The sequence below is a fragment of the Paenibacillus anaericanus genome, from assembly GCF_003994475.1.
GTDB classification, from domain to species: domain Bacteria; phylum Bacillota; class Bacilli; order Paenibacillales; family Paenibacillaceae; genus Fontibacillus; species Fontibacillus anaericanus.
On record NZ_RZNY01000035.1, the window covers coordinates 1 to 48,219 of the forward strand.

Below are 48,219 nucleotides of genomic sequence, written 5' to 3' on the forward strand. Positions count from 1 at the left end.
TTCTTAATTTTTGGACCTATGCTTTAACTTAATGACATTGCCCTACCAGGGCCCCATTATCGAACATTCTATCTTTAGATTAACAAGCCATTTTATGAGAAAAAGTTAGGAAGATATTTCTTGTGTGCTTCCAGCATTTCGTCTAAGATTACTTTCGCTGTGGAAACAGATGGGATGAGCGGATGATGTGCTAATGCCTGAAGTGCTAATCCCCGATCGCCACTTACCGCTGCGTCGATAGCAGTGCTTTCGTAAGTTTTAACAGCTTGTAATAGACCTATAATATGTGCAGGAATATGCTGAGGAACTAAAGGAATAGGTCCCAATGCAGTCACAACACAGTTTACCTCGATGCTAGCATCCGCAGGTAAGAAGTCAAACACTCCTCCGTTAGGAACATTCAGCGTCTGGATATCATTACGTCCAAGATATAACGACTGCATCAAGTTTACCGCGGCCTCAGAATAATAAGCTCCACCACGTTGTTCCAATTGTTTCGGTTTGTCCTCAAGGGTTTCGTCTTTGTACAGTTCGAATAGTTCTTTTTCAACCCGGCTTACGATATCAGCCCGAGTTCCATCTTCTTCTAACGATTTCTTCATCTCTTCGAACATCTCTGTCATCATATAGAAGTATCTGAGGTAATAAGTAGGTACAGCGCCTAATGATTCTAGGAATCCAGGTTCCCAACCAAGTGTAGGGACGTTTTTAGCCGAATACTCTGCTTTACCACCCAACAGTTCTGGTAGTTTTTCCTGTCCATCAACCAAAGCCGACGTTACCCAGTGCAAGTGATTGATACCGACAAATTCTGGTAAAACTTGTTTCTCATCAACACCATAAGCTTCAGCCAAAAACTTCTTAAAATTAACTGGTGAATTACAAAGTCCAACGGTTTTGACACGGGAATATTTGGTTACCGCTTCAGTAATCATCCCTGCTGGATTCGTAAAGTTAAGCATCCAAGCATCTGGCGCTAGTTCCTCGATATCACGGCAAATATCCAAAATGACCGGAATTGTTCTTAAAGCCTTGAACATGCCCCCTGGACCTGTTGTCTCTTGTCCAATGACACCATGGGAAATCGGAATATGCTCATCCAGTTTCCGTGCTTCTAGTAGACCTACACGCATTTGTGTTGTTACAAAATCCGCTCCCTTGATTGCAGTGCGGCGATCCAATGTAAGATGAACTTCCATTGGCAATCCAGATTTACGAACCATACGCTTCGCTAGATTTCCGACGATCTCTAGTTTATGTTTTCCTTCTTCGATGTCGACCAGCCACAGCTCGGAAATTGGCATGTCCTGATAACCTTTGATTAGTCCTTCTACCAATTCAGGTGTGTAAGATGAGCCTCCGCCAATAACCGTCACTTTAATTGCTTTTTTTTCACTCATTGTTCGATATCCCCTTTCAATTCAGAAAATGAAATTTCTCTTAAATTGTTCATGACATCAGGACTCGCCTCATAATTAGCACAATCCATTGCACTTAATACCGCTCCAGCTACCGGTTCCATTGTAATCCGCGTTACCTTCACTTTAGGGGCCGTACGTTTTACTGTTTCCTCAAGTGCGTCAACCATTGTCGTGTTCTGACTTTTGGCGAGTATACTTCCGCCCAGAACTACCTCAAAATCATCATCTTGCATACCGAGTCTCTTAATCAGCGCCGCTACAGCGTTACCATGTTCGGAACCTTGCTCGGTAAGAATATCAATAGCGACTTCATCGCCCATATCCGCCGCCTCAAATATCAACTTGGCGAGATCAAGCGGAGGACGATAATTGTCGTCCAATGCGGCATCTAGCATCTGTGGTACACTTTCGAATCCAGCTGCCTTTGGCACGATTTCACTCAGTACGGTTTTCGCTCCGCGCCCGTCCCATGCTCGAATAGCCGAACGGAAGGCAAAATTGGCCATATCTCTTCCAGAGCCTTGTCCATCTCCAAATAAAAATCCGAATCCACCATATAATAGTTCTTCCCCAGCCCGATTACGTGCTGCTGCGTTAAAACCGGTACCGCTTATGACGACAGCTCCAAATGGGCTTTTTGTTCCAGCACGCATGGCGATCATTGTATCGCATGCAATAGAATATCTGGGGAACCCTAGTTTGGCTATCATAGGTCGCAGCACTTTATAATCCGGCTCACGATCTGCCCCTGCTAGCCCAAAATACGTATAAGTTAAATCTTCAGGCGAAACACCTGCCTCATCAAGTGCTTGTTTACAGGCTGATGCTATATTCTTCTCCGCCTGTAGCGGATCAATTTGGTGATTTCCATTGCCACTGGCTCCGCGGCCAAGTGCCTCACCCTTTTCATTTACTAGCAAACTATAAGTCTTACTGCCTCCTGCATCTACTCCAAGAAAAAGATTCACTTACGCATCACTCCTTCTACTTAAGAATACAAAAAAAAGACCTTGCTTTCTTCTGCAATAGTCCTCTCTTCTGATACTATCTTACTAATTTTTAATTCCCGCGAATTTTCCGCAACAGACCCGTTGGAGATACTCCCACATGTTGTAGGAATAAACGATTAAAATTAGATAAATTACGGAAACCACTGGATTCGGCAATGTTAAGAATACTCTGTTCACCTTGCGTAAGTAGCTCAACCGCGTATTCCAACCTAAGTTGAACTAAATAATTCATTGGGGAAGTACCCACAATCCGACTAAATAGAGCACTAAACCGAGACGGACTCAAATGGATCCGGTCGGCCAACTCCTTTAAAGTCCATGGATATGACAGTTCCGCCTCCATGACCCCGATCACATTTCGTATCTGCTCCAAATGCTTGGTATTGGCTCGTGACTTTTCCCCTTCTTCATGTAGGAAATAACGGTTAATCTCTGTGAGGAACAGCAATAACAAACCATGAAGTGCTGAACTATAGCCACGCTGAGTAGCCTCGTATTCCTTACGCATATCCGCAATATACTGAACCAACGCGCTACTTCGAGAATGCTGGTGAGAGATCTGATTAGAGAATTGTGGACCTGTTCCTCTGAATGGGAGTAGGATTTCATGATCATATCTTTGCTCGGATACAAGCAGAGAAGGTTCAAACATGACTATGACCATTTCTAAGTCTTTACCTTCATATGCCCGGTGCAAATCATCGGAATCAATTAAAAATAAATCTCCCTGCTCAAAAGGATATTCTCTGCCGTTTATAATATAAATTCCGCTTCCCCTCGTGATCCAATTAATCTCCAGCGCTCGGTGCCAATGCAATCGCTGAAATGAGGGAGATACTCCCTCTGTCATCGACACAGACATCGGAAACAAAGCAGGAAGTTCAATATGATCACGTTGTATGGATGAAGGAAATGATGATTTCATCAAAAGACCTCCCCTTGAATATGCCTGAGACGACCTAACATCGACTCACCCGTTGTATTTTTCACTCCTTTATTGAACCATATCGAGCGATCGTATTCTACCCTTACCAGCCTACTTGTGCAATCTGATCAAGGCCAGAAGGTCCTAATTACCTGTTCCTGCTCATCTAGGGTCAACTTACCGAGCGGTTCTCTGCAATATCCAGCGTTAATTCCTTGGCGTGTTAAAATAAATTTGATCGTCTTGATCGCTCCGATTTGGAATATTAGATTGATTTTTTCACTTATTTTCTTAAGTTCGATAGTCGCCTGATCCCTGTTCTGATCATCAAGCAACTTTATGATATGTCTTATTTCCTCCAACATAATGTTCCCCATGATGCTCGTGATACCTTCATAACCTTTTTCATAATAATCAATAATCGAAGCATCGAATCCGGAAAGAACTTTAAAGCCCTCCCCCAGCTGCTCTTTTGTAGACTTCACATGATCTGGGTTTCCAGCTTCTTTCAATGCTATGATTTGCGGGTAATCATGAGCTAACTTCAATAACATATCTACTTCTAAATTAAAGCCATTCCGGGGCGGATTATTATATAGCATAATAGGTAATGTTGTAGCCTCACATACCGCCTTAACATAGTTATAGGCCTCAGCTTGGGTAGGTCGTACATAAGGCGGAAAGCCCAGCATAATCGCATCAAGCTTTGCATGCTCCGCTTCACGCGCCAGAATAACCGCATCTTTAGTCACTGTGGCGGCAACTCCCCCGTATAAGAGCAAATTATCCTGAGCATGCCGTTTCGTTTCGTGATACAATTCCGCTCTTTCCTGGATCGTCATGGAGTGCTGTTCCCCCGTTGAACCACTTATCAACAAGGCTGGAGCCTGCTTGCTCACATAGTAATCAACCAGCTCTTGAATACTTCCCTTGTCCAAGTCACCATCTTCGTTAAACGGCGTAACCATTGCAATGCTATAAGATAAAAATGGATTATGTATCATTCCGCACTTCCTTTCCATATTAGTTAGAATATCAAATTATGTATCCCTTTTCATAGTTCAAAACCAAAATCAGTGGTTGACTTCGCTAAATTGAGTCGCTACGGGTTCGGAGGGTTCTTGCGATCGCTGTTAAAGCCCTATTTCTTGATTATAAAAGGATTATTGGTCGAAATAGTGCTTTAAAGGCGAACACTACCGTTTCTTCAGAATCCCTCCGACCCTTCGCTCTGTTCGCTCGTACAATCAACCACAGATTTCTAATTTGAACCCTTTTTATTGTAACAAAAAAATCACNACAATCAACCACAGATTTCTAATTTGAACCCTTTTTATTGTAACAAAAAAATCACCGCATTTGACTAGTGAGTCAAAATGCGGTGATCTTCTATTCCTCAGCTAATTAGATCTGCAGATCGTAGCGGAGAGGACGGAATTGTCCTGAAGAAGCGGAGCGGTCGCCTTTGCCTCCGAATTTATACTGCTCTAAGCAATATATTCAATAAAATTCGGAGGCAACAGCGATCGTAAGGATAATCCGTCCTCGCAGCGGCCTGTTGAGCCTAATTACACCATGATTTTGCAAATATCATTAGTAAACTCAACCGGATCCTGAAGTGGCAATCCTTCAATCAGAAGGGCTTGATTATATAGAAGAGCTGTATACAGACCCAGCTTTTCCTTATCCTTCTCGAACGAATCTTTTAAGGATTGGAACACAGCATGATTTACATTGATCTCTAATACCTTGCTAGCCTTCACATCTTGGCTGTTCGGCATAGCATTTAATATTTTCTCCATCTCGATCGTTACTTCACCTTCAGTCGAGAGGCATACCGGATGACTCTTTAAGCGTTTGGATGCTTTTACATTAGTGACTTTATCAGCCAATAAAGTTTTCATATAATCGAAAAGCTCTTTCGTTTCGTTCTCTTCGGACTCCGATTTATCAGCGCTCTCGTCCGCTTCAATTCCCAAATCGCCACTTGATACGGATTTAAACTCTTTATCTTTGTAATTCATAATCATTTTAATTGCGAACTCATCAATATCATCAGTGAAGTACAGAATTTCATAACCTTTTTCGGTTACAAGTTCAGTCTGTGGAAGCTTATCAATACGCTCCATCGATTCCCCTGTAGCATAGTAAATGTATTTCTGATCTTCCGGCATTCTAGATACATATTCATTTAAAGTGATCAACTTCTTCTCCTTCGAGGAGTTGAACATCAATAAATCCTGCAATTCTTCACGATGGCTTCCATAATCGCTATAAATTCCGTATTTCAATTGTCGGCCAAAGGATTTGTAGAACTGCTCGTACTTTTCTCTCTCATCCTTTAACATACTTTGCAATTGACTCTTAATTTTGCTCGAAATGTTCTTGGCGATCATCTTCAACTGCCGATCATGCTGCAACATTTCACGCGAAATATTCAGTGATAAACTTTCCGAATCGACCATCCCTTTTACAAAACTAAAGTAATCAGGGAGCAAGTCAGAACATTTATCCATGATGAGTACGCCACTTGAATACAATTCCAATCCCTTTTCAAATTCCTTGGAATAGTAATCGAACGGGATGCTTTCTGGAATATATAAGATGGCTTGGTATACTACCGCTCCATCGGCGTTAATGTGGATATGTTTGAGCGGTTTGTCATAACCGTAATGTTTCTCAGCATAGAATTTCTCATAATCCTCAGTCGTGAGTTCGTTTCTATTCTTTCTCCAAATCGGGATCATACTATTGACATGCTGTTCTTCCTGATACTCCTCGTATTCACTTTCACTACCTTCCTTCAAACGCTGTCCGGTAATGTCCATTTTAATCGGGTATCTGATGAAATCAGAGTATTTCTTAATAATGGACTTCAATCGATACTCGTCCAAATACTCATCATAAGATTCATCTTCGGTGTTCTCTTTAATCTTCAGTACAATTTCTGTACCCACCGAATCCTTTTCGCATGGTTCAATCGTATAGCCATCTGTACCTGTGGATTCCCACTTGTATGCGACATCGCTGCCCAGCGCTTTACTCGTCACTGTAACAACATCTGCTACCATAAATGCCGAGTAGAATCCTACACCAAATTGACCGATAATATCATGGCCGTCTTTCGATTCATTCTCCTTCTTGAAAGCTAAAGACCCGCTCTTAGCAATAACTCCAAGGTTATTCTCTAACTCTTCTTGGGTCATACCAATACCGGTATCACGAATGGTCAAAGTTCTGTTTTCTTTATCAGCACTTACCTTAATATAGTATCCATCACTGTCAAAAGCCAGATTCTCATCGGTTAAAGCTCTATAATAGATCTTGTCGATAGCATCACTGGCATTTGAAATCAGCTCTCTAAGAAATATCTCTTTTTGTGTATAAATGGAATTGATCATCATTTCTAATAATCGTTTGGATTCAGCTTGAAACTGTCTTTTTTCCAATTGGATCTCTCCCTACAAAAGTTTATTTATGCCATCTAATCCTGTTTATCTATTCCAGATTAGCACTCTTGTCCTCCGAGTGCCAACCTATATTTTTTATAACATTACTTAATTTCAAAGTCAACCTGAGTACACTGGATCCACCACGTGGTTGAATATAAGGATCTATATCGTTAGACTATTACATAGGATTGTTTATCTACAATAAGATGAACTACAGAACGTAGCACAAGTAAACCTGAGGGGAGAATTTACATGCCGAGCTTAATTTTAGAGGGTGGAACCCTACGTCCCATATTCAGTGCTGGTGTAATGGATGCACTGCTAGAGCAGGATTTGATGTTCCCCTATTGTATTGGTGTATCTGCAGGAATCAGCAACGGATTTTCCTATATTTCCAAACAAAAGCGTAGAAATTTAGAGATATTAGAGAAATACCGTCATGATAATCGTTACATAGGATACCAAAATTTTGTGCGTTGCCGGAGCTTATTTGGTTTGGAGTTTGTGTTCAAAGAGATCCCCGATAAACTCATTCCATTTGATATGGATGCATTTCGTAGCTACGATGGACGCCTTCTAGTTGGTGTGACCAATGCACGAACCGGATTACCTGAATATATGGATGGAATGGAGACAGAGGAGCATTGGAATATGCTTCGTGCCACCTGCGCACTTCCCGTATTCTTCCCTGTGATTGAAATGAAAGGGTCTGAATATTATGACGGGGGATTATGCGACCCGATTCCTATTCGCAAATCTATTGAAGACGGCAACGACAAGCATCTCATCATCTTGACCCAACCAAAGGGTTACACCAAGCAATTCAGCAAAAAAAATGCCCTGATCGGGAAGCTATTTAAACGTAAATATCCTCTGCTTGAAGAAATCTTGTTAACTCGTCACGAGCGATATAATGAAACGGTGAAATTTTGTGAACAGCTTGAGCAAGAAGGTAAAGCCATCATCCTTCGTCCTGAGCAACCTCTTGAGAGCTTTGAGAAGGATATTAACAAACTGCGCGACTCCTATCAGCATGGGTACGGCTTAGCCATGAACAATATGAACGAAATTCGCAAGTTATTTGTTTGATAGATACACGAATAATCTCGATCTACCAACTCTATGACGCTATAATTTGAAAAAATGAAAATATTTGTCTATCTGGCTTTGTGCACACCATTAGTGAACATGCTATAATTATGGTTGCATTTACTAGGAGTGAATACAACCGTATCTCACTTAAGGAAAAATAATAGTGGGATTTGAAAGGGGAGCCTGAGGATGTTTGCAAAGCGACTGAAGCAGTTGCGTAAACAGAGGAAATTAACCATGCAGGAAGTGGCTGATTACGTTGGGGTTGCAAAGAGCACTTATGCTGGGTATGAATCTGGATACCGTGAGCCCACATTGGAATCCATTCAAACGATATCTCGAAAACTACATACTTCTGCGGATTACCTTCTCGGGCTCACTGATTATCCTGAGCCATCAGCTGAACTTAATCATAATGCAAAAGAATATCTAAATTACGAACAGCTCCACTGGGACGGGGTTCCTTTGGAAAAAGACGATGTAGAATTAATTCGTATTTTACTTGAACGAGTGCTCCGTGACCGAAACTTTCCAAAGGACGAATGATTTACCCACCCATTATTTCCTTCAACTTCGCTTCTGACTCCTCCTGAAGTTTCACCCTTAGATCATTATAAGTTTGCTTCCATTGCTCAACAACACTAAGAGATACCTGATCATTTTCTGCGGTTTGAATAAGCTCTTGAAAAGTACCTTCACAGGTGGATTTTGCAGTTGCAAGCTCCGTGTCCAAATTATCTCTCCAAGCTAGTACAACACGGGGATCTTGCTTATCCATCTGCTGAGCATTACTTTCCGCTTTACTTAGAACCACCTTCGTATCCTTCGTACACTTCCCTTGAACATTTGTAAATTCTTCTTCGTATTTTTCGACTTTGGATACTACGGGAGACGTTTGAGCAGTACTTGATGAACCCATCTCTAAAGGTGCCGAGGAGTTTGACTCTGTTGGACTTTGGTCCTGTTCGTTAGGTTTCACCGAGACTAAGGTTTCTGACTTGGTTGAACCTGACTCGTTGTGTTTGGACGAACTATTTGTTTCCGGCTTCATTGAACTAGATGATGTATCTGGTTTCCTCGTATCTAGCGTATCCGAGTCGTTTATTTTCCCTATCTGAGGGACAGTTGTTTCCTTTTCCTGAGTTTGAGATGATGCTTCTTCTTTGACTACAGATACAGAGCCATCAGAGTCGTCAGCGACATCAGCATTTTCACCCCCCAAATCAGCTGCCTCTTCTATTGTTTGTAACGCGTCACCCGTCTCTTCATACGAATTATTATCAGCTAGAAGCGGCAGCCCTTCTTCCCCTTGTGAGATTTGCTGGCCCTGATCCTGTGCACTGGCATTCACCAATTGATTCTTATTTGAAGACTCCTTCCAATACAATCCTCCCCATACAAAAAGCAAAATTATTGTGATACACGTCAAGAGACTAACCGCAACATTCGGTTTATAAAATCGACGACGCCTTCTCTTTCGGATACGTTGTTTTCCCATGTGATATCGAAACCACCTTCCAAATATTTTTCTCTCTAATGTCCAGATTAAGCGCACTATAAGGACAAGAAATAAGCCAGCCCTTCTAACTCCAAAGAGCTAAGAGAGCTGGCTATGCATTTAAAACTTCATTAAATCCTTGAGAATTAAGTTTGTCATCTGAGTAACTTGATTCTTCACATCCTTAATCGCTTTATTCTTGATTGACTTCGATACATCGATTTCATTAATCTGATCATAACTATCATTTCCAGCTTGAACAACATCAAGAATCAACTGTACTCTTTCTGAGTCATTCGTTGCAGCTTGAAGTCTCACTTTGATATCGGCAAGCTCAACTTTAAGTGACTTGATGATATTATTAATCATCGCTTCAGGGTCTTCTACTCCATTAATAAGCGTAACCTCTTGCTCAAAGATTACCTTCGAACTTCCCCCTAAGTAGTTAACCAGCGAAGCTTGAATAACAGCGGTTCCTTGCTGTACCTTTTTCGAAATGGATACTTTGCCGTTCGAATCCACCTTAACATCCTTACTTCCGGAATCTTTCTTCCATTTCACGCTAGAGGATGGAATTTCTACGCCTAGAACCTTCAAAGTATATTGATGCTGACGTCCATTATCCGTAATCTTCACACTCGATTCCGTCTCGGTACGGATATATGCTGCACTCAAAGCTTTAATAGCCTGCTCATCATATTTGAGTTTGTTCTTAAATTTCTGTACCACGGAAGCTACATCAACTGGTTTAGCACCAAGATTATATAGCACCTCACTTAACACATAATTATCCTTATCAGCTAGCACTGCTGCCAAGGCGTTTGACTTCACCGTCTCCAACCCATTTTTATTACTTAATACCTTAGCTAACTCTTTGGAGCTCATATTCGCTATGGTGTCATGTACTCTTCCTTGGACTCCTTTATTGCTACCACCATCACCAAAGAGCAAGATCAGGAAATCATCTATCTTAAGATTAGAACCCCCACCCGCATCCGTTAGCGTATCCAGTGTTGCTTGAAATTCTGAATTAGACAAAATGCTCTCGAGTTGACTAGCCTCCACATCATATGGAACAGACCCAACTGCTTTGATAATATTAAACAACCCCATCTTCAGTTGATTCTTATCAACGGAAGCCGGAAGCTTGGCCGCGATAGGTTTCCAAATCGGATCAATTAATGTCTGGTCCTTGTTGAAATTAAGTCCGATAAGCTCATCTCGAAGCTTCTTAACATCTTTGACATCAGAAGTACCACCTTCAATAAGTGCGTTACGCAGCGTATTCATTTCCTCTAGGAATAACTCCACTGGGAATACATTTCCTTCTTCAGCAGCAGCCGTTAGCGTAACATCACGTTCGAAAATTACCTTCCCTGCTCCGCCGTAAGGATTAATGAGCTCCGCCTGAATAACGGCCGATGCACTTGCAACCCTTCTTGGGATTGTAACAGTACCATTTGGCAATACATTTACATCATCACTTCCGGAAACTTTGGACCATTGAAGTGCTATAGCAGGAATATCTACCCCTAGCACCTTCAGGCTGTAAATGTGCTGACGACCATCCTCACTTTCGTTTACAACCTCCGACGATTCCGAACGCATATAAGCGACTGTCATTGCATGAGTAGCTGGCTCTATATTCTGCAATCTAGCCTGGTAGTTCAATACTGTGGAGCCTAGCTCTAGTGACGTAATATCTAGTTTCGCTAGAATCGAACTAAACTTATAAGCTTCTGTTTCACTAAGCAATTGATTGGTAGCTTGTAGGACGATTGAGGTTATGGCTTGGTTATTTCCAAGCAAACCTATTAACTCAGAAGAAGTCATGCTCGCAAGTAAATCTCGAACAGTTCCTTCGATCCCTTTGTGAGAATCGCCATCGCCGAACATAAATAGTAGGAAATCATCCATTACGATATTAGCATCTCCGCCTGCTGCCGCAATTGCCTTCAACGTAGCACGGAATTCAGGGTTTGTCCGAATTGCCTCGAGTTCCGATGCATTTGGATCATATTGAAATGAGCCTACAGCGGTAAATATTTGGAACAAACTTGCTTTTAATGCATCTGGGTTTACATTCGCAGGTAGCCTTGATTCAACTTTCGCCCAAATTGGATCGATTAATGCCTGATCCAATGTTGGATCTAACCCTGCGATTTCATCTCGTAAATTCTGGACATCTTGAATATCCGCCTGATCTCCTGCTGCAAGCGCTGCATGCAGCTTATTCATCCGCTCTAGGAATTGCTCCGCCGGAAACACGGTTTCTTCCCCAGGAGTAGTGGCATCACCCAATGTCACTGCCTTCTCAAAAATGACGATGCCCTTTCCTCCATACGGATTTATTAGCTGCGCTTGAACAACAGCCGTACCACTTTCTATACCCTCGGGAATAGTAATAACTCCGTTTGATGCCACGGTAACACTTTCGTCTCCAGATATTTTGCTCCATTTCAGCACGAAGGAGGGTATATCTACTCCAAGTGCCTGCAAACTATAGATGTGTTTACGACCATCCTCACTTATCAGTACTGAGTCCTTAACCGATGCGCGAACATAAGCCATGGTCAACGCATTAATAGCTCGATCACTATTCTGGAGCCGACCTTGAAAATAATTCACTAGCATCCTGACATCAGCAGGAGAAATATCCAACTCATTCATAATCAAACTGAACTTATATGCATCTGGATCACTAAGAACCTTATCTGTTGCTTGTAACAATACCTCCGTAGTAGCTTGGCTATTCCCAATTAAACCAATTAATTGGACTAACTGCATGTTCTCCAATAAGCTACTTACCGTTCCTTCCAATCCCTTGAGGCTTCCCCCGTCACCCAACAGAAACACGAGAAAATCATCTACACCAATATCTTCATGCCCACTGGCTGATGCGACAGCCTTCAGCGCACTGATAAATTCAGGATCTGTTCGTAAATTTTCCAAATCCGATACGGTTTGAAGTGAACTCGCCGTCTTGATGAGTCGTATTAAATTCTCCTTTAGCTCCGCCCGATCAACAGATTCAGGAAGCCGAGCGCTGACTTTAGCCCAGAGCGGAGAAATCACGTTATAATCATCGGGGGTCAAACTGTACGCTCTTATTTCATCACGTAGATTAAAAACATCTTGTAACCCCCCCGGATCACTCGCAAGAGCCGCGTATAATTCGTTTAATCGATCAAAGAAAGGAGTACGTGATTGCTCGAATTCAGCAGCGTTCGCCGTTTGTGTCAAATTAAGCTTCGAAATCAAGCCTTGTTGGCTTAGTGGTAATGATCCAATTGAAGCTGCAAATAAGGAGAGTACAAGTGTGGATACGATTACTTTTTTTCTAAAAACCTTCATCTCGTTCACCTCAGGTCATAAATTTGAAATACATTTAGTTCGTGTTCAAAAGAATACTTATTGGGTACCCCTTATAGGACAGGTACTTTTTGTTTGACTCCTTGATTTAGGTTAGGACGACCAACCGAATAATAAATAAAATCAGTGTCAATTAAATCCTCTTCTTTAAACACATTACGTCCATCAATTAGAATGGGTTGTTTCAATACCTTTTGCAGTTCTAAGAGATCAACTGATGCAAACTCTTCCCATTCCGTCAATAAACAAAGGGCGTCAGCATCTTGCGCCGTTTCCAGTGCTTCATTGCACCAAATAACATCACCTATTCCGAATAGGGATTGAAAACTATGCAGGGCAACCGGATCATACGCTTTTACAATGACCCCGTGATCAACCAAATACTGAATGATTTCTAAGGCTGGTGAATCGCGAACGTCATCTGTATTCGGTTTGAATGCCAACCCCCATATTGCAACAACCTTTCCTTGCAGTTCGCCATCAAAAACAGTCTTAAGCTTCCGTATAACATTGAATCGTTGATCCTGATTCACTTCCACAACCGAGCGAAGCAGTTTAAATTCGTAATCTACATTTCCAGCAATTTGAATAAGTGCACTCGTATCCTTTGGAAAACAAGACCCACCATAACCAATTCCAGCTTTCAAAAAGGACGGACCTATTCTTTTGTCATAGCCCATACCATCTGCCACCTGGGTAACGTCCGCTCCAACCTTTTCACAAATGTTAGCTATTTCATTAATGAACGAAATCTTCGTTGCCAAAAACGCATTGGATGCGTATTTAATCATTTCCGCACTACGGATATCTGTTACGACAATATTCTCTGTAAGAGGTTTATGAAGCTCTACCATGATGGCTGCCGCACGTTGGCATTCCGCTCCGATGATAATTCTATCGGGTTTCAGCGTATCCTGAATCGCCGAACCTTCTCGCAAAAATTCAGGTAGTGAAATGCTATCGAAGGGCTTATTGGTGTGTAAACGTATTAATTGTGCTAGTCGCTCGTTTGTTCCAACGGGTACTGTGCTTTTCACGGTAATGATCTTATAGCTATTCATTGCTTCTGCGACTTCAATTGCCGCTTGATTGATATAGTCCAGATTTGCCTCACCGTTGGGCAACGGAGGTGTTCCAACGGCTAGTATAATAATGTCTGAATGGATTACCGCACTGGATAAATCAGCAGTAAACGCAAGTCTACCCTCTTCACGATTAGTCGCAGCCAATTCCTTCAATCCCGGCTCATAAATAGGAATTTCACCGTCATTTAACATGTCAATCTTGCGAGGATCATTATCTACGCAGATCACATGATTGCCTAACTCTGCATAACAAACACCCGATACAAGTCCGACATATCCCGTTCCGATCACCGCAATGTTCACTCTCAATCACTCCTTTTTTGAAATCCGCTCTTTAAACCGTGCACAGTTGCATAATCTCGTTCCAATCAAAAGCAAGCCTCACGATATCCTCTTCTATAAGTTCACTCCCGGTCTGCACTTCGATAATGTCCATTTCCGTCATAGCCCGAAGGCTATGTCTGCTATCTCTCGAAATGACTAAGACATCTCCAGATTTCACTGGAAAATGTCTGCCGTTTAGCACCATCTCTCCGTCACCAGCAACGACGGTCCATACTTCATCTCTTAGCAGATGATATTGATAGCTTAAGTTCTGTCCCGGTGTAACACAGATTCGCTTGGTTAGAACCTCGTTACCATCTGGATATTTTAAATAATCGAGAACTCGGTAACGGCCCCATCGCCGTTCCTCGTACATCGGTCGCTGATCTGAATATTTCATAACCTCTTTGATCATCGGGCTTGATGCCTTGTCCGATACTAGAATGCCATCTGGACTTGCTGCCACAACTACATTTGGCAAATTAAGCAATGTAATCGGGATATCAAGTTCATTGATTACATGCGTATTATGACAATCTCCACTCATGATTCCTTTTCCAATCAGCGAGGTTTCGATTTGCTCGGTCAACGTATTCCACGTTCCGAGATCCTTCCAATCACCATCAAAGGGAAGCGCAACAATATGATTCGCCTTCTCCACAACCTCGTAATCAAAACTGTTCTTTGGCAATCTGCCGTATTGCTTCGACATCTCATCGAACTGGATGGGAAAATCATTTGCAATCAAAATATCAATCAAAAAATTCAGCTTAAAAGCAAAAACACCGCAGTTCCAAAGTGCAGCCTGACGTATCATGGCTACCGCTTCTTCCTCGCGGGGTTTTTCTTTAAAACTATGAACGGTTACAAAAGGCTCATTCGCCTTAGTACCGAGACTCGGAACAATATATCCATATTTCTCCGATGGATACGTTGGCTTCACTCCCATGAGTGCCAAATCCGCACCCGATTCATTAAGAACCAATTCAAGCTCCTTCGTTTTGTGGAAGAATGCTTCATCCACGTATGGATCTACTGGCATGACAACGATGGTCTCATTCAGGCTTACGTCTTGCACCGAATATAAATAGGTAGCTGCCAGTGCGATAGCCGGGAAAGTATCCCTTCTCTCAGGTTCCACGATAACTTCAATCTCGCTTCCCAGTTGGCTATGAATCATTTCAACCTGCGCCTTGCTTGTCCCAATGTAAGCATGTTCGCGGAGGCCTGCGTTTTCAATTTGCCTCCAAACCCTCTGCACCATTGATTCCCGCTCACCCTTTTCATTTTCCAGCACCTTCAAAAACTGTTTGGAGCGCGATTCATTTGAGAGCGGCCACAGACGTTTTCCTGATCCTCCCGACAAAAGCACAATTTTCATGATATCCTCTCCTCAAAAGTTTTATGGAATAAAACTTACTTCGAAAGCATCAGCTTAGTTTTGTGAAGTAAAACTTACTTCGAAAGCACTTGCTTAGTTTTATGAGTTCCCCACAACTAACTGAGCGGATTCGATTCCACTGGTCCATGTATAATAGTAGTTGGAATTTTTACCGTATGAATTATCGAGCAAGGTGTTAGGCTTGTCCATCAGGCAGGATAAGATATGTCCATGTAACCTAGAGGTCTGCACATTGTGGTAGCCGCTAAAACGTTTAACAGCTTTGCCTACAAGATAATCCGTATACTTACCCCAAATTGCTTGCATTGGCAGCGGGTTACTACCTTTTCTCATCGCACTTACAATCATATTGATCGACTTTTTCTCGACTCGATTGTACAATGAGGTCCAATCTAAATAGTCACCCCGGCCAGACAACTCAAGCTGCTCTTGCTGTCTTGTCTTTTCAATATCTGTGCGGAAGAAATACAGTAAATCCTTACCTGGACTGCTTTTTGGCAAAATCGGCCATAATTGGTGAGCCATATCTGGTGATAAATAAACACTAATTTCATAAAATTTGTTCGATGCTATTTCATGGGACAAGGTGTCTCGGACATAAAGGTGGAGATCCTTATGCTTATTGAATATGTGAGCCGTTCGATCGAATTCTGATTCTTCTTTATAGAAGATCGTTTGTGGCAGAATAACAATCCGATGGTCAGGATAGTCCGCAACAATCTTCTCACGAAGCTTCTGGTGTGCGGGATACAGATCTCCGAAATTACCTCCACCATGAAGGACAATAATGTGATCCCTCGGTATGACCAGCTTATCGGGAAAATCTAGAACGCTATAACGGGCTTGAACCTTTATATCATAGTCCTTGAAGAATGCCTCCGTGCCTTTCATAATCAACAGATCACCTCCATTGCTATGAACAGGATAATCAATATAATAAATACTTGACCCTGGTGAAATCACGTTCAAAATGATGCGAAGTTGATCTTTCAAAACATCCATTGGATGAATGTTCGATTTCATGTGCATATCAGTGAGCTCCTTTTCTTTTTCTTAAGTCTTTAATACGCTCGAGCAAAAAGTGGAAATCTTCCTTATTAAATAGGATACTGCTCATCTTCATCTGAAAGACGATCCTCATCGATGCCATCGTCACCAACAATCGGATTATCGCGCCAATGAATAAAGCTAGTGCGATCCCGTTCAGTCCATATAGTGGGGTAAACACGAAAAATAACCCAATCGTTACTGCCAGCGCAATAAGCTGCCGAACTAGTACTAAACCGGGTCTTCCCATCGCATTAAAAGAAGAGGCCAAAATCCAAGACCCCCCACCAAGAATACATTCTATGGACAAGAGATAAAAAGCTCCACTCGCTTCTAGGAAAGGTGCGCCAAACAGTATTCCCATCAGATAGCGGCCGATGAACATACTCGGAACAACAATAATCATCATCAAGATCATAGATAGCCTGAACGCTCGACCAACCGTAACCATGATTGTATCCTTATCCATACCGGTTACCTTTGGGAAAATAACGTTTGTAATCGCTGTTTGCACAACATTAAACACACGGGATAGTGCGTAAACAACGGTATAGAGGCCCAAGTCTCGAGCGGTTAGCATCGACAAAATGATGAGTTTATCGAATTGGGCGTACAATGTCCCGAGTAACTCAACTCCAAATACTTTACTCCCATATCCGAATAGTGCCTTTGCCGCTGTTCGATTCCCCGAACCCTTGAACCAATCAATTTTCAACGCCTCTCTCATGCTATACAAGGCCCAAGATATAACAAATACACTGGTCAAAAGAAATACCAGTGAAGCATGGTGAATACTTAAGTTACCAACGGCCCAAAGCACCAACAATCCAATTAGATTGATCAAAGGAAAGTATAAACGTACACCGTTGTAGACGTTAAATTTACCTGTGCTTTGCGCAAGTGCTGAGATTAAATTTACTGCCAGTAATATAGGCAACATCAACACCGTATACCATCTTGCAATTTGAATAATTGCTTCAGGGTAATTTCCTAGCCATACCGGCAGCCAAATCCAAGCGATAACGCCAACGACCACACTAACAGGGAGTTGAAACAGAAAACCTGCCCTTACGAAATCTGCTTCATTACCTCTGTTTTGTTTGATGTTATATATTAATGAAGTAGGAAGACCAAACCCAACCAGACCGGCCAGCAAAGTTGGCCAAAATAGAATAGCTGAGAACTCACCTTTTCCAACGACTCCAAACATACGAGCTGTTACGATCGAGGTTAACGTGCTTACAACCATGACCAAGAAATTGGTTGCACTCGTACGAAGAATCGCTTGAAACAAACCGTTGCCACTCCACACTTTTTGAAAGGTGAGCTGTGTCATAATGTTGCCTCACCCCCTACTGTTATAGCGTAGGATGCCAACAAGAGATCCATTGCGGTAACAAATTTTAATGACCTGGCGGATAAATGTTTTAAAATGAAAGATAGACAGTAGCGCAGACGCAATGGCCTGCATCATACGTATCGAATGCTTCGTAATCGCTATAAGGCTAGTATCTTGACGTTTGACCGCATCACTTACTCCCTGCCAAAATATCCGTTTCAGGAACCATGACTTCGTCGTGCGCTCTTTTGCGATTTTGTGCTCTACCTGTGCGAACGGCGTATAGTACACCTTGTATCTTTCACGCAGTCTTGCAATCAATTCACTTTCTTCGCTCGATAGTAAATTAGTCCCTACCCGACCCAAATCTTCGCGAAAGGGCTTGATATCATTGAATACATCCCGCCTGAAGGCAACGTTAGCACCATAAGGAATGAATGGAGTCGGCATTTCCTGTACTTCATTTGAATAATTGAGAATTGTGAACACAGAACGATGTTCTTCTGGAATCCAATCCGGTTCCTGGGCTTCCCAGATCGGATCGATCCTACCACCGACACACCCGATCTCTGGATCACTTTCAAAAACGTCCACGATTTCATGAACCCAGTCTTGGGAGGCAATTGCATCGTCATCCAGAAATAAAATGTACTTGCCGTTCGCCTCTTTTATCGCCCGATTCCGGGCAACCGATAATCCAAGCTTATGCTCATAAATATAGCGTATCCTTGATCCAAAGCGTCGCCTTAAATCGTTCACCACTTCCGTGGTTTGATCAGTTGATCGATTATCTACAACAACTATTTCGATTGCTTCTTTTGCATAACTCTGTAACAAGACACTCTCAATGGCTTCGCCCGTATCCTTCGCCCGATTATGGGTACATATGGCTACCGTTACTACTATATCCATCGTTCATCCCCATCCTTGATAAACGTTTTTAACCTGCTGCGCAATGGCGCTCCACTCCAACTCTTTCAACACTTCTTCATATTTGGGTGTATTTTCTTCTCTCTTTACATTCAAAGCTGCTTTCATCGCATTTTGCAGTCCATTTCCATCCGCTGGTTCGTAGCTCACAACCATATCTTCCTTGAAATATTCATGAATGAAGTCATTGTCTGGCATGACGATCAACTTCTTAAAGGACAGTCCAAGTATAGCTGTACCGGAAGTCGTAATTTCTTTGTAAGGCATCACCATGACATCCACTGCACTAATTAGATCAGCTACTTCTTCATTCGGTATGAAGCGTAGATCCATCACTATATTCTGGTTATCCTTAACGCTCTTCAGGTATTCAAGCATCTCTTGATCTGCCTTACCCGCAATGATCAGATACGTTTGTCTAGTTTTCACTGCATTAAAAGCTTCGATTAAATCTTCAACACCTTTATATGCTTTAATAGCTCCCAGAAATAAATAGACATCGGCATCATCATTAATGTTATATAGTTCTCTGATATTCATGCCCTTCGGCTTGTACACACCTAAATAATGACCATGCTTCACCACGAACAATTTGCTTGCTGGAACACCAAATTCGCTCATAACTTTTGACTTGATAGAATCAGAGGCTACGATCAGTTTGCTGCAAAAGCGACAAATTAGCGACCGCATGAAGCGCTCCATGCCTATAAACATCATGTGATGTGGGTACAAATTATGAATGGTCCATATCAACTGAACACGTCTCAATTTTAAATACACCATACTGCAAATGAAGAAGAACGATTTCACGATAAACAATAGCAGATTCTCATTTTGATAGGCATGATGCATCCAATGAATGTGGACAACGTCTCCCGTTTTTACTCCGCCTAACTTAAGCATTAGTTTGCCATGTCTCAAATCCACAATATCCATACCTGCTCCACTTAGCGAATCGGATAGTAAATCATTATAGAAGTTCAATTGACTTGATTTCGGCCACATCCATACTTTCATGACATTACTCTCCCTAACTTTTCTCTCGAATCAATTCCACCGGACATCCCTTTTTATCACCTTTGCCGGTGTCCCCCCTACAAGCGTATATGGCTCCACATCTTTCGTCACAACAGAACCCGCAGCAACTATAGCTCCATTACCAATGCGAACTCCTTTTAAAATTATAGATTTACATCCGATCCAGACTTCATCACCAATCACAATAGGTTTAGTAGATGACATTGTTCCTTCCATCTGATGATAATCCGTGTCTGTGATGACTACGTCCCATGAGATCGCACAATCATTGCCGATCTTAACGGATGCCATAGACATGATCTCTGTCCGGCGGTTAATATACGTTCGATCACCAATTACAATCTCAGCTCCAGGTTTATCTAAATAGAAATTTACTTGGTCATAGAGCATCACCCTATCTCCAAAAATTAATTTCGAATGTGGACTCTTTGAAATGACATGTGAACCTGATACTTGTAGTCTCGAACCACTTTGAGTGGCTCTGAGTCTAAACAATCTACCTCGTAGCAAGCGATAGGCTTTTTTTAGAACATGCTTTATACGACTTATGTTCAAGCGAGGCCCCCTCTCTGTCACTTGCGAACCTTCAATTATGTCTACGTATCCAGTTCGGTGGGACTTGAATTTCGCGGATGACCTTGGCAGGAGAACCTCCGGCGAGCACATTGTCAGGAATATCGCGCGTTACAACACTTCCTGCAGCTATGACGGAATTCTGTCCAATAGTCACGCCCGGTAAGATCAGCACTCCACGCCCAATCCAGACATTATCCGAAATAACGATTTCTTTGCTATAGGATAGATCATTTACATCTACAGGGTGAAAGTTCGTATCCATCATATTGACCATGGGACCTATAATCGTATAACTGCCGATCCGAATCGATTTCGTACAGCCGATATCTAATCCATAATTAAAGAACACATGATCACCCACCCAGAGCTTAGCCTCCTTACTGACAGTAATTGAAGAAGGAAAAGGCTTGGCATGAAAGGAAACATTACCTCCAATGACGATTTTCCCTTTATTACTTACCCGCAGCTTCCCTGAAATCCGCCCTAGAAAGCCAACGGAATTGGCTTTGAATGGTAAGATACATGCTCCCTTAAGCACAGCCAATACCTTACCTAGACTAATTTGATTGAATGAAATACTCATGATATCAACCAACCATTTGTTGGATTCATCGGTTCTGTTAATAACGATTGGTAGGTGTCTTCTACCTTGCGAGCAATCGTGACCATATTAAAGTCCTTCATGACATTCATATACCCTTGGATAGATAGTTCTTGATAGTCAATGGTTTTGTCATATACACTATCAATTGTCTGATATAGCGCGTCGACATCCCCATCCTTCACGATAAAGCCTCCCTTAGTTTGATGAATGATTTCCGGGGCTCCACCAGAATCAGCAACAATAACAGGGGTTTGTACAAGTAGAGATTCAATAATCACTCTTCCAAACGGCTCATTTAGTGAGAAGTTAATTGTCAGATCGCATTCCTTCATAAGATCAAGGGGCTTCTTGCTGTATCCATAAAAGATAACGTGATGCTCCAGCCCATATTGCTTGACCTTCAGGACCATATCATTATAATAATCCTCCGAACCATCCACCGATGTATCTCCTACGATCAGCAATTTCCAGTTGTTCTTCTTATGATCAGCCAACTTCTTGACTGCTTCAATCACCAGATGATATCTCTTCCACTCTACGATCCGACCAAAGGTACCAATAACAAGAATATCATCCTCCATAAAGCTACGACTCCTCATCGTCAAAGCTAGTTCTGGATCGACTCCGTTATAAATAATCGTTTTATTCTTTCCTTCAATTGAGTTCGCAACAAAGTGTGAAATACAGATGATCTGATCAAAAAACCGAGGCAGTACACGATTGAACATCTTCAAATGCGTATAGTCCCGATGATGCCAAACTAGTTTGCAATTCGTTAGAAATTTGAGTGGTGCGGTATACCACGGTGCCCTCCAACCATTGGCATGAATAATATCAATGTGATTTTTCTTCGCGAATCTCCTGATTTGGAATACGGTTTCGAGGTAACCGAGCCCTAATCTCTTCTTAATACTGTTCAAGCGAAGTGGAAAATGAGTATAGTTCGTTCTAATCTCACTTAAGAAGTCAGCATCCCTCGGACTTAATAAGAAAATCCGATGTTTTGACGTATCCAAGTAATTGATTAGATGGATCAGACTTTGTTCGGCGCCACCCTTTTTATCTGCATGGGTAATAAATAGGACGTTAATTTTATCCTTATTCATCACAGCACCTGCTCCAATTGAACATGGGTATTCAATGAATTTATGTAGCTTTTCAGTACCTCTTTATGGTTGTAATGTGTACGAATATAATGTTGTGACGACTCTAGCAAGTCTTTGGCTAATATAGGATTATCAAACATCTGCTTCACTCTGAAATAAAACTCCTCTGGGCTATCCGCAACCATAATGTGTTCATTATGAACAAGTCCAGTGCCCTCATAACCAATAGAGGTTGAAATGACGGGCAAGCCGTTTTGAATCGCCTCGATCGTTTTTAATTTTACACCAGCACCATTTTGCATCGGATTCACGAACAGATACCCACTTTTATAAATATCGTCGAGACTCTCGGGCGTATCATGTACAACCACATTCGTCATATCAAAAGACTGTAGCCAATTTAAGCTTTGTTTCCTACTGTTTCCGGCCACAATAAATTTGTAATCTGGCTCCTGTAGCATCAATGGATGAACATGTTCAAGATACCACTCAATCGCTTCCCGGTTATTTGGCATGAACAGGGATCCGATAAATACAACATGCTTAGTTTGGAACGTACTTGCAAGGAAGGTTTCCTTCGTCACCGGTGGTGGTAAGAACAGGCTTTTGGCAGAAGGATGTCGTCTCTGAAATTCTTCAAACTCCTTATTAGAGATAAACAAATATTTATCTACTTTCTGCAGCATTTTTTTCTGCAATGTGCTGAACTTATAACTCTCCATGAGATAATACAGCTTATGAATTATATTCTTAGTGCTTCGAGCAAGCGCCTTGAAGTATATTGCCTCATCATTGTGAACCCGTAAAATGACGTTAGCATGTTTGATCAGTGGATTCTTTAGGATGGGATACACATAATCGCCTTCCAACAGTACATAATCATAATCCTCATCGATGTTCACGTGTTTCAGCTCTTTGCGCGACTGGGCTTGCATTGGGATGGAATGGAGCAGATCCGTAAGCTTGCTCCTCCTGTCACACAGCTTAATCTTCTCAACATAATGATATACTACCTCGATGTCTCCATGAGAGGGCAGTTGTTTACCGCAAACAACAAGATGTATCTTCCAGCCAAGCTCGGCTAACACCTTAATTCTTCCCCACGTATCAACCCGACCCCCGTGATCAGCGGGATATGGGAAGTCACTACACACAACAAGTATCTTCATCTCGTAACCCCCCAGGTGTTGTTATAATTTAGTTCTTTTTTTCCTAGAAAAAGACTAATAAATGCGAAAAGCAGCCATATCTCATATTTAATTTCAAGTGCCACAAAGAGCAACGAGAATAAGACGAATATAAGCGCTATGAATAAAATAATATTTCCCTTTACTTTAATAATCAGATCTTTAGCTAATAGATAGAAAAATACGACAGAGAAAATTCCGCCGAACATCACCCATTGGAAAAATCCCGATTTAACGCCCAAATTTTTATCCGAACCCGAATACTGCAACAATTCCCCTGTATTGATCTGGCTCATACCGAAAACATTGTAATAAAAACGGGACATCAGGTTGATCGCATCATCCATATATTGATCAAAGTACATTAAGTATGCTCCTGTACCAACCCCTAATGGATGGTGAAAAACGGTAGTGATAGCATCAATAATCGTGCCCATCCGTGTATAAGATGACGTGTAATTCTCGATATCATTGCTAAATGAACTGATTAGTCCTGCTGAGAAATAAGTGATAAACAAATACATCGCCAAGATAACCCCAAGCAGAAGAAAAAAGTTTCTTTTCTTCCTGAAATCGAGGAATTTGATCATGGTCACCACTAGAGTTAATAGACTCACAATTAAAAATCCCTTTGATCCCGTAACGAATAAATAAAACAGAAAGAAACTAGCTACATAAAGACAAGACAACGTCTTTGCGAAGCCATTTAAATATCGGGATAAATAAATCATAATCGCAGAGTACACGACGACTATCGAACCCGTTGTACTACTTTCCGAAGTAAGTAGCCTCACCCTCCAATAAGGATTACTCTTGGAGTGCATGAAGGGAAGTGCATTCGGCATACTTACCAATTCAATAATCATAATGCCTAACAAGAGGGTGAATACGGCACAAAAACAACCATAAAGCAGCTTAAAACTGTTTATTTTTGAGAAGACGAGCTGCATATGCCGAATATAGAGCAGGATGACCAGAAAGTAGATTAATACCTTCATTGCCTTACCAAGAAGGTTCTCTGTTCCGAAGCTGTAGCTACCCTGCATGAATTGAACCAGAATATAGATCATGCTGATAAAGCTTAGATAGATAATGAAAGCTAATATATACTTCTGTAGCTTGGACACCGTCATAATCTTCTTATATTTCGAGAGCATCGCAATCTCGCAAAATATAAATAGCGGAAACAGAACAATAATAGGTGATCGGCCTATTTCACCGATACTATTCACCAGTGGGAAATCCTGATAGAGTGTCAGTATCAGCAAGAAACTGAGGTAAAGTCCCAAAAACATCTGCCCTTTGCCTGGTTGACTCTGAACTACTTCTTCATTTGTCGTAGGATTGTTCTGTAAGCTCATATTCATCATCTTTCATCCCCGTGAATCTAGACATATTTGCCCACGGCCCCAGAGTACTGGTTTCTGCGGTTGCTCAAGGCAGTTTCGTACAATAACTCGATTTGTTGATTCATCTTATCCGCATGGAATTTCTCATTAAAAATTCTTTCTCCCGCCTCACCCATCACTTCTAGCTTGTCTTTGCTTAAGTCCTCAATAATTCGAACTAACTCTTCCTTATGATCAAAATCGAAGATAAAACCATTGACTCCATGCTGAATGATCTCGGGAAGTGCACCTCGGTTGCTCGCTATAACAGGCTTTTTATTCCGCAGCGCTTCAATTGCAACGATACCGAATCCTTCCCAACGAGACGGAACGATAACGGCGTCGCACGCTCTCATATAGCGGTCAATCTGCGAATTATCTACCCATCCAATCTTCACCGCATTGCTCGGAAATTTATAATCAAATTGTTTCAATACGGTATCGCCTACTAAGTAGAGATTGATGTCTCCGAAATCATGCTCGTTAAACACCTCAAGCAGCAGATCAAACCCTTTTTGCCGGTCGAAACGCCCTACATATAGCAGGTTAATTTTGTCCTTCTGAACTTCAAACGGTAAAAAATCCGTAGAAGGAGCATCCGATACCCCGTTATATACGACTACTGATTTTTTGAAAGACAAGCCGTAATTCATCGACATCTGATACTCATGATTGGAGATATTGATGATGACGTCTGTACGGAACGACAACAGCTTCTCCACTGAAGCGAACACCCGCTTCTTCCAGGCCTTCGTGTCCATTAGAAAAGCCCAACCATGCGCACAATAAATCACAACGGGACGTTTCCTCTTAAAAAGAAACAACGTCCGCAGAAAGAAACCTGCGAACGTTCCATGGACATGCACGATATCGGGATTCACTTCGTTAATCATCTTATGAATCGACTTCATGGCTTCCAGAAAATATTTAGGCTTTCTCTTATAAGGGTACAGATACAATCGATCTGGACTAATACGAAGGGTCTCCTGACTGGAGTTCTGCTGAGACGCTACGAGATAAATATCATGATTGCTGGATTGATAGTTCAAGACCTCATTAAGATGAGTTTCAATTCCGCCTTTTGTAAACTCCGAAATATGAAGGATTCTTGCCATTCCCTTCCCTCCATTTCTAAGTTAAAATGCATCCTGAGATCCAAGCATGGCCTTCATCGTTCGAAATATAATTTTGATGTCGAACCAGATGCATCTCTTCGAAATATAAGTAATATCGAGCTCGACCATTTCTTTAAAGCTAAGATTATTTCTACCGCTAACTTGCCAAAGTCCTGTGCAACCTGGTGTGACAGACAAACGTTTCTTCTCATAATTGGTATATTCAGCAACCTCTCTTGTTAGAGGGGGTCTCGGTCCTACCAAGGACATTTCGCCTCTTAGTACATTAATTAATTGTGGAAGCTCATCGATACTTGTCTTTCGAATAAGCCTGCCTACTTTCGTCACACGAGGGTCATCTCTCATCTTGAACATGGCCCCACTAATCTCATTTTTATCAAGTAGATCCTTCAGTTTGTCTTCAGCATTGGTATACATCGAACGAAGCTTGTACATTCGAAACAGCCGCTCATTCTTACCAACTCGAGTCTGATAGAAAAAGATAGGTCCTGATGGATCCTCAATTTTAATGAGAATTCCAATAAAAATGAACAATGGGCTTAATAGAATGAGTCCTGCTAGTGAACCAATGATATCAATCGCTCGCTTGAGCACGGAATATATAGTGAGACTTTCTTGCTTAAAGCTTGTCATCAAATAATAATCTGAGAATCCTATTACTGCCTCATCCCGGTATGGTGAAGGTGTCATCTTAGATCACTCCTTAACTGCAAATAATTGTTTGCGAAGCTCAAGCTCCATAATTTCCTCAAGTCCTGCCATTAGTAAATGCTTAAGATCGTTATTCCGAAGAGCAAATTGAATATTCGTCATAATAAAGCCGATTTTCTCACCAACATCATAACGAGTACCTTGAAAGTCATAGGCGTAGACACCTTGCTGTTCATTAAGCTTTTGAATAGCATCGGTAAGCTGAATCTCCCCACCAGCACCAAGCTCGTGTCTTTCCAAATAATCAAAAATATCAGGTGTCAGCACATACCGACCCATAATGGCTAGATTGGAAGGAGCTTGACCTTTAGGCGGTTTCTCCACGAATCGATTCACTTTGTATAGGTTATCTATTCGCTCACCTGGATCTACTATTCCGTATCGATCCGTTTGATCTACATCTACTGTCTGAACACCGATTACGGAACGTCCGGTAAGCTCATACTGCTGAATCAACTGCTTCGTACATGGAACTTCGGCTTCCACGATATCGTCTCCAAGGAGAACAGCGAACGGTTCGTTTCCAATAAAATTCCTGGCGCACCAGACGGCATGTCCAAGCCCTTTGGCCTCTTTCTGCCGAATATAATGGAGATTAACATGAGATGATTTCCTAACCTTCTCAAGGATGTCGAACTTACCTTTTTCCTCTAAAATGTGTTCGAGCTCAAATGCAATATCAAAATGATCTTCGATCGCACGTTTTCCTTTACCCGTTACCACGATGATGTCTTCCACACCTGATTCAATAGCTTCCTCCACGATATACTGGATGGTTGGCTTATCAACAATAGGAAGCATCTCTTTAGGCATCGCTTTTGTTGCCGGTAAAAATCGAGTGCCGAGTCCTGCGGCGGGGATAATGGCTTTGGTCACTTTTTTCATGTTTGATCCACCCTATCCTATCTTTTTATTCGCTTTGTACCCAGCTACTACTCCGAGTTAATAAACAAAAATACAAGGGCATTGAACCCTTCCTCACATTACACTCTTGACGACAAACGTCTAAGGTCTGGCTGACCCACAGCATAATCGAGTGCCTCCGGTGATAAAGGTGCAGGAGACATTACCTTCCCATTCCTAAATTCAGAACCTTGGGAGAATTACACTTAAGCTTCGTTTACATCTTCGTAATAGTAGGAATATGCATCCGAATTTTTGCGATTAATATTATTGAGTACTACTCCAATTAACTTGGCGTTCACATGCCCTAAAGAAGCTTTAGCTTTGAGTGCCTCGTCTTTCTTCACTCTTCCCGAGTCAATAACGAGTACAACACCATCGCTTTGCGTGGCTACAATTTGGGCATCTGTGACAGACAAGATCGGAGGTGTATCGATGATGATCACATCGAACATGTCCCTGGTTGTTGCAAGTAAAGTTGCCATTTGCTTAGATGAAAGCAGTTCGGACGGGTTAGGCGGCGTAGGACCTGCATGAATGACTGACAGATTCTCCGTATTGGTATGCTGTATCACTTCGTGAAGATCTTTCTGTTTAAACAAAGCGCTTGTTAAGCCACTGCGGTTGGACTGCCCAAAGATGTGATGCTGCGATGGCTTTCTTAGATCGGCATCAATCAGCAGTACACGTTTATTGGCTTGAGCAAAAGCGACAGCCATATTGGCACTGGTGGTACTTTTTCCTTCATTTGGCTTGGATGAAGTCACCATGATGACTTGCAGGCTTTGATCTATGGTTGAGAACTCGATATTTGTCCGCAGTATCCGATAGCCTTCGGAGATCGGTGACTTTGGATTACTTTCCGTAATGAGGTTCCATTCAGGAATCAAACGAGACATGACTATCCCTCCCAGTTGCTGGCTTAAGTGGAGCTGTATTATCGCGCTTCAACTTATCCATTTCTTTGAATCTCGGTATGGAGGCCAGTACTGGAACTCCTAATAACATCTCGATATCCTCTTCGGTCTTGACCGTGTCATCCAAGTAATCCAGCAGGAATGATATACCTACCCCAAGCATTAAAGACAACATGAACGCCACAGCAATATTCAGTTTGGCATTAGGCGCAATCGGACCATGTATCTCTTTAGGATCGGCTTTGTCCAAAACAGAGACGTTGTCCACTTTCATGAGCTCAGGAATTGTTTTTTGAAAAACAACGGCAACGGCGTTTGCAATATTTGCAGCCTTTTCATAAGAAATATCGCGAACAGAAATGGACATAACCTGCGTTTCATTAACTGAACTAACACTTACCTTCCCAATAAGCTCGCTGTAGGTCACTTCAAGATCTGGATAATCTTTAACTACAATTTTCATCATTCTTGGTGTCTTGATAATCTCTTTATAGGTTTTAATTAGCCCAATCGTAGAGTTAATGGACCCAACGTCTATACTCGGAATCAGTGAACTGCTGTCCTTGTACTGGTTGACGATAAGCTTAGCGGATGCTTCATATTGCGGCGTGATGAAATATGAAGAGTAAATGCCAATAGATAAACAACTTACGGCCATAATTAGCACGATCAATAACAACCTTCGTTTGACGATTAACCAATATTGTTTGAGTTCCAAATTGTTTCCTCCATTACTAGTTACTTATGTCTTCCTTCCTCCATAACTCCAATGAAGTTCCCATAATGAATATTTTATTTATATAGTTATTCAAAACGAGAACTACAGGGTAGGATTTATCCGCAGAAGTATAGAACTCTGCGGAAAATCATTCTTTATGAATCTACTATGATCTAAATTATTCAATTCGAGAACTCGAGGGTATGGTTGCTCCAATAATCATAATTAGAACCTATCCTGATGCTCGCTATGTAACCTGTGACACCTTGAATTCATAAACTCGTCAATCGTACCGCCATTCACGACATGCTCCATCATATCCACTGAACAAGCTTCAAATCCTAACTTCCTGAGTAATTGCGACAATACTTCCGACATGTCCACCGGTTCATCCCATGATCTATACCCGGAGAATAAAAGCAGTTCAGATAAAGATTTAGTTTCTTCTAACCCATCTTGATTCGATAGAGAAGGATCTTCGGATAATACTTTCAAAAATTGCTTCAGCCTTCCTCGCCTCTGCTCGTCATTCGAAACATTCATCTTTCATATCCTCCATTCATCAAGTCTTACTTTCTTTTGAATAATGGAGCTTAACCTTCTCTGATGACTATTATGACATAATTGTAAACATTTCTTGAGAGAATAAAGACATGGTTAAGAGCTCCTAATTTATGTAGAACAGTAACATCACTTGTCTAGTTTAGGATAGTTAAATGGATTATTTTGTATTATGTAAACGCTTTATATATTATTTTATACATTGTTATTATAAAACTGTCCCTGTATCACTTTAGCAAGCTAAATCCCCTTGTAAAATAAAGGTTTTTTGACTGTTTCATGAACTGATGTAAATTGCGAATCGAGCTAAACTCCTGCTCAAACTAGGGACTATTGACCACGGTCCTATAAATACAGGACTATTAGTCAGGTATTTAGATGTTCAAAATGGGAAAATCCACTCACATTTTACATAAATAAACGTTTTATTGGCCTGAATAATCAAAAAAAACCAAGTTTTTCCGCGAAAATCCGGTTTACTTGGTTCAAAACATATATCAATCCCGATCAAAGTAAGCCATTTCAGCAGGATCTCTTTTTTATGGGCATAGTTCTAATCAGGAATTCCCATAATATTCGGGATGAATTTATAACTTCAGTAGCACAAATAATGGAACGAAAAATCCAATATCCTATTACTAATTAACCGTGTATACATATGGAGATGGTCCTATCCAGGGTTCTACGCATTACGAAAAATAGGACAATATACGTCGCAGTACGCTCTTTGACGAAACTGATGTAGGTGCACTGTTAAACGGTTTGTCCTCAATAATACACTGGGCATTATTTATGAAGTAGTTATACCATTGCTCCCCCATACGTTCATTGATCACATCATACGCCTCACGCAACCGAAAACCTCTGCGCTGTACATGATGGGCATCCGATGAAACGATATGAATGAGTCCACTACTACAAAGCGACCACGACATTTTCTCGATTTTTCTACCAAATCCACCAAGCAAAGAATGGCTTGTAACCTGCACAAACGCACCTCTTTGTATCAGTGCAGCCAATCTTTGAGGATTCTCCATCACTTCCGCATTACGTTCAGGATGGGCAATAATCGGTTTTAATTTCATGATTGTAAGTTCATGAATCAGCTCATCCATCTCCTTCGGTATATGGGAAGATGGCATCTCAATCAGCAAATAATTAGAATTAGCCAGTGGAAGTAATTCCGCTCTTGACCAAGCTTCTAACAAATCGATATGTACACGAATTTCTTGTCCAGGTAATATCGTAACTGGCACACCTAAGGCAAGTAATTGTTCGTTAATGTAGCGTGTATGTTCTACAACTTCAACTGCCGAATTGAAATATCTCCCATTCGCATGGTGTGGTGTTGCGATAATGGTTGTAATCCCTTCCGAGACGGCAGCCCTCGCCATATCCAGGGTATCATTCCAATGCTCCGCTCCATCATCGACACCAGGCAGTATATGCGTATGGATATCTATCATGTTGTTCTTCACTTCCTATTCATATATTTTCTACTAACCTGGAGACTAGCAAGTGTGTATGATTGACATTGACTTGATATGTTTTTATTAAACTATCATATTCATTTATAAAAGTGCAATTTTTACATAACATGAAAGCTCCTCAGCGGACGATGTCTAAACTTCCACGACAAATAAACCAAACCCAGAGCATACTCATCTGGGTTTGGTTTGCTTGTACATAGGAGCTAGATTCGCACTCTTTCGTGCTTGTTAAATACAAATTTTCAGATACTTAAGATGGAGGTATAAGCCTCATGCACCGCGTCATATACTTTACGCGCCCGGACACTATCACCCACATTAACAATGTCTACTTTACCCTCAAGCGCCGTATATACCTCATTGTTAGGTCTAAATCCCATAGCAAGGACAACGCTATCACAAGGTATCTCTTGTTGGCTATTTTCATTCTCTACAGTCGCAAAACCTGTACCGATCTTCACCAATTTAGTACTTGGCATGGAAGTGATATTAGGATGCTGCAACATCACTTGGAGCATCATCATATTTTTGATAAATAGCGGTTCCGGTAGTAGCTTATCCGACATCTCTACGATAGTTACTTTTTTACCTTTACGCGCATAATTAATCGCTGTTTCGCAGCCCACCAAACCGCCGCCAATAACAACAATGGTATCACCAACAAGGCATAACTCGCGAAGTGCATCCATAGCTACACATACGTTTTTGCCCATAATACCTTCAATAGAAGCCGGTCTTACAGGGATTCCTCCTGCAGCCCAGATCACCTTATCGGCTCCGTAGGCTAGAATCGATTCTTCGGTAGCTTAATGGACTGAATCCGCTACTCGGGTTGCGACAGTTCCAAAATCTTCAGTAGCCACCTCTACTTCTAAATCTACTTCATCAACATTAATCTTAAATATATTGATTCCTTGAAACAGTTTTTGTGAAATTTCATTAATTTCAATAGCTTCCTGGGCAATATCACGAACGGCGATGTCCTGCTGAGTACTAGAGGCGTTAACTTCCTGCACCCCTGCTGCAGTTTCTTCCGCAATGGCCGCAACACAATGAACGGATTCTGCAAGTCTAGTATTTTTCTTCCGAGTTATATTCACCTTGTCATGTATTTGTTCGATTTGTCTGCTGATCTCCCCAATAGATTGATCAATGGCTTCAAAAGATGAAAGAGTCTCCACTACTTTGTCGTCCTGCTCCTCCATATTCTCTTTCGTCTCTAGCATATATTTCTGTAAGTCCGCCATACTTGCTTGTAGTTCATTAACCATGGTATCGATATGAAGAGACGATTCTTTTGTCTGTAGTGATAATTTCCTGACTTCAGTAGCAATCACGGAGAATCCCTTACCATAAGTACCCGCGAGTGCAGCTTCAATCGCAGCATTCAAGGACAGAACATTCGTTTGATTGGAGATATCCGTAATGGAATTGGTAATTTTGGAGATCTGTTTCGATTGCTCCGAAAGGCCCATTAAAGCTTCATAGACCTTCTCAATGGAATGCCTTGACTGTTCAGACACTTTCTGCAGAGAGGATACCGCCGCAGACCCCTTTTGAGTGTTGTGATTAGCCGCTTCACTAGTCAATACCATGATTTCAGTGTACTCCGTAATTTCATTGACACCTTGTTCCAATTCTTGAATCAGGACTGCACTTTGCTCAGAATGCTCAGCCTGTTGTTCCGCACCTGCAGAAATTTCCTGAATCGTCTTTACAATATCATGATTCATGTTAGCGGTAATGGATGAGGATTGTTGAAAAGAATGCGAATATACCGATAACGACGATGCAACGGAATGTGTTTGCCGCAGCATATCTCGAACTCGCTCCACCATATGGTCGAAATGATGACTAAGAACCCCTAACTCATCGTTATACGGTGAATTGATTCGATGCCGTAAGTCTCCTTCGGAAATTTTACGTAAAGCCGCTTGCAATTTATTAACAGGAGATAGGAAAGAGCGAATTAGCATAATGGCGATCGTAATCGTGAAAAGAAGCACAAGAATTGCCGCGTATGTAACAATAGAGGTTATTTCATTTAACAGATCAAAGGAATAAGCTTGCGCTTGTTGTGCATTCTTTGCTGCTGCTGTATACAATTGCTCATTGGTCTTCAACATATCTTGATTTAGCGCAAGTGCTTTTGTATGTATTTCATCAATGGTTTCCAAGACGACCAAAGGATCCAAATTGGGGTCTTCCATTGTAGAGATCAATTCATCAAAATACCCTATGTATTCCTCAACTTGACGTTGTAAAAGTTGTAAATTCTTATTGGCTTCTGTATTTGCAGCAAAAGTTACCGCCGCTATTTCATCAACAAACTGCTTTTGCTTCTCCTTAAATGGATCGACTAACTCCAGATCACTTGATTCGGCAAAAGAGGTTTCTTCTTTATTCAACTCTTGTAACAGTTGAGTCATTTTAGCGACGCTTATTCTCTTCTCCATCTCCACTTTTTGCGTTTCCATTGATAATTGTACTAGATTAATCTTATGACTTTGATATAGAGCCACTCCCAAAAAGATGATAGTGACAACAGAAAAGCTTATGATCAATTTCCACTTCATTGAAAGGTGCAAGACGCTCTTCTTCAACTTGTATCATCCCCTCTTTTACAATACCAAGATACTAGGTCTTTCTTACTAATATCTTGATTGTAAAAGTCGGATATTAATTACTTCGCACGATCGTGTAAACGAAGTGTAAATTATATCGCAACAAAGTGTGAACTCTGCGCTCAGAATCTTACTAGCTTGGTTAAAGTGTTTTTTTGAAATACACCGTAAAGGCACAAAATATTATCAAGAACACTCCTAAAGTCCCCAACAATGTAAAGAAAATAAGTTCATTAAAAAATCCTGCTACAACAGTGGACAAAGCCAATAAAATCAACATCGCGACAGTCGTAAATACAGATACTTTATACCCTATTAACTGCCCACGCTCATCATTTTCTTCGATATATAGCTTTTTCAGTGCTTCATCACTCTTCATGCTCTTGCGATATTTCACGATGAAAATTATAAAAACAAACAGTAGTCCCGTAAATACTCCACTTTGAAATCCGAGAATAAAATCGGAAATCTCAGGTAATCTGTTTCTGTTAGAAAGCAGTACTATATTGATTAAACAAGTTAGCAACATGATCCATGTTAGATAAATAACTCTTAAACGTACCTTTTCTTTATACTTCTCCATCTTATATTTCCTCCAATTCACTAAAATCAAAAACATCTTCAATAGTCAAATCAAAATACTTAGCGATCTTATACGCAAGGACTAATGACGCCGTATATTTCTCAACCTCCAGTGAAGTAATGGTTTGGCGGGTCACCCCTACCGCGAGTGCAAGTTCTTCCTGAGAAAGCTTATGTTGTTTGCGTAATTCTTGAATTCTAGTTTTCAAGATCACCCCTCCTAAATGCAATGTTTGCTTTGCAATTTTAGAATAGTATACTTTGCATGAATTGTAAAGCGGACTTTGCAAAAAAAACTTTTGAGTCCCCTTTAAAGCATAAAAATAGCATTACCTTTGACGTTGGTAATGCCGTCCTTATAAATTGACTATTTTCTTATACGCCTATTTCTCTCGCCATAACCACGAGCTTGTTGATTGTATTCCAGTTGCGAACTGTCGCCGGTACACCCAATTTATGTAGATTGCTGGTTAACTTAGAATTGCGCACACTATTTGCAAACAATAGGTATACTTCTCGGCCGGAGATACGATATTTTTCGTTATCGTTAGCGTACACATCCAACCGCCGGGTTGCTTCTTTTACCGGTTCTTCAGTTAGCAGTGCAACATAGAGACTCTCCCCCACAGCAGATGATTCTGCTTCCGCCACCTCTTCATCCGAAAATGGACAATTCTCAATAATCCGTTCCAACTGCTCTACTGTTCTCAACGTAACAATGACTGGGAACCCAAACACAGCTTCAATCTCATGCTCAATTCGTTGACGAAGTTGTGACTCCTCCTCGTTCGATTGGAACAGGACATTGCCGCTTTGTATGTACGTCTTTACTTGATTCAAGCCCATCGCTTCAAACATCTCTTTCAATCGGGCCATTTTAATCATATTCTTACCGCCTACGTTAATACCTCGCAAGAGAGCGACATATGTAGCCATCTTAAATCCCCCACTTTTTCAAATTTTGTTCTTGCTGTCTTGATCCAGCTTTCTAATTGTTCCTTTGTGACTTCTCTAGGATTGTCGATGAGACCCGCTAGGTACATTACGTCGCTGTTTCCCGTCTCATATAATTCTAATGCTAATCCATGATTTTTCTCAACTTTTTGTTATTCCTGTATTTCTTTGTACATTGCCGAATGTACTTGGATACATAAGTATTTGGACAGTCAAAAGTTTTGCATACCTAAGAGGCTAGAAATCCTTGCCAAAACCAGGAATTTCCTGTTTACGCAGTGCGAATGCGTACCGCGATGAGAACTTGTGTGAGCGGACACTGAGTACGTTATTTACTGAAAATACACTTATTTCGTGATCTGCGCGGACATTGGTTCCTCTATTCGCTCAAATATCTCTGATTATGATGTATTTGAGACGAATAACGGATCTCAGGTCCGCAAAACTCAAAAGAAGCCTGAAAAGGACAAAATAGCGGATCCTATGTCCTCTCACCTTGAATCTTTGCTTACGGATTCGACTTAACGGTACAATTCAGTCCACATCTCTTAGTTTCTTCGTTTCTTGTTCCGTACGGCTCCTCATCTACTCAACTCTTCGTTCTCACATTCCATAAATTAAAATTTGTATCATTCAAAAATTTAATGATGTTCATTTCTCTGTTTTTTAATTACACTTAAATTATAGAAAAGTTGTCTGCTAAACAGATGGAGGTATATCATGTATTTGTTTGTCGTCAATAAGAACTCTGGGAACGGAAGAGGTTTCCGTGTCTGGACAAAAATAAGTAAGATACTTGATAAGCGTAATATTCTTTATCAACATATATTCACTGAATCTGCCGATCAAGCTCATACTCTTCTAATGGAGAAACTGTCTGCTCCTATTACCTGGAAAGCAGTGGGGGTTGTTGGGGGAGATGGAACGATCAATAGTCTGTTACCGGCATTACGTGATTCTGGTGTTCCTTTAGCAGTTTTTCCTTCTGGTTCTGGAAACGATACAGCTCGGGGGTTTCATATTCCGATGAAGACCAGCGCCGCATTAGAAGTAATGCTGGGAGGCCTGCCTAAAGCCGCTGATTTAATCTCTATTTCTGGGCAAAGTGCCCTCACCGCGCTTGCCGTTGGATTTGATGCAGAAGTCGCCCACAACGTGAACAATAGCTTGTACAAGAAATTTTGCAATGCTTTTGGCTTGGGAAGAATGGCTTATGTTATCGGAGTTTTCCATACCCTTATAACTTTTCGCCCTGCCCCATTAACTGTGGAATGCGACGGTGTGACACATACCTACTCGTCTGCCTGGCTGACCGCAGTCAACAACGTTATTAGTTACGGAGGAGGTCTTGCAATCTGTCCCCAAGCAATTACAGACGATGGTTTTCTGGATATCTGTATCGTTCACGATTGCTCAAGAATTCAACTTCTGATGCTATTTCCGACCTTACTCTATGGTGGGCATACCAGGCTTCCGTTCGTCACGATGCTACGTGGAAAGAATATTTCCGTGCACAGCAGTCTACCCCGCATGGCTCTTGGAGACGGCGAACACCTCACCTCTACACCATTAACTGCCGCTGCTGACCCAGGTGTTATGCAGGTCATGTGCCCACATCCCGGATAAATGCAATTATAACTTATTACACACAAGGAACTCTGGAGAACGACTCATTCTCCAGAGTTCTTTGTGTTTATACTTAGACCATTGATCTTATTGTAACTGTCCCGGTGCTTCTTCGGATTGAGGTAGTGCTCCAGCATCCGGGAAGATACTAGTCTCATGAGGGCGCTCTGGGAGAGTAACCTGTGGAAAGTAAGTCTTTAGAAGTTCCTCCAAGTCCCCTCTAGTTATGTGCTTAGCATAAGGTTGAAGCTCAATGCCAAGTTCTCCATTATTCTCGATAGTTCCTGACTTTACTTCCTCTAAACTGTGAATTCCTACCATACGCATTCGCTTCTCTATATCGTTTGTTGTCATTCGCAAGCGTTTCATGTTCTCAGGTAGGTATTTCCCATCAGCAATGATGGGTACCGTCCTTCCTTTCAGAATCCGCTCAGCACGATTCCAATTCAACGAGACCCATTCGATAGCCCCTAAGAATGCGAGAAAGATACCTGTCGCCAAAATAGAGTGTCCTACTCCGTTTCCAGCAAGGTCTGAACCCAATACAGAACCTATGATCAGCACCATGGCGATCTGAGGCGTTGTCATTTGCGAAATAGATTTACGCCCGCCAATTCTTAACAAAAGGGTGCCTGCACTTGCGATTAGAATGGCATCCCAAATCAATGTCGACCACTTCATAAATCCTCCTAATAAGCTGTCTTTTTAAGGATGTTTTCGGGCTCCCCATAATCTAAGATCGATATCCACTTGAATATCACGCTCATTAAGCGATTCTGCGGTTACCGACTTTCCTTCTTTCTGTAGCTTGTTCCAAAGCTTGGGATTCTTCTGATATAAACCAAGTGATAGTTGATAGGGGTCACCGTGTTGTGGTGTAGTTTTACGAAAAGTTCTTATCAGCTCTTTTTTAAAGACATCCCTTGTCACTTTTTTGAATTCCTCGATGGGTACTTCCTTATATAAATTAACTACTTTGCCTATGACTTTTATTTTCAACCGATATTTCACTCCATCATTTGTAGGCTCAAACCCAATAACAGAACGAGGTGATACCAGTCTTACAAGCCCTACGGGATCATCCATAGGTCCCACAAGAATGGTAGCCCGAGTAGCGGGACCCTTTAACCAACGAATTCCTAGTACATCTTCAAGCTTCAACCACCCTTTGTTCTCATTATCTTTCAACATAAAGGCACCATTAATCTCAAGAATCGGATGTTCCTTCATCCCTTCCGTCCAGTTAGAAGTAGTTATGGCGAGGGAGGGAAGGACAACCGTGGCTGCCTTTTCTCGGTAATGGACAAGAAAATCAACATACTGCAACGGATGTATGAAGGAATTCTGAGAGTAGTTTAGCATTGGTGCGTGCAGTAAGGTGCGAAGTGGAGACATCCCAACGAAAGGAGTACTTGTAAAAAGTTCTTCAATATTTTCCTTAGTGCCGTATACCCACTTCGTATAACTAATATCCTCAGTTCGGTTTGATTTATCAATCACATCTCTTATTCGTTCATGCGCCAACATGGATTCCGATAACACAAGTGCCGTTACCTGACTTCAGGATAATTTCTGCTGACTGGTCGTATAGAGTTCCCTAGTTGCTTCAGCCAAAGTTTTCCCTCTTCCCTTACCCACCCAAATGGGTGGCTGAGATGATGGGATACTACCTTCTGGACCTGAGAGACTTTCATAATCAAGCATTTGAGCATAGATGTAATATTCGCCATCTTGAAAGTCAATACCAAATGCCGACAGATAGTTGATCTCCTGAACCTCACCATTATCCCAACAACCCGATAGAAAAAAGGTTAACGAGGACATAAGGATAACTACATATTTGACCCTTGTCATAATTCCCCACCCTTCTTCCGCAATCCTGGAATGCGCATGAAGTTTCGAAGCAACCTCTGAGGAGCGAAGGGGGAAAACGGAGCCAGAAAAGGTTCTTGGCATTCGGCTCCCAGCTTCACGGAGTAAGGAGAGGATAAAAAGGATAACAAACATTTCAACAGATAGAGAAAACGGAAGACTACTCCGTGTACTACCTATTGTAGCAAGCAGTGGAAACGGGATTTGATCCTGATGATAGGAGATTAAGGAGGTATAGAATCCTGGGAGAAGGATGGAGAGCATAATAGCAACCAACCGCAGCATTCTCCATGGAAAAACGAAATAAAATGGCAAATGTGGATCCTCTGCCGCAAACAACAGCTGCATTAAGTTAGAGGGTGCGATTAACACGACAGGGCTACCGTCGAGGATCATAATCAGCCGTCCCCTTAATAAAGCATCATTTACGAAATCAGGTCTACCACTGTAATCGAATATGGGAATAAAGAGAATCTATAAGGTGAAATATGCTCCGTCAATTCCCCAATACCTACCGGTGCATCTCCAGTATAGCTCTTCAGTCTAAATCCTTGAGATACTGGTAGTTTCCCCCCACTTGCCAATTGAATCCCTCCGCCCTATATCACTAAGCTTTAACTTGTACCGACGGATTCCAAATTATGCATATTCTGAATTATTAACTTCAAATTTGAGTATGCAAAAGATCCGTTAAACACTTATAACTAGTGTTTAACGGATCTATAGGACCTAGTACTATTCGATAATACCTGTTCGAATAACTTTTATGGTAACTTGGCCATTGATCGTGGACTGAGGAAACATTTCCTCCCACTTTTCTTCAACGACCTCTGAATTTCCCACACGACTACGATATATTTCACCAAATCCTACACAATCCGAATTCACTTTACGAAGTTTATCGAGGAACTGCTGTAATTGTTTGCTTAATTCAATCATTAATTGATGCTCTAGCGCATTAATGGCACCGGATTCAGTAAAATTATAACGCTGAGATACTTCTTGAATGTCAATATCGATATCAACAACCGTATTAAACTTAATATCCTTTTTATCAACAAGCTTAATCTTACCTTTACTCTTTGTAACATTAAATACAACCTTCACTGTATCCGTATCTTGTAGCAAATATCGATCCATGCCACTCTCCTGCATATCTTTTTTCTTGATATTAAGTTCGTATAGATAGGGTGTGTCGGTGCCTTTAAGCGTCTTAAGGAAAAAACCCTCATTCGGTGTAGCTTCACCTACTATTTGATCTCTATGTATTAAAGCGAGACTCGACAGAATGACCTCTTCTTCCTCCTTTTTTATTAAAGGTATGGCTAGATCTATTCGATTAATCCCCCTTGAACGTGTAAAGTCATGCAGAGTCATGGACGGAACCCAATTCATCTTGGTATTGTGCTCCAATAAACTGTTAAGAGAGGTCGCTATATTGGAGTACTCCTCATATTTGTGTTTAAGCAATTCTCCAGGAGAACCATCTACAATCGCGATATTAATCATATCCCCAAAGAAAGGGTCCCGGCTTAAGACTTCGATTTCATTTAACATCTTAAAGCGAAACATGTCACGATCTAACAAAATTACCCGTGTTTGCCCGGCAGCGACTGTATAAGGAAGCATTTGATTCATCTTTCTACGTGCACCTTTACTTGTCTCTGCTTCTACAGATATCGTATGGCTTGATTCTTGTGCTTCAGGTTCAGCTTCTATAAATGTACCCGTCACTTGAAACGTTCTATCTTCTTTCGCATCATACGCGAGTGCCACTAAGATGGATTGACGCTCAAGGATACTCGTACTCTGACAGGCACTAAGAACACCTAAGAGAACTAGAACAGCACACAACCGCAATCCTCTCATGATGTCCCTCCTTTGCTGTCAGGTCGCTTTCGTCCTCGAAATTTGAATACAATCGTAACGATCCCACTTAAGAAAATGGGGTAAATTAAAGAAAATACAACATTTCCGGACCCTAACCATTTATTGATTTGTTCGATGGCCGTATGACCATGAATAGCTATTGTTATCCCACTTGCCAAAGCGATCACGATGAGTAGCATCACCTTCTGATTCAAATTCCACATGCGCTTAAAGCCTCTAGTAACAGCCCAGGTGTTTATCAAAATACCTGTGAGTACCATTAACATCCATACCGAAATCACAACGAACTCCAATCTTTCCAAAAACGGATATTTCACAATTTTTAACATGTTAATGGATGGCCAGATCGAGCGAAGCATCTGATCGGACGAGAAATACACAATAGAGAGTGTCATTATTATAAGATACACCATATTTGCAAATAAAAGGGCTAGTTGCGAATACCTCATGGTACGTTCCTTATTGACGATATAAGGATAGATAAATAGGATGATTTCAAATCCGGCTAAGGTGAAACTCATCCTAATTGCACCGTCGATAATATCCATGACGCCACTTTCCATGATCGGAAGCAACTGTGTCCATATCGCATACTTCAAGGAAGAATAAAACAAGAACACTGTAAATAAGATCACAACAAATCCGAGCATACACATCCCAATAATGACACGAATACCACCAAATCCTGCATAAATAGTTAGAATTGATAGTAGTGACACAATCAACCAAGTAGGAATATCAGGAAATATCCACGCTTGAATGACATCAATGTAGTTTCTCATGATAACAATGGTAATGCATAGATAATACAACATATAGATACAGTTAAATAAGGTTCCTATTACCTTGCCAAACAGGTCATAATGGATTCCATATAAATCCGCTGATTCATACCTACTAAGCGCACGAACAATCAGCCACATAACAAAGTGTGTAAACAGAGCAGCCAATATGACCGATATCCATGCATCGTGTTTGGATGCTTGATAAATATATCGTTCAAAATTAAATATCCCTACTCCAATTTGCACATTACAAATTACAAAGAACAGAAGATAGGCATGGATCTGAATATTTTCAGGGGGATTGCTGAGAACTTTCATCGCTCCACCTCGCGTTCATTCTTCATCGTTAGATTTGAACCATTTAGTCATACGTGACTTTCCACCCTTAGTGTTACTTCTTGTTAAATCAGTTTTATACTGAAACGGAGAAGATTCTGTGATAAGCATCGTATTGATAAGCCCTTTACTATTAGGCGGATAAAAGGGATACATGTATGGCTTTCCATAGCTAGTCATTCGAAGCAAGTGAATGAATAGAAACGCGGAGAAGAAGGTGATCCCAAGAAGTCCCAAGAAGCCTGCCACAATAAGCATAGGAAAACGTATAAAGCGAATGGACGAGCTCATCATATAATTAGGCGTCGTAAACGAACCAAGGGCTGCAAGTGCTACCAGCATAATTAAGATGTTACTTGTGAAACCAGCTTGCACAGCGGCCTGTCCTATAACAATACCTCCTACAATGCCCATCGTTTGTCCAACCTTCGTAGGAAGGCGAGCCCCAGCCTCTCTCAGTAGTTCAATAGAGACTTCCATGACTAGTGCTTCCATTAAAGGAGGAAATGGAACTCGAGCACGAGACATGATGAGCGACTCAAGTAATGGCATCGGAATCATTTCATAATGGAAAGTTAATGCAGCCACGTATAATGGTGTCAAGAATATCGATATGATAAGCGCTATAGCCCGTAAGGAACGGTTAAACATACCGAGTCCCCACGAAGAGTAGCGATCTTCTACAGATTGAAAGAAATCTGCAAATGTATTCGGTCCAATAATAACCTGTGAGTTACCTTCCACCATGACGACAACCTTGCCTTCTAATATTGCCTGAGCTGTACGGTCAGGACGTTCCGATAAACTCATCTCAGGAAACAATGAATATTTATTATCAGTTAGAATCTTCAGGAACAAGGGACTTCCGATTAAACCTTTGTATTTTTGTTTATTTATTCGTTTACGGATTAGTTCAACAAATGGATTCTTCTCCTTCTCATCTAGATAAAGTAAACTGGCTGATGTATGGGGTTCTGCAGCAAGCTGTACTTCCTCTTGAATGAGTTTATCGCTTGTAATATACGAACGGAGTAGCGCAATATTCTTCTCCATCGATTCAGTAAAAGCAATCATTGGTCCATAAATAGTCGATTCTGTCTCTGCATTTGAGGGCGCTCGCGAAGGAATATTCGCTAAATTGACTAATAGCCCCCCGTCTTTACCCTTTAGCAGCACAAGGGCAAATCCACTTAACAACTTTTCAATAACGTCCGAAAGCTGATCAAATGGCTTACAGTCACCAATCGGAATCATTTCCGATAGTGTCTCTAACGAATCGCATTGATCATTCTTTGTTAACGGAGCTAACAGATTTAAGTTTAACTGAGCATTATCAACCATACCGGTCATAAAAGCAACAACGATATTTCCACCAAGAGATTTAATGACTAAGCCTTCACTTCCATGTAATTTGGATTTGAGTTGACTCTCAATCTGCTCACTAAAAGCTGACATGAATATCCCACTTTCATTATTAATCCCATATTTCAAGGATGTACTAATGTTCTCCAATTTTGGTATATGGATAATATGTCCTCGAAATTGGGATTCAATGCAATACTTCGTGACCTATGCATGCGTAATAAAAAGAAAAAGGACCCTTACACTAGTGTAAAGGTCTCTACATTTTCATACATCGGTGAAACATTCATATGGGTGCGCATAAGGGAAAAATGATCTACTACCCATTCTATTCCGACAGGAGCGGGAGTAATAGCTTCGAGTAATAATTCTTCACCCTCTCTGAATCGCCGGGCAAGTGTAATATGTGGAGAATAGGGGCGGTCTTCAGGAATGAATCCTAGGGTGCCCGTTTCTTGTATTACTGACAAGTGTAAAGACTGTAAACCGTTAAGATTTCCAGAGACTCCCGCCCATAAAACGCGGGGTGTCTTCGATGAACCAAAGAAGCCGATTCCATTTAAAGCTAATGAAAATGGTGTTCCCTTTACATTGTTCAAAGCAGCCCTTAAAGCATCTAACTTGATCATCGAAATTTCACCAAGGAACTGTAATGTAATATGGTAATCTTGTGGGTGTGTCCACTTGCGAAAGAGAAGTTTATCTATATTTATATTCCTCCAACGCTTTAATACCTCTGTAATTTGATCTGGAACAGGTATGGCTACGAATACTCGTGCCGAGTGATTGTTACTATCCCTTGGTTCCATCCCTATCACCCCTCCTTGTCCTTGTTAATTAATAGTTTCCTTTCTATCCGCTAAACATTCAACCAAATCATCTGGGAAATTGTTACATGACATTTTCATTGTTTTAGGTTAGGATTATGTCGATTAACACAACCGTGATCTTATACTAAATTAAGGGGTGCCTATCTTTGAAATCATTCAAGTACATATTACTACTATTCACTACCATCATCACTTTATCTTCTACCTTAATCGCTTCACCAGCATCAGCTTCCGGATTTCGCGATGTTGATGCAAGTAAGTATGAGTGGGCAATGGAATCCATCGACTTTATGATCGATCATCAAGTTGTGAACGGATTTCCAGATGGCTCCTTCAAACCTAAGCAAACTTTGACCAAAGCCGAATTTACCGTGATGATTCACCGGCTTTTTCCGCAACTGCGAGCAACTGAACTACAAAGTATTCAAGGTGTTTCTCCCAATCATTGGGCTCACCAAGAGTTTTCCGATTTGTACAGTGATATTGGAATCTACGCCGCGGATCAGCAAAATTTCAATACTGAGACCTACACATATTCTCCCGACAAGAAGATGACGCGGTGGGATGTGCTGATCGTGCTTAACGCATTGTTTGAAGATCTTGGTGGACGGACCGAACCCACTCAAGGGCAACTTCTGTCTAACTTGAATTACATAAAAGACGTACAAACGAAGAAGTTCGCTTCCTATGATCAATATGACGCCTGGAAAAATGCTTACTCCCCTCTAACTCCAATCATAGGAACGGTTGGGACGGATAACGTTATTTCTCAAGATCTAGAATGGCTTAAGGCAAATGCCTTATATACTTTTCAGACTCAAGGGATCATGACAGCCGATAATCAGGGTAACTTCCACCCGTTACAACAAGTCACTCGTGCCGAAATCGTCACCATATTGCACCGTTTGTACCTGATCGTCGGAGAGAACTATGCACCTACACCACCTGTAACTGATCCTATCCCCGGTGGAACCAAACATTTCATTTATGGTTCTGGAGAATCAACAGGATCGGGTCATAATCTGTTTTATAATGACGAGGTCATCGATTTTACCGTTGTACTCAATAATTCCTTAGTCGATGGAGAGCCTATCAAGAATGTGGTTGTTCGCGTTGAATCACAGCAAATACTCGATGTGTATGTCACGGTCAACAACGAGAAGACACTTTATACTTATGAACAGCTCACTGACCCAATAAATCCGGTTCGTATATCGGTAGAAGGCCTTCCGTACATCATGGTTGAATCAAAAACTCGGTTCCCGGATCAGCTCACCGAAAACGGTGACAATGATGCTATGGTATTTGTAGAGTCTTAAGAATTAAGGCTAACAGCACAATTCAAGATCAAAAACCCGCTCTAGCTGAGCGGGTTTTCTTGTGTAACTCAATTCATGCTGATTTCCAATTTATCGTTTACCACATCAACAAGTATCTTAGCTTTCTCGTCATTAGCAGCTAGCTTAGTTAAAGATTTTATATTGTTATCAAGTCTTAGTCTCAAGTCTACCATTTCTTCAAGCTCATCTTCTGTCAAATCTACGGAATAATCATCTGATTTGAATCCCTTATCTTTTATAACAATTTGTATTTCATCGCGTAATTCACTCCAATTTGTTGATAGAGAACTAAGCGATGAACGGAGGTTGCCTTGATCATTCAATGTAATTCCTTTTACGTATTTATTTACGGTAAACTTTGCATCTAACACGGCATAGGAACTTATAAATGACCAAATTGTTCCTCCGCCCGATTCTATATAGTTATAACTAATAACGTCTCCTATGATATCGACCAATAATGAATCAAATTTCTCCGATTTTACTTTTAATGCTTTATCACCAGATACTGTACGTACGGTATCTTCTGCCAAATAATCTCCTACAAGACTAGTGATATAAACCTCCGAATACGTTGAAGAATTGAAGAATACGACAAGCGACGCAGATAAATCAGCATAACCTAGATCGCCAGCGTCTAATAGTTTTCCATTACAAATTAAGGAAGCCAATCTGTCAATTTCATTCTCTTCCTCTTTGCTAGTTGCGTTAGGTGTCTGAATCTGCTGAAGGATTTTATCTCCTTCTTTTACTATGGCTGCAATCGAGGTATTGTTTCCCGAATCATTAAGTAAATCGTTGTACCATGGCAGTTGAATAAAAGACTCCCATGAATAAAAATACACCGAAGCCTTAGTTGTAACACTTGCAACTGTATTCGTTGCATCCCATGTATTATAGTTTCCTGTGATAATGATGTCCTTTTCTCCATCGCCATTCATGTCTTTGAAACTTACAGCTTGAACACTTTCTAGCTCGTGTGTGTTAGGATAGCTGTCCGGCAAGGTAGCTAAAACGACCAAATTAGAGCTTACTATATAAAAATGAAGTTCAGGTGTTTTATTGTTCATAAAGTAACCCGAAACAAATCTCACTTTCCCCCAACTGTTCATATCTACCCAAAATGACTGTTCCTCTATAATAGTAAATCCATCATCTAGTAACCCCTCTAGGGTCTGTTCTTCATCTTGTCCCAGTTGGTTTGAGTTTTCTTCTGCATTCTCTGAATCAGAGACATCTGTTACGACTTCCCCAAATTCTGTTACTTCCTGCATAAAAGGTTCCACTTGGATCACATAAGGAACATCATTCTTATAGACTTGATATTCAATATTTCCATCCCCAATAAAACCAAGAAATGCATCAAATAAACCATTAATCGTATATCCTTTATCAATAATTAAAGGGCTAACTATCTTTTCAACACTAGCCTTGTAGCTATCTATGTCCAGATTATTTAGATTTGGAGATACCACCAGGATATTGCATAGAGGCATTCCACTAGTACCGTCAGTCACCGTTCCAGTCCGAACATTCAGCTTGTATGTCAGGGAATCAAGACCCTCCACTGAATCTGCGTAAAATAGTAAAAATTCATCCGAGGAACCCTTTACCGAATCCTTCCCACGATATTCTATATTTTCCCCAAAAATGTCTTGAATGCTTTTGGTATATTTATCGAGATCGAGATCAGACGTTGAAATATCCTCATTCGTTGTAATATTCTCTTTCGCTGGGGATTCTTCCTTACTTGCATTATTTGTCGAACAGCCCATTAAGGAGAAGGTTATACAAAATATAAAAATAAAAATACCGATTCTAATCCTCCTATTCATGACACCCTCCCAATCAGTTATAATTTTCCATTCCGATATTATATAAAGTATATATTATATTCATCAAAAGACACACAGTGATTTCTCTCGAATCTTGAGCCAAAAAAAAGAACACCCCCGCAGTGGAGAGCGTTCCATTTTGATATCCGTTATGTCATTCGGCAGTAATCGCAAACAATTCGTGGTCTTCCCACGATCCGTTAATCTTCAAATATTTTTTGGACAAACCCTCATGTCTAAACCCTGCCTTTTCTAAAACACGGATAGATGGCACGTTCTTAGGCATAACTCCAGCTTGAACACGATGCAGGCCGATTTCGTTAAAAGCATACTCCACACATAACGAGACTGCCCCTGTTGCATAACCTTTGCCGTTATGCTTCTCGTCCATAAAATAACCTAAATATGCATTTTGGAAGGGACCTCGAGCAATACCAGTTAGTGCTATTCTTCCTACAAGTTCATCCGTCTCTTTAAGAAAGATTCCGAAAGTATAAGATTCGTCGTTGGCAACCCCTTGAATACCATTGGCAATTTCACTTTTCTGTCCTTCTAGTGTGAAATGTGAATCGTCCCTGATTGGTTCAAACGGTTGAAAAAAATCACGATTTCTTAGCTTTAAGTCAAGCAGAGAGCCTGCATCCTTCATATCAAGATACCTTAAATAGATGTGGTTGTTACTCAAATGATTTCAGTCCTTTCTACAGCAAGTAATGGAAAGAAATAATAACAGCATTATTTTAAGAGGTCAATATCATTGTGGGGAGGGCCACACTCATTTTCAACTCCAATATACTATACCCAGATATAGCTAAAGGCTATAATAGATAATTAATTACTCGTCTATCGCCTGTTGTAGTGCTTCAACATACGCGAGGGCAAGTTTGGAGAGCGTTATATTCTTACGACTTATCCAGCCAACATTGATGACTTCATCACATTCTAGAGGGA

General features: G+C 41.1%; 43 protein-coding genes and 1 pseudogene. 4 read left to right on the forward strand and 40 right to left on the reverse strand.

The annotated features are described in order from the left end of the window. Positions 1–92 precede the first annotated feature (92 nt). From EJP82_RS24590 to htpG, 5 genes are all read right to left on the reverse strand, one after another. Positions 93–1,400, reverse strand: a complete 1,308-nt coding sequence (locus EJP82_RS24590; protein ID WP_127194715.1) for a 6-phospho-beta-glucosidase — start codon at positions 1,398–1,400, stop codon at positions 93–95. Continuing rightward, positions 1,397–2,389: an N-acetylglucosamine kinase gene (locus EJP82_RS24595; RefSeq protein ID WP_127194716.1), complete on the reverse strand. Its 993-nt coding sequence runs from the start codon at positions 2,387–2,389 to the stop codon at positions 1,397–1,399. Before EJP82_RS24595 ends, EJP82_RS24590 begins: the two co-directional genes overlap by 4 nt. Before the next feature lie 91 nt (positions 2,390–2,480). Beyond that, positions 2,481–3,356 carry an AraC family transcriptional regulator gene (locus EJP82_RS24600; protein ID WP_127194717.1) on the reverse strand — a complete coding sequence of 292 codons (876 nt, stop codon included), beginning with the start codon at positions 3,354–3,356 and terminating at the stop codon, positions 2,481–2,483. A gap of 128 nt (positions 3,357–3,484) precedes the next feature. Beyond that, on the reverse strand, positions 3,485–4,360 hold the full coding sequence (locus EJP82_RS24605) for a dihydrodipicolinate synthase family protein (RefSeq protein ID WP_246054419.1): 876 nt from the start codon (positions 4,358–4,360) through the stop codon (positions 3,485–3,487). Positions 4,361–4,924: 564 nt separating this feature from the next. Then, positions 4,925–6,805, reverse strand: a complete 1,881-nt coding sequence (htpG, locus tag EJP82_RS24610; protein ID WP_127194718.1) for a molecular chaperone HtpG — start codon at positions 6,803–6,805, stop codon at positions 4,925–4,927. 255 nt (positions 6,806–7,060) lie between these two features. Here htpG and EJP82_RS24615 point away from each other — a divergent pair, with 255 nt between their 5' ends. Continuing rightward, on the forward strand, positions 7,061–7,897 hold the full coding sequence (locus EJP82_RS24615; RefSeq protein ID WP_127194719.1) for a patatin-like phospholipase family protein: 837 nt from the start codon (positions 7,061–7,063) through the stop codon (positions 7,895–7,897). A 192-nt stretch (positions 7,898–8,089) separates the two neighbouring features. Then, positions 8,090–8,446, forward strand: coding sequence for a helix-turn-helix domain-containing protein (locus EJP82_RS24620; RefSeq protein WP_127194720.1), 357 nt, complete (start codon positions 8,090–8,092; stop codon positions 8,444–8,446). Position 8,447: 1 nt separating this feature from the next. Here EJP82_RS24620 and EJP82_RS24625 read toward each other — a convergent pair whose 3' ends face one another. The 25 genes from EJP82_RS24625 to EJP82_RS24745 all read right to left on the reverse strand — a co-directional run bounded on the left by EJP82_RS24625 (position 8,448) and on the right by EJP82_RS24745 (position 35,374). Further along, the gene (locus tag EJP82_RS24625) at positions 8,448–9,398 is read right to left on the reverse strand and encodes a hypothetical protein (protein WP_127194721.1); all 951 of its coding nucleotides are present in this window, start codon (positions 9,396–9,398) and stop codon (positions 8,448–8,450) included. Positions 9,399–9,518: 120 nt separating this feature from the next. Then, a complete protein-coding gene (locus EJP82_RS24630) occupies positions 9,519–12,752 on the reverse strand; it encodes a hypothetical protein (protein WP_127194722.1) in 3,234 nt (1,077 codons plus the stop codon). 71 nt (positions 12,753–12,823) lie between these two features. Beyond that, positions 12,824–14,158, reverse strand: a complete 1,335-nt coding sequence (locus EJP82_RS24635; RefSeq protein WP_127194723.1) for a UDP-glucose dehydrogenase family protein — start codon at positions 14,156–14,158, stop codon at positions 12,824–12,826. 31 nt (positions 14,159–14,189) lie between these two features. Then, positions 14,190–15,560, reverse strand: a complete 1,371-nt coding sequence (locus EJP82_RS24640) for a sugar phosphate nucleotidyltransferase (protein ID WP_127194724.1) — start codon at positions 15,558–15,560, stop codon at positions 14,190–14,192. 99 nt (positions 15,561–15,659) lie between these two features. Beyond that, positions 15,660–16,604, reverse strand: a complete 945-nt coding sequence (locus tag EJP82_RS24645) for a polysaccharide pyruvyl transferase family protein (protein ID WP_127194755.1) — start codon at positions 16,602–16,604, stop codon at positions 15,660–15,662. A gap of 7 nt (positions 16,605–16,611) precedes the next feature. After that, the gene (locus EJP82_RS24650; RefSeq protein ID WP_127194725.1) at positions 16,612–17,964 is read right to left on the reverse strand and encodes an oligosaccharide flippase family protein; all 1,353 of its coding nucleotides are present in this window, start codon (positions 17,962–17,964) and stop codon (positions 16,612–16,614) included. Positions 17,965–17,973: 9 nt separating this feature from the next. Further along, the gene (locus EJP82_RS24655; protein ID WP_246054421.1) at positions 17,974–18,879 is read right to left on the reverse strand and encodes a glycosyltransferase; all 906 of its coding nucleotides are present in this window, start codon (positions 18,877–18,879) and stop codon (positions 17,974–17,976) included. A 3-nt stretch (positions 18,880–18,882) separates the two neighbouring features. Further along, positions 18,883–19,914, reverse strand: a complete 1,032-nt coding sequence (locus EJP82_RS24660; protein ID WP_127194726.1) for a glycosyltransferase family 4 protein — start codon at positions 19,912–19,914, stop codon at positions 18,883–18,885. A gap of 30 nt (positions 19,915–19,944) precedes the next feature. Beyond that, entirely contained in the window at positions 19,945–20,490 is a 546-nt protein-coding gene (locus EJP82_RS28220; protein ID WP_246054422.1) for an acyltransferase, read from the reverse strand. A gap of 31 nt (positions 20,491–20,521) precedes the next feature. Further along, positions 20,522–21,094 carry a DapH/DapD/GlmU-related protein gene (locus EJP82_RS24670; RefSeq protein ID WP_127194727.1) on the reverse strand — a complete coding sequence of 191 codons (573 nt, stop codon included), beginning with the start codon at positions 21,092–21,094 and terminating at the stop codon, positions 20,522–20,524. Continuing rightward, on the reverse strand, positions 21,091–22,221 hold the full coding sequence (locus EJP82_RS24675; RefSeq protein WP_127194728.1) for a glycosyltransferase: 1,131 nt from the start codon (positions 22,219–22,221) through the stop codon (positions 21,091–21,093). Before EJP82_RS24675 ends, EJP82_RS24670 begins: the two co-directional genes overlap by 4 nt. Beyond that, on the reverse strand, positions 22,221–23,390 hold the full coding sequence (locus tag EJP82_RS24680) for a glycosyltransferase family 4 protein (RefSeq protein ID WP_127194729.1): 1,170 nt from the start codon (positions 23,388–23,390) through the stop codon (positions 22,221–22,223). The genes EJP82_RS24675 and EJP82_RS24680 overlap by 1 nt, the downstream gene beginning before the upstream one ends. Next, the gene (locus EJP82_RS24685) at positions 23,387–24,778 is read right to left on the reverse strand and encodes a hypothetical protein (RefSeq protein ID WP_127194730.1); all 1,392 of its coding nucleotides are present in this window, start codon (positions 24,776–24,778) and stop codon (positions 23,387–23,389) included. Before EJP82_RS24685 ends, EJP82_RS24680 begins: the two co-directional genes overlap by 4 nt. 17 nt (positions 24,779–24,795) lie before the next feature. After that, entirely contained in the window at positions 24,796–25,911 is a 1,116-nt protein-coding gene (locus tag EJP82_RS24690; RefSeq protein WP_127194731.1) for a glycosyltransferase family 4 protein, read from the reverse strand. 21 nt (positions 25,912–25,932) lie between these two features. Then, on the reverse strand, positions 25,933–26,622 hold the full coding sequence (locus EJP82_RS24695) for a sugar transferase (RefSeq protein WP_127194732.1): 690 nt from the start codon (positions 26,620–26,622) through the stop codon (positions 25,933–25,935). Positions 26,623–26,628: 6 nt separating this feature from the next. Beyond that, a complete protein-coding gene (gene galU, locus EJP82_RS24700; RefSeq protein WP_127194733.1) occupies positions 26,629–27,528 on the reverse strand; it encodes a UTP--glucose-1-phosphate uridylyltransferase GalU in 900 nt (299 codons plus the stop codon). Positions 27,529–27,752: 224 nt separating this feature from the next. Beyond that, positions 27,753–28,445: a CpsD/CapB family tyrosine-protein kinase gene (locus EJP82_RS24705; RefSeq protein WP_127194734.1), complete on the reverse strand. Its 693-nt coding sequence runs from the start codon at positions 28,443–28,445 to the stop codon at positions 27,753–27,755. Further along, positions 28,426–29,181, reverse strand: coding sequence for a YveK family protein (locus EJP82_RS24710; RefSeq protein ID WP_127194735.1), 756 nt, complete (start codon positions 29,179–29,181; stop codon positions 28,426–28,428). The genes EJP82_RS24705 and EJP82_RS24710 overlap by 20 nt, the downstream gene beginning before the upstream one ends. A 225-nt stretch (positions 29,182–29,406) precedes the next feature. Beyond that, complete coding sequence (locus EJP82_RS24715; RefSeq protein WP_127194736.1) at positions 29,407–29,724, reverse strand: hypothetical protein; 318 nt, start codon at positions 29,722–29,724, stop codon at positions 29,407–29,409. A 707-nt stretch (positions 29,725–30,431) separates the two neighbouring features. Further along, a complete protein-coding gene (locus tag EJP82_RS24720; protein ID WP_127194737.1) occupies positions 30,432–31,208 on the reverse strand; it encodes a tyrosine-protein phosphatase in 777 nt (258 codons plus the stop codon). A 266-nt stretch (positions 31,209–31,474) separates the two neighbouring features. Next, positions 31,475–32,023, reverse strand: a complete 549-nt coding sequence (locus EJP82_RS24725) for an NAD(P)/FAD-dependent oxidoreductase (RefSeq protein WP_127194738.1) — start codon at positions 32,021–32,023, stop codon at positions 31,475–31,477. 15 nt (positions 32,024–32,038) lie between these two features. Continuing rightward, complete coding sequence (locus tag EJP82_RS24730; RefSeq protein WP_127194739.1) at positions 32,039–33,835, reverse strand: methyl-accepting chemotaxis protein; 1,797 nt, start codon at positions 33,833–33,835, stop codon at positions 32,039–32,041. 163 nt (positions 33,836–33,998) lie between these two features. After that, positions 33,999–34,439: a hypothetical protein gene (locus tag EJP82_RS24735; RefSeq protein ID WP_127194740.1), complete on the reverse strand. Its 441-nt coding sequence runs from the start codon at positions 34,437–34,439 to the stop codon at positions 33,999–34,001. 1 nt (position 34,440) lies between these two features. Further along, entirely contained in the window at positions 34,441–34,647 is a 207-nt protein-coding gene (locus EJP82_RS24740; RefSeq protein ID WP_127194741.1) for a helix-turn-helix transcriptional regulator, read from the reverse strand. Between the two features lie 166 nt (positions 34,648–34,813). Beyond that, positions 34,814–35,374 carry a DUF1697 domain-containing protein gene (locus EJP82_RS24745; RefSeq protein ID WP_127194742.1) on the reverse strand — a complete coding sequence of 187 codons (561 nt, stop codon included), beginning with the start codon at positions 35,372–35,374 and terminating at the stop codon, positions 34,814–34,816. A 738-nt stretch (positions 35,375–36,112) separates the two neighbouring features. Here EJP82_RS24745 and EJP82_RS24750 point away from each other — a divergent pair. Then, positions 36,113–37,018 (forward strand): diacylglycerol/lipid kinase family protein, encoded by a 906-nt coding sequence (locus tag EJP82_RS24750; protein WP_127194743.1) that lies wholly within the window; start codon positions 36,113–36,115, stop codon positions 37,016–37,018. Between the two features lie 87 nt (positions 37,019–37,105). On the opposite strand, the gene EJP82_RS24755 is transcribed toward EJP82_RS24750, so the two are convergent. From EJP82_RS24755 to thpR, 8 genes and pseudogenes are all read right to left on the reverse strand, one after another. After that, positions 37,106–37,699: a DUF421 domain-containing protein gene (locus tag EJP82_RS24755; RefSeq protein WP_127194744.1), complete on the reverse strand. Its 594-nt coding sequence runs from the start codon at positions 37,697–37,699 to the stop codon at positions 37,106–37,108. A 24-nt stretch (positions 37,700–37,723) separates the two neighbouring features. Further along, the gene (locus EJP82_RS28990) at positions 37,724–38,248 is read right to left on the reverse strand and encodes a Ger(x)C family spore germination C-terminal domain-containing protein (protein WP_484213866.1); all 525 of its coding nucleotides are present in this window, start codon (positions 38,246–38,248) and stop codon (positions 37,724–37,726) included. A 39-nt stretch (positions 38,249–38,287) separates the two neighbouring features. Beyond that, positions 38,288–39,364 (reverse strand): annotated as a pseudogene (locus EJP82_RS28540) (spore germination protein); the annotation flags it as partial. Beyond that, entirely contained in the window at positions 39,316–39,474 is a 159-nt protein-coding gene (locus EJP82_RS28545) for a hypothetical protein (RefSeq protein ID WP_246054423.1), read from the reverse strand. The pseudogene EJP82_RS28540 and the gene EJP82_RS28545, both read right to left, overlap by 49 nt. Positions 39,475–39,625: 151 nt before the next feature. Further along, on the reverse strand, positions 39,626–40,759 hold the full coding sequence (locus EJP82_RS24775) for a Ger(x)C family spore germination protein (RefSeq protein ID WP_127194747.1): 1,134 nt from the start codon (positions 40,757–40,759) through the stop codon (positions 39,626–39,628). Next, on the reverse strand, positions 40,756–41,883 hold the full coding sequence (locus EJP82_RS24780) for a GerAB/ArcD/ProY family transporter (protein ID WP_127194748.1): 1,128 nt from the start codon (positions 41,881–41,883) through the stop codon (positions 40,756–40,758). Before EJP82_RS24780 ends, EJP82_RS24775 begins: the two co-directional genes overlap by 4 nt. 15 nt (positions 41,884–41,898) lie before the next feature. Next, positions 41,899–43,356 carry a spore germination protein gene (locus EJP82_RS24785; protein ID WP_127194749.1) on the reverse strand — a complete coding sequence of 486 codons (1,458 nt, stop codon included), beginning with the start codon at positions 43,354–43,356 and terminating at the stop codon, positions 41,899–41,901. 146 nt (positions 43,357–43,502) lie between these two features. Further along, entirely contained in the window at positions 43,503–44,072 is a 570-nt protein-coding gene (gene thpR / locus EJP82_RS24790; protein WP_127194750.1) for an RNA 2',3'-cyclic phosphodiesterase, read from the reverse strand. A 167-nt stretch (positions 44,073–44,239) separates the two neighbouring features. Between thpR and EJP82_RS24795 the strand changes: the two genes are divergently transcribed. Next, entirely contained in the window at positions 44,240–45,412 is a 1,173-nt protein-coding gene (locus EJP82_RS24795; RefSeq protein ID WP_127194751.1) for an S-layer homology domain-containing protein, read from the forward strand. A 68-nt stretch (positions 45,413–45,480) separates the two neighbouring features. On the opposite strand, the gene EJP82_RS24800 is transcribed toward EJP82_RS24795, so the two are convergent. Continuing rightward, entirely contained in the window at positions 45,481–47,268 is a 1,788-nt protein-coding gene (locus EJP82_RS24800) for a hypothetical protein (protein WP_127194752.1), read from the reverse strand. 154 nt (positions 47,269–47,422) lie between these two features. Beyond that, positions 47,423–47,953 (reverse strand): GNAT family N-acetyltransferase, encoded by a 531-nt coding sequence (locus EJP82_RS24805; protein ID WP_127194753.1) that lies wholly within the window; start codon positions 47,951–47,953, stop codon positions 47,423–47,425. Positions 47,954–48,219: the final 266 nt, after the last annotated feature.

Bases quoted from the DNA above. Each gene is read 5' to 3' on its own strand.
- EJP82_RS24650 (WP_127194725.1), bottom strand. From the start codon at position 17,964: ATGACACAGCTCACCTTTCAAAAAGTGTGGAGTGGCAACGGTTTGTTT.
- EJP82_RS24780 (WP_127194748.1), bottom strand. From the start codon at position 41,883: ATGAAAGTTCTCAGCAATCCCCCTGAAAATATTCAGATCCATGCCTAT.
- EJP82_RS24670 (WP_127194727.1), bottom strand. From the start codon at position 21,094: ATGAGTATTTCATTCAATCAAATTAGTCTAGGTAAGGTATTGGCTGTG.
- EJP82_RS24680 (WP_127194729.1), bottom strand. From the start codon at position 23,390: ATGAAGATACTTGTTGTGTGTAGTGACTTCCCATATCCCGCTGATCAC.
- EJP82_RS24715 (WP_127194736.1), bottom strand. From the start codon at position 29,724: ATGAATGTTTCGAATGACGAGCAGAGGCGAGGAAGGCTGAAGCAATTT.
- EJP82_RS28990 (WP_484213866.1), bottom strand. From the start codon at position 38,248: ATGAAGGAACATCCGATTCTTGAGATTAATGGTGCCTTTATGTTGAAA.
- thpR (WP_127194750.1), bottom strand. From the start codon at position 44,072: ATGGAACCAAGGGATAGTAACAATCACTCGGCACGAGTATTCGTAGCC.
- EJP82_RS24695 (WP_127194732.1), bottom strand. From the start codon at position 26,622: ATGACACCTTCACCATACCGGGATGAGGCAGTAATAGGATTCTCAGAT.
- EJP82_RS24600 (WP_127194717.1), bottom strand. From the start codon at position 3,356: ATGAAATCATCATTTCCTTCATCCATACAACGTGATCATATTGAACTT.
- EJP82_RS24800 (WP_127194752.1), bottom strand. From the start codon at position 47,268: ATGAATAGGAGGATTAGAATCGGTATTTTTATTTTTATATTTTGTATA.
- EJP82_RS24720 (WP_127194737.1), bottom strand. From the start codon at position 31,208: ATGATAGATATCCATACGCATATACTGCCTGGTGTCGATGATGGAGCG.
- EJP82_RS24605 (WP_246054419.1), bottom strand. From the start codon at position 4,360: ATGATACATAATCCATTTTTATCTTATAGCATTGCAATGGTTACGCCG.
- EJP82_RS24675 (WP_127194728.1), bottom strand. From the start codon at position 22,221: ATGAATAAGGATAAAATTAACGTCCTATTTATTACCCATGCAGATAAA.
- galU (WP_127194733.1), bottom strand. From the start codon at position 27,528: ATGAAAAAAGTGACCAAAGCCATTATCCCCGCCGCAGGACTCGGCACT.
- EJP82_RS24615 (WP_127194719.1), top strand. From the start codon at position 7,061: ATGCCGAGCTTAATTTTAGAGGGTGGAACCCTACGTCCCATATTCAGT.
- EJP82_RS24690 (WP_127194731.1), bottom strand. From the start codon at position 25,911: ATGGCAAGAATCCTTCATATTTCGGAGTTTACAAAAGGCGGAATTGAA.
- EJP82_RS24630 (WP_127194722.1), bottom strand. From the start codon at position 12,752: ATGAAGGTTTTTAGAAAAAAAGTAATCGTATCCACACTTGTACTCTCC.
- EJP82_RS24785 (WP_127194749.1), bottom strand. From the start codon at position 43,356: ATGTCAGCTTTTAGTGAGCAGATTGAGAGTCAACTCAAATCCAAATTA.
- EJP82_RS24745 (WP_127194742.1), bottom strand. From the start codon at position 35,374: ATGGCTACATATGTCGCTCTCTTGCGAGGTATTAACGTAGGCGGTAAG.
- EJP82_RS24655 (WP_246054421.1), bottom strand. From the start codon at position 18,879: ATGGATATAGTAGTAACGGTAGCCATATGTACCCATAATCGGGCGAAG.
- EJP82_RS24620 (WP_127194720.1), top strand. From the start codon at position 8,090: ATGTTTGCAAAGCGACTGAAGCAGTTGCGTAAACAGAGGAAATTAACC.
- EJP82_RS24640 (WP_127194724.1), bottom strand. From the start codon at position 15,560: ATGAAAATTGTGCTTTTGTCGGGAGGATCAGGAAAACGTCTGTGGCCG.
- EJP82_RS24645 (WP_127194755.1), bottom strand. From the start codon at position 16,604: ATGAAATCGAACATTCATCCAATGGATGTTTTGAAAGATCAACTTCGC.
- EJP82_RS24660 (WP_127194726.1), bottom strand. From the start codon at position 19,914: ATGAAAGTATGGATGTGGCCGAAATCAAGTCAATTGAACTTCTATAAT.
- EJP82_RS24625 (WP_127194721.1), bottom strand. From the start codon at position 9,398: ATGGGAAAACAACGTATCCGAAAGAGAAGGCGTCGTCGATTTTATAAA.
- EJP82_RS24735 (WP_127194740.1), bottom strand. From the start codon at position 34,439: ATGGAGAAGTATAAAGAAAAGGTACGTTTAAGAGTTATTTATCTAACA.
- EJP82_RS24775 (WP_127194747.1), bottom strand. From the start codon at position 40,759: ATGAGAGGATTGCGGTTGTGTGCTGTTCTAGTTCTCTTAGGTGTTCTT.
- EJP82_RS24755 (WP_127194744.1), bottom strand. From the start codon at position 37,699: ATGAAGTGGTCGACATTGATTTGGGATGCCATTCTAATCGCAAGTGCA.
- EJP82_RS24750 (WP_127194743.1), top strand. From the start codon at position 36,113: ATGTATTTGTTTGTCGTCAATAAGAACTCTGGGAACGGAAGAGGTTTC.
- EJP82_RS24685 (WP_127194730.1), bottom strand. From the start codon at position 24,778: ATGATGAATATGAGCTTACAGAACAATCCTACGACAAATGAAGAAGTA.
- EJP82_RS24590 (WP_127194715.1), bottom strand. From the start codon at position 1,400: ATGAGTGAAAAAAAAGCAATTAAAGTGACGGTTATTGGCGGAGGCTCA.
- EJP82_RS24705 (WP_127194734.1), bottom strand. From the start codon at position 28,445: ATGTCTCGTTTGATTCCTGAATGGAACCTCATTACGGAAAGTAATCCA.